Origin of the sequence: Massilia phyllosphaerae (assembly GCF_034659755.1) — a bacterium.
Lineage (GTDB): Bacteria > Pseudomonadota > Gammaproteobacteria > Burkholderiales > Burkholderiaceae_D > Telluria > Telluria phyllosphaerae.
The window spans coordinates 461374-515588 of record NZ_JAXSQX010000004.1 but is presented as its reverse complement, the minus strand read 5'-3'; the positions used below and the strand labels follow the sequence as shown (position 1 = coordinate 515588).

Sequence of the window (54215 nt, the reverse complement as noted above, 5' to 3'; positions counted from 1 at the left end):
CTGGCTGCGCGGCTACCTGCCGATCGACAGCGCCGGCGAGCTGCGGCAGCTGCTGATGAAGATGCTGCTGGTCGGCTGGTTCTCGACCACCGGCACCTTTGCCGCCATCCTGGCCATCCACTACGGGCGCCAGGCGCGGGCGCGCGAGCTGGCCTGGCAGCGCTCGCAGACCGACATGCTCGGCCTGCGCCTGGCGCTCGAAGAGCAGCGCTTGCTGGCGCTGCGCGCGCAGCTCGAGCCGCACTTCCTGTTCAATGCGCTGAACGCGATCAGCGCGCTGGTGCGCGACGGCGACAAGACGCTGGCGCTGGGCGGCATCGGGCGCCTGAGCGACCTGCTGCGCTATGCGCTCACGGCCAGCGTGCGCAACACCGCTACCGTCGCCGACGAGCTGGCCTTCGTGCGCGATTACCTCGACTTGCAGCGCCTGCGCTACGGCGAGCGCCTGCGCGTCCATATCGACGGCGTCAGCGAGCTGCTGGAGCAGGTGGCCTGTCCGTCGCTGCTGCTGCAGCCCTTGATCGAAAACGCGCTGCGCCACGACCTCGACTGCCGCGAGGGGCCGGGCGACATCCGCCTGGCCTTCAAGCGCGACGGCGATACCTTGTGCATCCGCGTCGCCAATCCGGCCGGCCCCGGCACGCCGGCCAATCCGGGCGCCGGCCTGGGCCTGGCGAATACGCGCGACCGGCTGCGCCTGATGCATCCGTCGGCCTCGCTGCAGGCCGGGCTGCAGGGCGACCGTTTCGTGGCCGAGGTGCGATTGCCGCTGGCGCTGGCGGACTAGCGCAGCGTGGCGCTGCGCGGAACCGGCCCGGGGTTCACGCAGTCTAACGTTACATGAAACTTATCTTTCTCATGCTTGCCGGCCTGCTCACGGCCTGCCAAACCTCGCAGCCGGACATGGCCAGCCAGAAGCGGCCCATGCCCATTCGCGGCGCGGGCGCCAGCGCCGGATCGAGCAGCGCGGGCGCGGCCACTGCGTCCGGTGCGGGAGAACGGGCGGGTACCGGCAGCTGGTACGGGATGTGCGAGCTGAACCGGAAGCTGATGGGGGCGCGCACGCCGCAGGAGCGGCAGGCGATCGCCGAACAGGCCTTGCCGAACATTTCGCAGGAAGCGCGCGAGGAGCAGCTGCAGATGATGCAGCAAAGCTGTCCCTGAGCTGTCACTGAGCAGTTACCTGTTCAGGCGCCGCCCGCGTAGCCGTTCTGGCGCCAGGCTTCGTACACCACCACCGCCACCGTGTTCGACAGGTTCAGGCTGCGATTGCCCGGCATCATCGGCAGACGGATGCGCTGCGCCGGCGGAAAGGATTCACGCAAGACCGGGTCCAGGCCGCGCGACTCGGCACCGAACACGAACACGTCGCCCGGACGGAAGGCCGCATCGCCGAAGGGCGAGGAGCCGTGGGTGGTCATGGCGAACATGCGGGTCGTGTCCGGCTTGGCGTCCGCCAGGAAGGCGTCCCAGTTCTTGTGCACCTTCATGGTCGCGTAATCGTGGTAGTCGAGGCCGGCGCGGCGCATCTTGGCGTCGTCCAGCGGAAAGCCGAGCGGCTCGATCAGGTGCAGTTGCGCGCCGGTGTTGGCGCACAGGCGGATGATATTGCCCGTGTTGGGCGGAATTTCCGGTTCGACTAGTACTACGTGAAACACATCTTCTCCTTATGGGACCTCGCGAACCTACTGCGCGTTGCATTTCCGGCGGGGGCGCCGAGCCTTGCGATGCTCGCTGTACGTCCGTACAGCTGCGCTTCTCGGCCGGAACTGCCGCCGCTCGCTACGGTTTTCGAGGCCCCATTATATTGAATGGGGTGGCGTGCGCGCGAACACGAAATTCGTCACCTGCGCCGCGCCGAAACGCTTGAACGTCGCCGCCAGTTCGGCCAGCGTATGGCCGCTGGTCATGACGTCGTCGACCAGGCCGACGTGGCGCCCGGCGACGCGGTCGGGGTCGGCCACCGCAAAGGCGCCGCGCACGTTGCCGGCGCGCTCGGCCGGCGTGACGCCGGACTGGGCCGTCGTTTCCGTGGTCCGCTCGGCCAGCTTGGGGTGCAATGCTACCCCGAGCGAGGCCGCCAGCGGGCGCGCGATTTCGAGGGCCTGGTTGAAGCCGCGTTCCACCAGCCGCCGGCGGCCCAGCGGAACAGGACACAGCACATCCGGTAGCGCCATGCCGGGACGTGCCAACACGGCGTCGCGCAGGCGCTCGGCGAACCAGGGCGCCAGCGGCAGGCGCGCGCCGAATTTCAGCTGAAGCACCAGCTGGTCGAGCGGGGCCGCGTACTCGACCGCGGCGACGGTGGCGTCGAAAGCGGGCGGGTCCGCCAGGCAGCTGCCGCAGATCGGTTCTGTCGCCCATGAACTGTCCACTTCCTGCCTTTCCACGCGCGGCATGGCCCCCCGCATGCGCGGGGGCCACGATGCAGGCGCGGGCGATGACGCCGGCAGCGGATTCGCACAGCGCGCGCAGCAGGCGCCGCGCGGCGGCGCGAACTGGGCGCAGCAGGGCGGGCACACCACGCCGTCGCAGCCGTCGCCGCACAGCGCGCAGGTGGACGGCAGCAAATGCCACACGACCGCCATCGGCAGGCGGCGCAGCAATAATGGGAAACTCATTGGCAACTCAGTGGCAAACTCAGTGACAACGCAATGGCAACTCAGTGTCAGGCCCGGGCGATCAGTCATCGGCTTGTTTGTCGACAAACAGGTACACTGCCGCCATTATCTCATTTGACTGCAGTCGACCATGGCTTCACCCCAAACTCCTTCCAAGATGAGCGCGCCGATCGATATGGCGCGCGTGCGCCAGCTGTTCGCCGATCCGGCACGTATCGCGGCCTCGGATTTCCTGCGCCGCGAGATCGCTTCGCGCATGTTCGACCGCCTGTCGCTGGTCAAGACCGCGCCGCAGCGCGTGCTGGACGCCGGTTGCGGCAGCGGCGTCGACATCGCCCAACTGCAAAAACAATATCCTGCGGCCCAGGTGCTGGGCCTGGATGCGGTGCCGGCCATGCTGGCGGCGGCGTCCGGCGCGACCCAGTCGCCGCGCTCATTCCTCAGCCGTTTGCTGCCGGCCAAAGCCGGTATTGATTTGGTCGCTGGCGACTTCGGCCAGCTGCCGCTGGGGCCGAACTCGGTCGACCTCGTCTGGTCCAACCTGGCCTTGCACTGGCATTCCCAGCCCGATCGCGTGTTCCAGGAATGGCGCCGCGTGCTGCGCGTGGATGGCCTGCTGATGTTTTCCAATTTTGGCCCGGACACCTTCATCGAGCTGCGCGCCGCCTTCGCCGCGATGGACGAGACGCCGCACACGCTGCCTTTCGTCGACATGCACGATTTCGGCGACCAGCTGGTGGAGGCCGGTTTCACGACGCCGGTGATGGACATGGAAAAGATCACGGTCACCTACGACAGCGCCGGGGCGCTGCTGGCCGACGTGCGCGCCTTCGGCGGCAATCCGCTGGCCACGCGCCGGCGCGGCCTGGTCGGACGGGCGGCCTGGCAGCGCATGCTGGATGCACTCGAGGCCGGACGCCGCAGCGACGGCAAGCTTGGCCTGACGTTCGAGGTCATCTATGGCCACGCTTTCCGTCCGGCGCCGAAAACAACGGCGGCCGGGGAATCGATCGTGCGTTTTCAGCCACAGAACCGGCCGCCAAGGCCTGAATAGCCGTGCAGGCGCATCCCATGCCGGGGAGGTAATTTTCCTTGAATAAAAATTAGCCATTTAGATATAATCAATGACACTTTTTTCGACTGGCAAGGTCAACGCGCTAAAAATTTAAGCATAAACGCGACGAGTCGAACTGGTTGCAAGCATGGCAAGTCAAGCGAGCACGGCCTGTGGAGTGGCCGCTTGCCTAAAGGATTTCGGAGCGGCGGCAGTTCGTTCATGGAATTGCTGACCGTTTTAAGAAAATTCAATAAATTTTTTTAGGTGGTTGGAGACGACATGACTTATGCAAAGCGATTCACAGTGTCGATGTCCGGTCTTGCGCTTGCGGCCAGCCTGCCGGCCTGGGCCCTGGCGCGGCCCGAACCCGAGGTCACCGGGCGGCCGGTGGAACTCCAGTTCGGCATGCAGCCGCCGGTCACGGGCATTGGCGAATACATCTACAGCCTGCACAACTGGATGCTCATCGTCTGCCTGATCATCTTCCTCGGCGTGTTCGGTGTCATGTTCTACTCGGTGTTCAAGCACCGCAAATCGCGCGGCCACAAGGCAGCCACCTTCCACGAATCCACCACCGTCGAAATCGCCTGGACCGTCATCCCGTTCCTGATCGTGATCGGCATGGCGCTGCCCGCCACCCACGCCGTGGTCGCCATGAAGGACACCTCGAACCCTGATCTCACTATCAAGGTCACCGGCATGCAGTGGAAATGGGGTTACGACTACCTGAAAGGCGAGGGCGAGGGCATTTCCTTCCTGTCCAACCTGGCCACTCCGCGCACCCAGGTTGGCGAACCGGGCGTGGCGCCGACTGCCCAGCGCACCGACAACTACCTGCTCGAAGTCGACAATCCGGTGCGCGTGCCGGTGAACAAGAAGGTGCGCCTGGTACTGACCGCCAACGACGTCATTCACTCGTGGACGATTCCCGCCTTCGCGGTCAAGCAGGATGCGATTCCCGGCTTCGTGCGCGACACCTGGTTCCGCGCCGAAAAGGTCGGCACCTACCGCGGCAATTGCGTCGAACTGTGCGGCAAGGAGCACGCTTTCATGCCGATCGTCGTCGAAGTGATGTCGGCGGCCGACTACTCGGCCTGGGTCAGCGGCGAGAAGAAACGGATGGCGGCGCTGGCCGACGACCCCAACAAGGTCTGGACCATCGACGAACTCAAGACCAAGGGCGAAAAGGTCTACGCGGCCAATTGCGTGGCCTGCCACCAGGCCGGCGGCCAGGGCGTGCCGAACGCGTTTGCCTCGCTGGTCGGTTCGCCGGTGGTGCTCGGCCACAAGGCGGAACAGATCGCCGTCCTGCTGAACGGCAAGCACAGCGGCAAGTACCCGAGCGCGATGCCGGCCTGGAAGCAGCTGTCCGATACCGACATCGCCTCGGTGATCACCTACACGCGTAATAACTGGACGAACAAGGCCGAGGAGAATATCGTACAACCGGCCGAGGTGCTGGCGGCACGCGGCAAGTAATCAAAAGAGTTTGGATTCAAGGAGACAGGGTCACCTTGCTGTACCGGAGGTGGCTCGTAAGGGAATCTCGAAAAAACCGTAGCGAGCGGCAGCAGTGTTGGCCGAGACGCGCAGCTGTACGGATGTACAGCGAGCATCGCAGCCTACGCGGCCCGGTCCACAATGCAACGCGCAGCAGGTTTTTTGAGATTCTCACGAAGTTCAGATCGTTTAGGACACTGACATGACTTCCAGCACCATCGACCACGCACACGAACACGGCCACGACCAGCACGACCACGCCCACGATCATCCGCACGGCTACCGCCGCTGGCTGTTCGCCACCAACCACAAGGACATCGGAACCCTGTACCTGTGGTTCGCCTTCGTCATGCTGCTCTCGGGCGGCGTGCTGGCCCTGATGATCCGCACCGAGCTGTTCCAGCCTGGGCTGCAGTTCTTCCGTCCCGAATTCTTCAACCAGCTCACCACCATGCACGGCGTGGTGATGGTGTTCGGCGCGATCATGCCGGCCTTCGTCGGCTTCGCCAACTGGATGATCCCGCTGCAGATCGGGGCCTCGGACATGGCGTTCGCGCGCATGAACAACTTCTCGTTCTGGCTGCTGCCGCCGGCGGCGCTGCTGCTGGCCGGCTCCTTCTTCGCACCGGGCGGCGCCACCGCGGCCGGCTGGACCCTGTATGCGCCGCTGTCCACGCAGATGGGCCCGGGCATGGACATGGCGATCTTTGCCCTGCACATCATGGGTGCCTCGTCGATCATGGGCTCGATCAACATCATCGTCACCATCCTCAACATGCGCGCGCCCGGCCTGACGCTGATGAAGATGCCGATGTTCTGCTGGACCTGGCTGATCACCGCCTACCTCCTGATCGCCGTGATGCCGGTGCTGGCCGGCGCCATCACCATGACCCTGACCGACCGCCACTTCGGCACCTCCTTCTTCAACGCCGCCGGCGGCGGCGACCCGGTCATGTACCAGCACATCTTCTGGTTCTTCGGCCACCCCGAGGTCTACATCATGATCCTGCCGGCCTTCGGCATCATCTCGCAGATCATCCCGGCCTTTGCCCGCAAGCCGCTGTTCGGCTACGCCTCGATGGTGTACGCGACCGCCTCGATCGCGATCCTCTCCTTCATCGTCTGGGCCCACCACATGTTCACCACCGGCATGCCGGTGACCAGCCAGCTGTTCTTCATGTACGCCACCATGCTGATCGCGGTGCCGACCGGCGTGAAGGTGTTCAACTGGGTGGCGACGATGTGGAAGGGCTCAATGACCTTCGAGACGCCGATGCTGTTCGCGGTCGGCTTCATCTTCGTGTTCACGATGGGCGGCTTCACCGGCCTGATCCTGGCCGTGACCCCGATCGACATCCAGGTGCAGGACACTTATTACGTGGTGGCCCACTTCCACTATGTGCTGGTGGCCGGCTCGCTGTTCGCGCTGTTTGCCGGCTTCTATTACTGGGCGCCGAAATGGACCGGTCACATGTACCCGGAACTGCGCGGCAAGATCCATTTCTGGAACTCGCTGATCTGGTTCAACATCACCTTCTTCCCGATGCACTTCCTGGGCCTGTCCGGCATGCCGCGCCGCTATGCCGACTACAACGGCGTGTTCACCGACTGGAACATGGTGGTGTCGATCGGCGCCTTCGGTTTCGGCCTGAGCCAGGTGTACTTCCTGTTTTTCGTGGTGCTGCCGACTATTCGCGGCGGCCAGCAGGCCGAGGCCAAGCCGTGGGAAGGCGCCGAAGGGCTGGAGTGGACCGTGCCGAGCCCGGCGCCGTTCCACACCTTCGAGAATCCGCCGCTGGTGAAGTGAGCAACCGAGTAAGGAGGCCGGCATGATCGACCGCAAAAGGAACCTGCGTACCGCCTTCTGGGTGGGTGGGCTGGCGCTGTTCTTCTTCGTGCTGCTGTTCGTCAAGCGGCTCTGGCTGGGCTGATACGCATGCATGCCCACGCCGGCCAGGATGAACGCGTTCTCAACCGCACCGTGCTGCTCAAGCTGGTGGTGATCGCCGTCGTCATGTTCGGCTTCGCCTATGCGCTGGTGCCGGTCTACCGCCAGGTGTGCGAGGCGCTCGGCATCAACGTGCTGACGCAGAAGGACGGCACCGTGGCGGCACCGGTGAACACCCAGGTCGACCTGGCGCGCACCGTCACCGTCGAGCTGGACGGCAATGCCCAGGGACCGTGGCGCTTCCGCCCGACCCAGCGCAGCGTCGACGTGCATCCGGGCGAGATGACGACGGTGGTGTACGAAGTCGTGAACACGCAGGCGCGCACGGTCAAGGCGCAAGCCATCCCGAGCTATGCGCCGCAATCGGCCATGCCGCATTTTAAGAAGGTCGAGTGTTTTTGCTTCCAGGAGCAGGTGCTGGGACCGAACGAGGCGCGCCAGATGCCGGTGGTATTCTTCATCGACCCGGCGCTGCCGCGCGAAGTGAAGAACATCACGCTGTCGTACACCTTCTTCGAGATCGGCGGGGCGGTGGCGGCGCAAAAGACGGCAAACAAGGAATAGAGGACGGAACCGGAACGATGGACGATGGAGAGCGGCGCCCGGCATCGTTCGGCGCCACGATGAAGGCGGTGTTCTGGTCCTTTTTCGGCGTACGCAAGCGCAAGGATTACGAACACGACGCGGCCAACCTGAACCCGGTCTACGTGATCGTGGGCGGCCTGGTCGGGGTGCTGGTGTTCATCGGCATCCTGATGCTGGTGGTGCGGCTGGCCGTCGCCAGGGCTTGAACAAAACAGGATTCGACAATATCAACAGGTTTGATGGAGGAGAGCAGGATGAGTTCGCCACAGAATGCCACACACAGCGCGGCGCCCGGCACGGTCAACAGCGCGGCACATGGCGCTGGGCACAGCGCGCCTTATTACTTCGTCCCCGGTCCCTCGCGCTGGCCGATGATCGCCGGCATCTCGATGCTGACCACGATGGCCGGCGCCTCGGGCTGGGTCAACGGCGCCGGCTGGGGGCCGGGCGTGTGCGGCGCCGGCATCCTGGCGATGCTGGTGGTGCTGTATTTCTGGTTCGGCGACGCCATCGGCGAATCGGAATCCGGCAAGTACAGCGCGCGCATCGATTTGTCCTACCGCTGGTCGATGAGCTGGTTCATCTTCTCGGAAGTGATGTTCTTCGGCGCCTTCTTCGGCGCGCTGTTCTATGCGCGCGCGGTGAGCATGCCCTGGCTGTCCGACCTCGACCACAAGGTGATCTGGCCCGACTTCGCCGGCCACTGGGGCAACGTCGGCCCGGCCGGCACCGTGGAAGGCTTCAACACCATGGGTCCGTTCCCGATACCGACCATCAACACCGCGCTGCTACTGACCTCGGGCGTGACGCTGACCATCGCCCACCACGCCCTGCGCCTCGGCCATCGCAGCAAGACCGCGTTCTGGCTGTTCTGCACCATCCTGCTGGGTGCCGTCTTCATGGGCTTCCAGGCCTACGAGTACCACCATGCCTACACCGAGCTGAACCTGAAACTCACTTCCGGCATCTACGGCTCGACCTTCTTCATGCTGACCGGCTTCCACGGCTTCCACGTGACCATGGGGGCGATCATGCTGTCGGTGGTGCTGTACCGGGTGCTGCGCGGGCATTTCACGGCCGAGAATCACTTCGGGTTCGAAGGGGCGGCTTGGTACTGGCACTTTGTGGATGTGGTGTGGCTGGGGCTTTATGTCGTCGTGTACTGGCTTTGAATAGAAGCACAGCATTGAAAGGGACCGCGAACAGATGAACGTCATTCCCGGCACTGCCGGAAATGACTCCCGCGCAGGCGGGGATCCAAGTTTTGCGTGGGCTATTGAAACGCGAGCAAACTTGGGTTCCCGCCTTCGCGGGAACGACGTTCTAGGGGCGCGGGCCTTATCGCAACCCAGTCGGCTGAATCCACCCCATCTTGTACGAAAACAGCACCAGTAAAAACAGCGTAATCGACAACCCCACCCGCATCGCCAGCGCTTGCACCGTGCGGTTGCTGCGTCCCTTGTCGCGCATGAGGAAGAACAGGGCAGAGGCCAGGCTGCCGATGATGAGCGCGAAAGCGACGGCGACGACGATCTTCATGGCGAGCCCTGATATGGAATTATCAAGATTTAATTGTAATGCGATTGCGCTTCCGTTTTAGGACGATTCCCTTCCTGGCGATGCTGGTGCTGGTGGCCCTCGGTATCGCACTTGGCAACTGGCAGACGCGCCGCGCCGCCGAAAAATCCGCCCTCCAGCAAAGGCTGGCGCAGCGCACGGCCGCGCCGCCGCTGGTGCTGGGCGAGGCGCTGCAGGATCCGGCGGCCATCGAATACCGGCGTGTCATTGTGACCGGCCGATTCGACCCCAACTGGCCGGTATTCCTCGACAATCGTCCGCAGGACGGCCGCAGCGGGTTCGTTTTGCTGATGCCGTTTACAATAGCGGGTTCGCGCCGGCAGGTGCTGGTGGCGCGCGGCTGGCTGGCGCGCGATCCGGCCGCCTACGCGCACATGCCCAAGTTCGACACGCCGGCCGGCACCGTCACCATCGAAGGCGTCGCGGTGCTGCATCCGGCGCGCGTGATGCAGCTGGGGACGCCGCCGGCGGTGGCGCCCGGCGCCATCGTGCAGAACCTGGAAGTCGACGGCTTTGCGCGTGCCAGCGGCCGGTCCTTGCAGCCTTTCCTGCTGGAGCAGACCGGGCCGAACCCGGCCGGCGACCCCCTGGTACGCAAGTGGCCGGGGCCGGGCATCGACGTCGACCGCCACAAGGGCTATGCCTTCCAGTGGTATGCGCTGGCCGCCATGGCCTTTGGATTTTTTGTGATAACGGGGTACCGACGTGGAAGCAAAAGTGGAACCGAACCTGGCACGCAATCCGCCCGCTGAACGGACGAAACGCGGGCGCCGGATGCTGTGGCTGGTGCTGCTGGTGTGCGCCGCGCCGCTGATCGCGTCCTACTTCGCCTATTACGTGGTCAAGCCGGAACGGCGCAACAACTACGGCACGCTGCTCGACCAGCGCGCCCATCCGCTACCAGGCATGGCCACCACCACGCTCGATGGCCGCCCGATGCCGCTGCAGGGGTTCAAGGGCAAGTGGGTGATGCTGATGACCGGGTCCGGCGCCTGCGTCCAGGCCTGCCAGCAGCAGCTGTTCACGATGCGCCAGCTGCGCCTGATGCAGGGCAAGGAGATGGACCGTGTCGAGCGCGTCTGGCTGATCCTCGACCGCGAGCCGCTCGACACCATCGTCATCCGCGAATTCGACGGCACCCACATGCTGCGTGCCGCGAGTGAAGCCGATTCTGCCGCGGTAAAGGCCTGGCTGCCGGTCGACGCCGGCGACAGTACCGACCGCCACATCTACATGATCGACCCGCTCGGCCACCTCATGATGCGCTTCCCGGCGAATCCCGAGCCGCGCAAGGTGTACAAGGATATCTATAAACTGCTGAAGGCATCCGCCGTCGGCTGAGTCACTCACTGTAACAAGCAACATGCAAGTATCCAATTTCGTATTGCTGGCGCTGACCGGCTTCCTGGCGGCCTCGGTACCGCTGGCCCTCGTCTGGACCGCGACCGGCGTCAACAAGTACCGCAAGCTGGCCTGGGTGATCGCCTTCATCACCTTCGACCTGATCGTGTTCGGCGGTTTCACGCGCCTTACCGATTCGGGCCTCGGCTGCCCGGACTGGCCGGGCTGCTACGGCGAAGCCAATCCCTTCCTGGCGCACACGCACATCGCCGCCGCCGAAGCGCTGATGCCGACAGGCCCGGTGACGAAGATGAAAGCCTGGATCGAGATGATCCACCGCTTCCTGGCGATGGGCATCGGCTTCCTGATCATCGTGCTGGTAGCGGCGTCCTGGCGCCAGTGGGCGCGCGCGCGCAAGGGCAGGGCGGCGCATCTGCCCACTCATGGTCCGATCCATGGTCCGGGACTGCCGACGCTGCTGCTGCTGTGGGTCTGCGTGCAAGGCGCATTCGGCGCCTGGACCGTGACCCTGAAGCTGCAGCCGGTGATCGTCACCCTGCACCTGCTGTTCGGCATGACCATGCTGGCGATGGCGGTCTGGCTCGGGGGCCGCGAAGACAAGCTGCTGGCGCCGCCGGCCGCCGCCGACCCGCGCGCACTGCAGGCGCTGCGCCGCCTGCGTCCGCTGGCCTGGCTGTCGGGTGCGGTGCTGCTGGTGCAGCTGGCGCTGGGCGGCTGGGTCAGCACCAATTACGCCACGCTGGCCTGCAACGATTTCCCGCTGTGTAATGGCCAGCTGGTGCCGGAGATGGACTTCAAACACGGCTTCACGCTCTGGCGCGAACTCGGCAAGACCGCCGCCGGCCACTACATCCCGTTCGCGGCCCTGACCGCGATCCACTGGGTGCACCGCAATTTCGCGGCCGTCGTGGTGCTGGTGCTGTGCTTCACGGCCTGGCGCGCCTGGCGCATCCCCGGCCTGCACAAGACCGCGCGCAACCTCGTGCTGGTCGTGATCGCCCAGGCGCTGACCGGCATCGCCACCGTATTCCTGAATTTCCCGCTGGTGATCGCCGTGTTGCACAACGCCGGGGCAGCGCTCCTCGTCCTGCTGGTGACCATGTTAAACTACAAGGTACAGCATCAACTCGACCTGGCGCCCCGCTTGTCCCGAAGACAGACCCCGGCGCCTGCGAGCCATTCATGATTACCCAGACCGCCACCCACAAACCACCCAACCGGATCGCACAGTACTGGGCGCTGACCAAGCCGCGCGTCACCCAGTTGGCCGTCTTCTGCGCCGTGATCGGCATGTTCCTGGCCACCGACGGCTTTCCGGGCTGGCACGTGCTGGTCTGGGGCACGATCGGCATCTGGCTGCTGGCCGGCGCCGCCTTCGCCGTCAATTGCCTGATCGAAGCCGAGATCGACGCCCGCATGGCGCGCACCGCGCGCCGCGCCACCGCCATGGGGGAACTCAGCACCACCCAGACCCTGATCTTCTCCGCCATCATCGGCGGCCTCGGCATGGGCGTGCTGTACACCATGGTCAACCCGCTGACGATGTGGCTGACCTTCGTCACCTTCGTCGGCTATGCGCTGATCTACACGATCCTGCTCAAGCCGAATACGCCGCAGAACATCGTCATCGGCGGCCTGTCCGGCGCCATGCCGCCGGCGCTGGGCTGGGCCGCGGTCGCGGGCGAGGTGCCGATGGAAGCCTGGCTGCTGGTCCTGATCATCTTCGTCTGGACCCCGCCGCACTTCTGGGCGCTGGCGATGTACCGGCGCGACGACTACGTGCGCTCCGGCCTGCCGATGATGCCGGTCACGCACGGCATGGCCTACACCGGCCTGCAGGTCTGGCTGTACTCGATCGCGCTGGCCGCCTGCACGCTGCTGCCGTTCGCGGTGGGCATGAGCGGCCTGTTCTACCTGGCGGCGGCGGTCGCGCTGAATGCCGTGTTCCTGCGCTACGGCTGGCTGATCCACAAGCATTACAGCGACCAGATCGCGCGCAAGGCCTTTGCCTGGTCCATCGTCTACCTGTCGCTGCTGTTCGCGGCGCTGCTGGTCGACCACTACCTCAAACAGTACCTGAGCTTCTGACATGAAAAAACTGCTGCCTGCCTTGCTGATCGCCGCTGCCCTCGGTGTCTCCCTGACTGCGTGCGACAAGATGCCGGGCAAGCCGCCGGGGAAGGCGGCCGCCTCGGCCGCGCAGCAGGGCTTCCAGAACACCGACATCACCGGCATCGACTACGCCAAGAACTTCACGCTGACCGACCACACCGGCAAGCCGCGCACCCTGGCCGACTTCAAGGGCAAGGTGGTGCTCATGTTCTTCGGCTACACCCAGTGTCCGGACGTGTGCCCGACCACGATGGCCGAGATGGCCGGCGTAATGCAGAAACTGGGGCCGCAGGCCGATCAGGTGCAGGTCCTGTTCGTCACCCTCGACCCCGAGCGCGACACCCAGGAACTGCTGGCGTCCTACGTGCCGGCCTTTGATAAACGCTTCATCGGCCTGCGCGGCACGCCCGACCAGACGGCCAAGGTGGCCAAGGACTTCAAGGTGTTCTACGCCAAGGTACCGGGCAAGGAGCCCGGCAGCTACACCATCGACCACACCGCCGGCAGCTACGTGTTCGACCGCGAAGGCCGGCCGCGCCTGTTCATCCGCCATGCCGGCGGCGCCGATCCTATCGTCCACGACATTCGTCAGTTATTATCCTGACAGGGCGCCATCCGGCGCATCGATCGGAACGATCCGCGCCGCATGGACCCAAGACCGAACCCTGGCCAGGGACGCAACTACGCCCGCGCCGCCGCCATCCTGCTGCTGACGCTCGGCTGCCTGTACGTGCTGCGCCCCTTCCTGGCCGCGATCCTGTTCGCGGCCGCCGTCGTCATCTCGTCCTGGCCCCTGTATCTCAGGCTGCTGCAGCACATGCGCGGGCGCCGCACGCCGGCCGCCCTCACCATGACGCTGAGCTTGACGCTGCTGGTGATCATCCCGCTGGCGCTGGTCGCCTGGAACCTGGCCGATAACATCGCCGGCGCCTTCGAGCAGGTCAGGGCCGCGCTCAACCACGGCGAACTGCTGCCGCCGCAATGGGTGCGCGACATCCCGCTGCTCGGCGAGCAGATCGACGCCTACCTGCGCCAGCTGGTCGCCAGCCGCGACAGCATGATGGAGCTGGCCCAGCGCCTGGTCGAACCGGCGCGCCGCGCGCTGCTGGCCGGCGGCCTGATGCTCGGCACCGGCGTCGTGCAGCTGAGCCTTGCCGCCTTCGTCAGCTTCTTCTTCTACCGCGACGGCGCCGCCCTGAACGCCGTCATCGCCGCCGCCACCCGCCGCATCATGGGCGAGGAAGCCGAAGCGGTCAGCGCCATCGTCAGCCAGACCGTGCGCGGCGTCATGTACGGCCTGCTCGGCACTGCGCTGGCCCAGGGCCTGGTGGCGGCGCTCGGCTTCGCCATCGCCGGGGTGCCGGCGATCCTCCTGCTGTCGGTACTGGTGTTCGTGTCCTCGCTGATCCCGCTCGGGCCGCCGGTGATCTGGGGCGGGGCGGCGCTCTGGCTGTTCTACGAGGGCAGTACCGGCTGGGGCGTGTTCATGCTGATATGGGGCTTCTTCGTGATCAGCGGCGTCGACAACGTAGTGCGGCCGATGCTGATCAGCCGCGGATCGAGCCTGCCGTTCCTGCTGACTTTACTGGGCGTGCTGGGCGGCGTGATCGCGTTCGGCTTCGTCGGCCTGTTCATCGGGCCGACGCTGCTGGCGGTGGGGTATTCGCTGATGAGCGGGTGGACCCATACACGGGATCCGATCGTGAAGCAGAAGGAGCAGCTTTGAGGCATTCGACAATATCGCAAGCCAATTTTTCATTGGGCGCGGTCTATTCGCTCAGGCCGCTTTCGGCCATAAGCGGTCGTTAATCATTTCAGCTTGAGGATGTCTATGTCGGGAAGTATTGAAGAGATTCGTCCAGTTTTCGAGCAACTGGAACGCTACATGTTCGACGTTGTGAACGGTGTACAGGATGGTAAGGAAATCAGAAGATCCTCTTTCGAACGGACAGAGCAACTAAGCAAGCAGCTAACTGCGCTACTCAAGGGCCAAGAGCTTCTACCGCGATACGTCTTGCTGCAGCTGAGTCAGGCCGCGAACGTTCTCCAGAATCAGGCATCTTACATGCCGACCACTGCGGACCAACAAGAGACGCTTCGAATGGCAAACGCAATTCAGATCACGTTAGATTTGATCCTGAGAGGCGAATGTCACGATGACCGCCGATCCGGAGTTCCTCGGATTATCTAAGGCATACCACCGCATTGGACACGTCCGCTTTGGGTCGCAAGCGGCCCTAGCCTACGTCCACAACTCGCCAGAAGCTGAATTTCGCAATGCTGCTAACCCCCTCATGAAACGAGAGTTATGCAAGTAGAAAAATGGGTCGTTGGCGATGAATACGACGAAATCGTCTCTGCACGGTTAAAGCGCGCATTGAGTGATCTGCAGTACGCCGCTCGAGATCAATGGAGCGTGTTAGCAGGCTCCCAGGACATACATCACTGGACGGTGTCGGGGCCTGAAGGGCAACTCAAGATCGAGAGCGAACCTATGTTCAACTTTCAGTTGAAGGAAACCCATTATTGATTGCCGAGCTCAAAGCCCGGTACGAACAAACGGTCTGACCCCGCAGTCGCGACAGTCCGCTCTGGGTCGACAGTTGCCATACCCTGAACGGCCGAGATCGGCAAGTAGCTTGCCGACCAGGTTCCCGCGCCGGACCGGCGACGGGAACACACCGCAGCGCAGTTACATCGAAGCCGCCGACTTGCCGGCCGCATCACGCTGGCCGGCATTCCCGATCCAGACCAGCACCAGGCCGCCGGCCGCCAGCGCGGCACCCACGAACGGGACCGCCGCGTAGCCGAGGCCCTGGCCGATGACGACACCGCCGAGCGCGGCGCCCAGCGCATTGCCGAGGTTGAACGCGCCCACGTTCACCGACGAGGCCAGGCCCGGCGCCTGGGCCGCCGCCTGCATCACGCGCATCTGCACCGGGGGCACGATGCCGAACGCGGCGGCGCCCCAGACCAGCAGGCCGATGGCCGCACCGGCGTGCGTTTTCATCAGCAGCGGCAGCAGGACCATGACGACTGCGAGCGACGCCAGGATCAGTTTGGTGGCGCCGTCCAGCGACCAATCGGCCAGGCGGCCGCCCAGGCTGTTGCCGACGGTGAAACCGACGCCGATCAGCATCAGCGCCAGGGCCACGAAGCCCGGGCTGGCATGGGTGACCTCGGCCAGCATTGGCGCAACATAGGTGTACAGCGCGAACATGGCGCCCGAGCCGAGCACGGTGGTGCCCATGGCCAGCAGCACGTCGCGGCGGGTCAGCACCCGCAGTTCGCGGCGCACGTCCGGACGCGTACCCGGCTCACCCTTGGGCAAGGCCAGCCACAGCGCGGCTATGGTCACCAGGCCCAGCAGGGCAGTGCCGGCGAAGGTCATGCGCCAGCCGACTTGCTGGCCGATCCAGGTGGCTGCCGGCACACCGCCGACGTTGGCCACCGTCAGGCCCATGAACATGGCGGCGATCGCGCTGGCCTGTTTTTCCTTCGGGACCACGCTGGCGGCCACCACGGCGCCGATGCCGAAAAAGGCGCCGTGGTTGAGGCTGGTGATCAGGCGCGACAACAGCAAGGTCGTATAGCCTGGCGCACAGGCCGACAGCAAGTTGCCAACCGTAAAGATGAGCATCAGCGAGATGAGTGCGGCACGTTTGCCGAAGCGGCTGAACAGCAGCGTCATCACCGGCGCGCCCACCATCACGCCGATCGCGTAGGCGGAGACCAGCATCCCGGCGGTCGGGATACTGACGTCGACGCCGTGGGCGATCACAGGCAGCAGGCCCATCGGCGTGAACTCGGTGGTGCCGATGGCAAAGGCACCTGTCGCCAGAGCCAGTAGTGCGGTAGAAGATTTCATTGGATCCTTGGAGCGCATGCGAGCGATTTTTCTAAAGCACCATTGTCCATGATTTATATTTGCAGATTAAGACCAGTTGCACGCAAAGACTTTTGCGTTTGAATCAAGAATGAAGACGACTCTCGAAGACATGCAGGTATTTGTGGCCGTGGTGGACACCGGGTCGCTCACCGCCGCGGCGCACGTGCTGGGGCTGACCGTATCGGCGGCCAGCCGTACTTTGACCCGGCTCGAGCAAAAGCTGCAGACGACCCTGCTGCGCCGGACCACCCGGCGGCTGGAATTGACCGAGGAAGGTGCGCTCTTCCTGGCGCACGGACGCGCCATCCTGGATGCGGTCGACGCGGCGGAAGAGCAGATGCTGGCGCGGCGCATGCGCCCGGCGGGACGGCTGCGGGTCGATGCCGCCACGCCTTTCATGCTGCACGTGCTGGTGCCGCTGATCGAGGGATTCCGTGCCCGCTACCCGGACGTGGAGCTGGAACTGGCATCCAACGAAGGGATCACCGACCTGATCGAAAAGCGCACCGACGTCGCCCTGCGCATCGGCATCCTGAAGGATTCGACACTGCACGCGCGCCTGCTCGGCACCAGCCGCATTCGCGTGCTGGCCAGTCCGGCCTATCTCGCGCGTCACGGCATGCCGGCCGCGCCTAGCGAGCTCGGACGGCATGTGCTGCTCGGTTTTACCGAGCCGGAGACGCTGAACGACTGGCCGCTGCACGACGTCGACGGCAGCGTCATGCGTATCCGGCCGACCATCGCATCGTCGAGCGGCGAGACGCTGCGGCAGATGGCGCTGGCCAACCTCGGCATCGTTTGCATGGCGGATTTCATGACGCGCGAGGACCGCGCCAGCGGCCGGCTGGTGCAGCTGTTTCCCGAGCGGACGCTGGACGTGCTCCAGCCAATCAATGCGGTCTACTACCGCAACACGGTGCTGGCAGCCCGCATCACCAGTTTCGTGGATTACGTAGCGGCGGCGCTGGGTGCGCATCCTTTCGACGCTTGAACCCGCGCTTGCAGCGCCGCTTGCACCGCTCAGATCTGATAGGTAGCCTGCGTTCGCCAAGCGAATCCGCGACGTCGAATTAATCTTCAGATAATATTTTCGGCGTAGTTTTTTCCAAAAATAGATAAAAACTGGAGACCTCAATGAAGAAAATCGCCGCCGCAGTGGCCGCTGCCGCATGCGTCTTGCTCTCGACCGCCGCGCATGCCACGCAATTCAGATTGGATTTCAACGTAGGCAGCTTCACCAATAACTTCGTCACCCTCGACCACGCACCGATCACCGGCTCGATCCTGTTCTCGGCCACTGCCATGGGCGCGGCCGTGGACTCGATCGACGCAGTCGACCTGGTCATCGACAACCACGTGTACACGGCCGACGAGATCGGCGCCGAACTGTGGGGCAGCAATTATGCTTTCGGCGGCAAAGCGGCGGCCATCGGCAGCGTCGAAGCGCTCACGAACGACTTTTATATCTATGTGAACGGCTTCGGCAACGACTTCCAGTTCGCGACCGACCAGACCTACCTGTATTTCGGGCGCGACATCACCGCCACCATCAGCGCGGCCGACGCCGGTGCCGATGTGCCTGAACCGGCCAGCGCCGCGCTGCTGCTGGCCGGCCTCGGTGGCCTGGGTCTGCTGCGCCGCCGCAGCAGCAGCAGCCGATGACGACAAAGGCCTAGGCCGGCTGCGCCGGGCGCCGGTTCCACAGGTGCCCGGCGCATGCCGCCAGGGCGCCCATCGCGCTCCAGGCCAGTATCGACGTCAGCGTCGCCGTGCCGTGGAAGCCGACCACGTCGGCCATCGGCACGTTGTGGATCTGGACGCCCATGTACAGCCCGAACAGGAACAGCACCAGGAAGGTGCGCGCGCTGCCGCTGGTGCGGCCCAGCATGGTCGCGAACGCGGCCAGTGCGAACAGGCCGGACAGCAGTGCCAGCGCACGCAGCGGCTCGAAGCCGGCCAGGCGCAGCGCCGCCACGCCGGTGAACATCAGGCCCAGCATGCAGGTCGCGCCCAGCTGGCGCCAGTAGCGGCGCGCCGCGCCGCCCGGCACTGCGGCGCCCAGGACGGTGCAGCCGGCGTCGCCGTCGCGCGTGGCCAGGTCACTCACCAGCACGCCCCAGCAGGCGACGCAGGCCAGCACCAGCGGCGCCAGCATGGCTGCGGGCAGCACCAGGGCCAGCACCTGCGCCACCAGCAACAGGGCGATCGCCGTCGGGGCCGTGCCCAGGGTCAGCGCGACGTCGGCCATGGCCTGGCCCGGGATGCCGGGCAGGCGCGCGGCCAGCCGGAACAGGGGCTGCGCCAGGCGCGCCAAAGGACGCAGCCAGCCATTCAGCAGCGCCAGCGGCGAACGGCGGGCGAGGCTGCGCGCCGGCTTGACGCGGTCCGGTGAGAAGCGGTGGAACAAGGGCAGCGCGAGCCACAGCGGCAGGCAGGCCAGCAGCGCACTGAGGGCGCGCACGCCCACGATGTCGGTCCGCCACAGCGCTGCCGGCAGTGTCAGCGGGGCCAGTTTCGGGTCGAAGTCGGCAATCCCGAGCGACATGTTCGTGATGTCGACCTGCGCCGACAGCGCCGCGATGACGGCACTCATGCCGCTGAAGTCGAAGGGGACGGTGGTCGCGGTTGCCCCATTCACCAGCGCCGGTAGCATGCCCATCTGGCCGGCCCACACGACAAAGTACAGGATGTCGCCGCGCTTGCCCATCAGGGGCGCCCAGCTGTCCCACAGCACCGCGCAGCTGACGGTGAACAGCGCCATCGGCCCCAGCACCAACAGGTAGGTCGACAGGTAGACCCCCGGTTCAATCAAACCTTCGCCGCGCACCAGGTGGCAGGCCAGCACGGTCGCCATCGAGGCGCCGATCAGCGCCAGCAGGTAGAGCACGCCGCCGCACCAGCGGCCCAGCACGAAGGCGCGGCCGCCCAGCGCGCTGGCGCCGATCACGCCGCCCATGCCGCTGCGCAGGTCTTCCGCCATGCGCCCGCGCAGCAGGTAGAAGCCGGCCAGCGCGAACAGCAGCGTGGCCTGGGCCGCGCTGCCCACTGCCAGCATCGCACTGGTGTAGCGCACGCGCGCGCCGCCGATCGCCATCAGGGTCTGGCCGCCGGCCGGATCGGAGACGATCAGCCAGCTCAGCGCAACCACCGCCAGCATCGTCACCAGCGTCGAGGTGCGGCGCAGGCGCACCCGCGCTTCCAGCAGCGCCAGCGTGCGCACCAGGCCAGCGTTCATGCCGCCTCCCGTACCGTGTCATTCACCGCATAGCGCTGCGCCATGAGCGCTTCTTCCAGGCTCGGTTCCGAGGGCAGGGCACCTGGACAGGGCAGGCTCGGATGGGCGATGCGCAGCGCGATCCGCTCGCCCTGGCGCAGCGCCTGCAGCACGTGGGTGGTGGCGCGCAGCACGTCGTATTCGGCGGCGTCGACGCTGGCCGACCACACCTGGCCGCGCGCGCGGCCGAGGATAGCATCCGGCGTGTCGCAGGCCACCAGGCGGCCGCGCTTCATGATGGCGAGGCGGCCGGCGATGGTCTCGACGTCGGACACGATGTGGGTCGAGATGATGACCAGTTTATTGAACCCCAGCTCGGCCAGCAGGTTGCGGAAGCGCAGCCGTTCTTCCGGATCGAGGCCGGCCGTCGGTTCGTCGACCACCAGCACGTCGGGGTCGTTCAGCAGCGCCTGGGCGATGCCGAGGCGGCGCAGCATGCCGCCCGAGAAGGTGCTGGCCATGCGCCCGGCCTGTTCGTGCAGGTTCACCAGTTCCAGCAGGCGGCGGATGCGCCCCGGATCGCGCACGCCCTTCAGCGCCGCGAAGTACTGCATGAATTCGAGCGCGCTGACGTTGCGGTAGACGCCGAAGTCCTGCGGCAGGTAGCCGAGACGGCGGCGGATCGCTTCTGGCCTGGCCGCGATGTCGACGCCGTCGAACAGGATGCGGCCGCCCGTCGGCCGGGTGAGGGTGGCGATCATCTGCATCAGCGTGCTCTTGCCGGCGCCGTTGTGGCCGATCAGGCCGACCACCCCGGGCGCCAGCTGCAGCGACAGGTCGGACACGGCGGTCAGCTGCTTGCCGAAGGATTTGGTGACGTTCTGCAGGTCCAGCATGGCGAGGCTCCGGGGAGTGGCGATGTGCCTACTCTAGCCAGGCCGGTCGCGCCGGGCGAGCCATATATGACGAGTGGTCGATTCGGCTGGATGAACGGTTAAACCGTCAGACCGCCAAGGCTGCGTCGGCCCGCGGGCGGCGTTCCAGCGCCTGGACCAGGGCCGGCATGTAGGTGCGGCTGGCGCGCAGCAGCGTGCCGTCGCGCAGGCGCAGCAGAGCGTCGCGGTTGGTCAGCGCGCGCAGCTCGACCACCCTGTCCAGGCGCACGATGCTGGAACGGTGCACGCGCTGGAACATCGATGGGTCGAGCCGCAGCGCCAGGGCCTGCAAACGCTCGCGCACGAGGTAGGTCTTGCCTTGCGCATGCAGGGTCGCGTAGTCGCCGTCGGCTTCGATGCGTTCGACGTCGGCGCTGTCGACCAGTACGATGCGGTTACCGACACGGACTGTGAAAGTGCGCGTCCATTCGGCGGCAGGGGCCGACGCGGGTTGGGCGGCGCCGGCGCAGCGGTAGGGAAAGGCGCGCTGCGCGCGCTCCAGCGCTTCCTCGAAACGCTCGTCGTCGACCGGCTTGAGCAGGTAGTCGATGGCCGCCAGCTCGAAGGCCTGCAGCGCGAAACCGTCGTAGGCCGTGAGCAGGATCGCCATCGGCCGTGCGGCGCGCGGCAGCCCGGCCAGCACGTCGAGGCCGGTCTTGCCGGGCATGTCGATATCGACGAACACGAGGTCGGGCCGCAGCGCCGCCAGGCCGCTGGCCGCGCTGTCGCCGTCGCCGTATTCGGCCACCAGCTCGAAGCCCGGGCGCTGCGCCAGCCGCGTCCTGAGCGCCAGCCGGGCCAGCGGTTCGTCGTCGAGGATGGCGACGCGGATCGGCCGGCTCATGCCGCCATCCGCTCATTGGCTGCAGCAGGTGCGGCCACGCCGGCCGCGGGCAGCACGGGGCGCAGCGGCAGCGTCAGGCGCACCTGGAAGCGGCCGTCGGCGCGCCAGCCGGCCTCGAGCTGCTGGTCGGCGCCGTACAGGTGGCGCAAGCGCTCGGCCACGTTGGCCAGGCCGATGCCGCCGCCTTTGCTCGCGGCCGTATCCTTCGGCGGCACGCCGTCGTTGACCACTTCGACCAGCAGGCCGGCGCCGGCGCGTTCGACGCGGATGTCGAGCCGGCCCGACGTACTCAAGGGCGCTATCCCGTGACGGATCGCATTCTCGGCCAGCGGCTGCAGCACCAGGTAGGGCACGGCGGCGTCGAGCAGGTCGGGACCGGCCTTCATGGCCAGCTGCAGGCGCTCGCCGAGGCGCGCCTTTTCGATGTCGAGATAGGCTTCGGCCAGCGCCAGCTCCTCGGCAAGCGCGTGTTCGTGGCGGCCATCGTGGGACAGCGTCGCGCGCAGGAAGTCGGAGACGCTGGACAGCATGCGGTTGGCATCGCGGTTGGCGCCGGCCGCTACCAGCGCCGACACCGCATTCAGGCTGTTGAACAGGAAGTGCGGATTGACCTGCAGGCGCAGGGCGCGCAGCTCGGCGTCGCGCGCGTGCGCGAGGGCCTGGGCCAGGCGCAGCTGGGTGCGCTGCAGTGACAGGTAATAGACGGCAAGCGCGTGGATCGCGCAGAACGCGATCAGCGCCAGCCAGCAGCCGTCCAGCCCCCGTACCAGCTCGTTCCAGTGGTAGTCCTTGGCCAGCCCGAGGCCGATCGCCAGGCGCTGCCCGAGCACGGCGTTCACGACCGACATCGCATAGCTGGCCACCAGCAGCAGCGGCGCGGTAATCCGCCACGATACTTCACGCCGCCACAGTGCGCGCTGCATCAGGGCCAGCGGCAGGATCCACAGCATGCACGCTGCAAAGAACAGCGCGCGGAACGCGGTCGCATTGCTGTTGCCGAGCGCCGGCAGGCCCAGGATCGCCATGCAGGCGCATACCGGCAGGGCGGCGAGGACGGGAACGAGCGGCGGCGCTTGGTCTTTCACGGGGCGGGTCCGGGGCGTTGGCAACTGGACAATTCTAACCGCTCAGCGCCCGACCGAATACAGCATCGAACTGATCTTCCAGCCATCTTCAGCGCGCACCATCTGCCAGGTCTCGCTGCCGCGGTTGGTGACCTTGCCGTCCCCGATGAAGTCGAAATCGAAGTACACCGAGCCCACGGCGCCATTGGTATCGATGCGCACGTTATAAAAGCGTTCCTCGATGGCTTTCGGGTCCTTCTGGACGAAGTCGGCGAATTCCTTCCAGCTCGAATGCATGACCTTCTTCGCCTCCGGCCGCCGCTTCTTCACGTCCGCCCAGGTCGCCTCATCGAACACAGACAGCCAGCTGTCGTGGTCTTGCAAGAACAGGCTGCCGAGGGTCTTGCCGTCGTGGGCGATGATCGCGGCCTGGAATTGCTGGACGACCTGGCGGATGCCGGCGACGTCGGCTGCCGGGCCGCTATCGGCGGCGTGGACCGGGGTGCTGAAGCATGCGGCGGTGGCGGCGGCGAGGAGGAGGGAGCGGAGGGGGCGCATGGCACGATGGAGGGAGTGATGGAGCAGCCACGATAGGCGAGGCCGGCGGCGCCGGTCCAGCGTCGTGCGCCGGACCGTGCATGGGTTGCGGCGAGCCGGTGCCCGGATCTCACGGTAACTCGGATACCGGCTTCAGAAAAACGCCGAATTCCTTTCTGAGCAAGGCCAGCTTCGGATCGATATAGGTCGTACAGAACGGACCACCGGCATTCTTTTCAGCGTAGCGTTGAAAGCGCTCGTCCGATGCCCGGAAGGCTCGAAAGGGCAGGACTCTGGTAACCAGAGGCGCATCGAATCCTGGCGCGACTTCTGTCAGGACGCGTCGTGCAGCCTCGGCCTGGGCTTCGTCCATAGCGTAAATCGCGCTGCGATACTTCTGCCGCATTGCGTGGTTCGATGTGCTCGAATGCGTCCGCAAATGGATCTCGATCAGGGACCCTAGCGAGATTCTTTCTGGTTGAAACGTGAGCACCACGGCCTCGGAGAAATCGTCGTCAGGGGCATCGGCGCGGATGAACCCCTGCTCCACGTGCGTAACGCCACGCAGGGAAGCGAACACGGCTTCCGTGCACCAATGGCAACCTCCACCAAAGCCAATTCTTTCCATGTCAGTAGGCATCTGTAATGTTAGCTTGCAAGTCGCATTGCTTATGATCACACAGCCTGTCGAAGCTTGCCACGCGAGCAGCTTCTCATGCCCCATCCAGCATGCTGTCACAGCGATCGATCTGGAATGTCAGCTATTGGTTTCAAAGATTGACGGCATCGATTACATATGTAATCATGATTATAAATTACACTTGTAATCGGAGATGGCCATGCCTGAGCACCTGACGATCAGCGAGTCCGAATCGCTGGTGATGGAAGTCCTGTGGACGCGTGCCCCGCAGACCGCTGACGAGATCGCGGCCGCGCTGGGTCCGGCCAACAATTGGCAGGACGCCACCATCAAGAGCTTCCTGAGCCGCCTGCTGAAGAAGGGCGCGATCCGTGCCGAGTACGAAGGGCGGCGCTATCTGTATTCGCCGGTCCTGGCGCGCGCCGACTGGGTCGATGCCCAGAGCCGCTCGGTGCTCGACCGCCTGTTCGGCGGACGCGTGGCGCCGCTGGTGGCCCACTTCAGCGAGCGTGAGGCGCTGAGCCGGGACGACATTGCCGAACTGCGCAAGCTGATCGAGAAGCTCGACAAATGAGCGCCACGGCCTTGCTGGCGCGCCTGGGTGTGGCCACGCTGGTGTTCACCGTGCTGGCCGGCGCCTTGATGCTGGCGCGGCGCCCGCTGCGCGCGCGGCTCGGTGCCGAGGCGGCTTATGCGTTGTGGCTGTTGGTGCCGCTCGGGCTTGCGCTGTGCTGTTGGCCGGTACATCGGCAAACGGTGCGAATGGAGATGGCAGCTGTCGCCGCGCATCCCGACTTGCCGGCTGCGCTGGGGCAGGTGCCTGCCGCCGCGCCGCAGCTAACCATGTCCCTGGTCTGCGTCTGGTTGGCCGGGGCCGGGGCCGGCGCATTGCTGCTGTGTTTGAAGCAGCGTGCTTTCATGCGGCCGCTCGGTGCCTTGCGGCGCGTGGGCGAGGACAGCTGGATCGCTGCGCGCACCGACGTTGGCCCGATGCTGGTCGGCCTGCTGCGGCCGCGCATCGTGCTGCCGGCCGATTACGCCACTCGCTACAGCGCGCATGAACAGGCGGCGGTGCTGGCCCACGAACGCGTGCACCGCCGGCGCGGCGATTTGTGGTGGAACGCCTTGTGCGCCTTCCTGCAGTGCGTGTTCTGGTTCCATCCGCTGGCATACGGCGCGCGGCTTGCCTTTCTGGCCGACCAGGAGCTGGCTTGCGACAGCGCGGTGCTGCGCAGCCGGGTGCATGCGCCGCACATCTATGCCGAGGCGCTGCTCAAGACCCAGGCCGGCGCCGCCGTGCCGCTTGGCTGCGCAATGGGGGCGGCGTCGCCGCTACGCGAACGCATTCTGAACCTGGGCCGGCGCGGTTCGCCACGGCGCGTGCGCGTGCTGGTGGCGCTGCTGCTGGCTGCTTTTGCCGCGGCCGGCGCGCAGCTGGCCTGGGCTGCATCGGCCGAGGTGGTGATGGTGCCCGCCGCCGCGCCCGCAATCGAGCAGGACAATTCACCCACCCTGAAAGGAAGCACGATGACCGACCGTTTCAAGACTACGTTGCCCCTCGGCCTGGCCGCCCTGGTTGCCGGTAGCGGCGTTCAGGCGCAACCCTCAACCCCATCGGCCGCCTACGGCGTCAGGATGGAGATCGGCATCCATGGCGAGCAGGCCGCACCGCGCGTGCTGGTGAAGGAGAAGGAGCCCTTCGCGGTCGCCGGCGAGCATGCCGGCAAGCCGTGGCGCGTCGAATTCACGATCGACCGGACAGCCGAGCGCATGGTCCGCCTGAGCGGCCGCATCCTCGAGGATGGCAAGACCATCGCCGCGCCGGTGCTGGTCGGTCCGCTCGACGAGCGCATGGGTGTGAAGGTCGGCGACGACGTGCAGCTGGCGCTGGTGGTACAGGAGAATACGAACTGAGTACGGAGCGCGGTCACGCCTGCGCCGCCGCCAGCGCAGCGTCGGCCGCCGCGGCCTTTTGCGATGCCGGCCGCGCGCGCAGGCGCTCGACGTAAGCCATGATCTCGTGCAGCTTCGGCACCAGGCCGAAGCCGGTCATCCAGTCCAGCGCGCTGGCCCACAGGATGTCGGCCGCCGAGAAGCGTTCGCCCAGCAGCCAGGGGCCGGCGCGCAGCGGGGCCGTGAAGGTGGCCAGCATGGTGTCGTAGTCGCCGTACGGGCACAGCGACGGCGGCGCCGGCGCGCGCTCGAGCGCGCGGTCGATGATGGCCGGCTCGAACGACGATCCATAAAAGGCCAGCCAGCGCAGGTAGGGTCCGCGCAGCGGGTCGTCCAGGCCGGGCGCGAGTCCGGCCTGCGGGTAGCGGTCGGCCAGGTAGATGAAGATCGCCGGCTGCTCGGTGACCAGGGCCCCGTCGTGCAGGATGGCCGGCACCTTGCCCATCGGGTTGACGGCCAGGTAGGCGGGGGCGCGCTGCTCGTTGCGTTTCAGGTCCAGCAGGTGCAGGTCGTAGTCGATGCCGAGTTCTTCGAGCAGGATGCGGACGGCGCCGGCGCGCGAATGCGGGGCGTGGTACAGGGTCGGTTTCATGGTGTCCTCGTTGGATGCGAGGCTTCAGGGTAGGGGCGGGCGGCGACGCCGTCTTGCAAAAATGCGAATGCTAGAATCTGTTGCATCCCCACACCGCAGGAGGCCATCGATGACGACGCCCGCCACCGTCCAGGACCGCGCCAGGGGCGTGGTCGCACCTGCGCTCGCCGGCCGGATGTTCCGCATGAAGCGCTACCTGCCGCCGTCGGACTTGGCGCCCTTCATCGAGCATGTCTGGATCGTCGAATGGGACTTGCGCGGCCAGCCGCCCTTTGTGCAGCGCACGCTGCCCTATCCGAGCGTGCACGTGGCCTTCGACCGGGTGCGCAGCGGGGTGTTCGGCGTCGTCACGGGTGCCTTCGATTACACGCTGCAGGGTGCCGGCAAGGTGTGCGGCCTGAAGTTCCGGCCGGGTGCCTTCCGCGCCTTTCTCGGACGCCCGCTGCACACGATCAGCGACCAGGTGCTGCCACTGTCGGCGGTGTTCGGCTGGGACGATGCGGCGGCCGTGAACGCCGTGCTGGGCGCGCCCGGCGACGCGGCCATGGTCGATGCCGCCGGCACGCTGCTGCGCACCCGGCTGCGCATCCAGCTGCCCACGGCCGACCCGCAGGTGGAGCGCATCGCCGCCATCCTGCGCACCGTGGAAACGACGCCGGGGCTGACCCGGGTCGAAGCGCTGGCCGCCGCAGCCGGGCTGGGCGTGCGCAGCCTGCAGCAGCTGTTCGGCGAGTACGTCGGCGTCAGCCCGAAGTGGGTGATCCGGCGCTTCCGCCTGCACGAGGCGGCCGACCGGCTGGCGCAAGGCGGCGGCCTCGACCTGAGCGCGCTGGCACTGGACCTGGGCTACGTCGACCAGGCGCACTTCACCTCGGATTTCCGCAGGCTGGTGGGACAGGCGCCGGGCCGGTATCGGGACGACGCGCAGGCGGTCAGCGCACCGCCGCCGGATCGAACAGCGGATTTAAGATCAAGCCCAGCACATTCCCGAACGGATCCTTCAGTTCCGCCACCTTGATGCCTTCGCCGACCTCCTGCACCGCCTCGTGCACGCTCGCCCCGAGCCCGACGATGCGCGCGACCTCGGCTTCGATGTCGTCCACGCCCCAGTACACCACCGACCCCGCGGTGCCGGGCGTGCCGTCCGGGACCAGGCCGAGTTCGAAGCCGCCGACGCTGTAGCCGACGTAGAACGGCTGGTCGAAATAGGGCGCCGCGCCGAGCACTTCGGTGAACCAGGCCTTGGCCCGGGCGAGGTCGGCGACGGGGTATTTCACGGTGCGCAATCCATGGATCATGACGGTCTCCGGTTGACGAGTAAAACCCCATGATGCCATCGCGCCGGGCCGGCGTATTGGAAAAATGGAAGCCGATTCAGGCCCGCGGGCGGGCGAAGCGTTCCGGCGTCTCGTCCGCGAACAGGCGGAATTCGTGGATCAGGTGCGACTGGTCGTAGTAGCCGCAATCGAGGGCAAGCCGGGTCCAGTCGACGGTGCCGGTTTCCGTGCGCAGCGCGGCGCCAGCGCGGCGGAAGCGGCTGACCATGGCGAAGGTCTTGGGCGCCAGGCCAACGCGTTCGCGGAACTGCAGCGCCAGGTGCTGGCGCGAGACGCCCAGCATGCGCGCCAGGTCGTCGATGCGGACGGCGCCGCCGGCCCGGTCGATCAGACCCACCGCGGCACGCGCCAGGCGATCGGCCGGACCGGGTTCCGCGGCGTGCAGGCGCGCCAGCAGCGCACGCTGGAGGATGGCCAGCCGCTGCGCCACCGTGCGCTCGCGCTCCCACAGGGCGGCGGCCAGCGCCTCGGCGTCGGCACGCGGCCACAGGTCGTCCAGCGCGGGATGGCCGTCCTGCAGCGCCTGCAGCGGCAGGCCGAAGAAGGCGCGCGCCGCGCCGGGCAGGAAGCGCACCGCCAGCGTCAGTGTCGGCTGCGCCATCTCGACCCGGTGCGCGCGCGACATCATGCCGGCCACGAAGCCGAGCGGGGCGCGGTCTTGCCAGAGGATGTCGATGCAGTTGTCGGGGAGGATGCGGTGGCGGACCGGGGCGGCGGCGGGAAGGGCACGGCTGGTCCAGAGGCAGGCGACGTGGGCAGCCAGGGCGGGGTGCGGGGGGAATTCCTGGTACAGGTGCATGGTGCCGAACCTCGCGTTACCTGTTTATTTTGATCCGTCGCCCCTGCGAAGGCAGGGGCCTAAGTTGGATGTGTAGCTGTGTCAAACGCCGGTGGCCTGCGATGAACTTGGGCCCCTGCCTGCGCAGGGGCGACGTTAATGATTGAGCGACGGTGCCTGGGCCAGCGGCTCCGAATCAATCCAGGTCATCCTCATCCGCCCCGCGCGCCAGCTGAGGAATCACCTTCACCAGCAGGATCCGCGGCCCGTTGGTCTTCTTGACCACCACGTCGAACTTCGGAAATTCGATGCGCTGGCCCTGCTTCGGAATGTCGCCCAGCTTCGCCATCAGGAGGCCGCCCACCGATTCCACCTCGTCCAGGCCCATCGCCTCGTTGTCGATGTCGATGCCGAGCACGCGTTCGAGCGAGACGATCGGCAGGCTGGCCTTGCCGATGTAGGTGCCGTCGCCCTGCTTGAGCCAGTCGTTTTCGTTGAGGCGGAATTCGTCGCGGATCTCGCCGACGATGGCGCCCAGCAGGTTGTCGAGCGTGATGAAGCCGACCGGGCGCTTGCCCTTTTCGCCGATCAGGGCGAAGTGCGGGGCGCCGGTGCGGAAGCGGCGGAACAGTTCGATCGCCGGGGTACGCGCCGAGATCATCTCGACCGGGCGCAGGTATTCGGTGAGGTCGGTGGTGTCCTTGCCGGCCTGTTCGGCGAAGAACAGGTCCTTCAGGTGGATCACGCCCAGCACTTCCTCGCCTTCCTCGTCGAAGTAGGGGTAGCGCGAGAAGCGGTTGCGGCGCATGGTGTCGAGGTTGTCCTCGAGCGAACGGCTGGCGTACAGGGCGCTGACCTCGTTGATCGGCCGCATCAGGTCGGCCACCGAGTGCTGGCTGAACTCGAGCGACTGGGCCAGGATGTGGCGCTCGTCGTGGGTGAATTTTTCGCCCGGCATGCTGGTGCCGGTGCGCAGGATCATCTTGAGTTCTTCGTTCGAGTAATGCGTTTCGTGTCCGCCCGCGCCGGACAGGCCCGCGATGCGCAGCACCAGGTTGGCGCTGGCGTTCAGCAGCCAGATCGCCGGGTACATCGCCCAATAAAAGCCGTACAGCGGCAGCGCGCTCCACAGGCCGACCTTTTCGGGGATGCGGATCGCCAGCGACTTCGGCGCCAGCTCGCCAACAACAATATGCAGGAACGAGATCACGCCAAAGGCGATCACGAAGGAGACGCCGTGGATCAGCTGTTCGTTGGTCACGCCGGCCAGCGCGAACAGCGGTTCCAGGATGCGCGCGAAGGCCGGTTCGCCAACCCAGCCCAGGCCCAGCGAGGCGAGGGTGATGCCGAGCTGGCAGGCGGACAGGTAGGCGTCGAGCTGGCTGTGGACCTTGTACAGGATGCGGCCGCGCAGGCCACCGGTTTTTGCGATCGCGCGGACGCGCGTCTTGCGCAGGGTGACGATACCGAATTCGGCCGCCACGAAGAAGCCGTTCAACGCCACCAGCACCAGCGCCAGAACGACGAATAATACGTTTTGCATAGATTAATAATTAACTAAAAGGCAATCCCTGTGCAGGCATTGTACAGCTTACCGTTCACCCCGCTCCAGGTTCACCTGTCTGGGCCGCCGCGAGGATGGCCTCGACGGCCGGATGCTTGATCTTGCGGTCGTTCGAGATCACGTAGAACTGTTCGCGCACGCTCGGCACCTTGCCGATGCGGACCGCGCCGAACTGTTGCTCGACCTCGGTGGCCAGGGCCGCCGGTGCGAAGAACAGGCCCAGGCCGCGCCGGCCGAAGGTATTCAGGAGGGCATTGTCCTCGAATTCACCGACGACGTCCGGCCGCACATGGTGCTGGACGAACCATTCGTCGATCTTGCCGCGCAAGGCATTATTACGTGCCGGTAGCAAAAAGGGCGCGCCGTTCAAATTCCCGGGGAAGCCGTCGCCGTCGTGGTAGCGCTCGGCCAGCGCAGGCGTGCCGACCACCACCATCTCGCTTTCGAACAACTGGTGGCTGAACACCTTCAAGGCGCTGCTGGCGCGCACCTCGCGGTCGGTCAGCACCACGTCCAGCTTGTGCAGGGCGAGGTCGGCCAGCAGCGCCTCGAACTGGTCTTCGTAGCAGACCAGGCGCACGGCCCGGTCCATCTGGGTCGCCGCTTCCAGCATGCGGTAGGCCGACAGCTTGGGCAGCGAGTCCGAGATACCCACCGTGAGGCGGATGCGGCCGCTGTCGGCCTCGTTCAGCGCTTCCTGCATCTGCTCGCCCAACAGGAAGATCTGGTCGGCGTAGTTCACCGCCACCCGGCCGGCCTCGGTCAGCACCAGGCGCCGGCCCTGCTGCGTGAACATGGCCTTGCCCAGAGTCTGCTCGAGCAGGGTCAGCTGTGAACTGATGGTTTGCACGGCCAGGCCGAGGCGCTCGGCGGCGCGCGTGATGCCGCCTTCCTTGGCCACGACCCAGAAGTAATACAGGTGGCGAAAATTGATGTCGGTCTTCATGGAAATAGGCTCGAACTCTTCAACTAGCAGGTTTTTACGAAGTAATTCTCACAGTATCTTCGCTTTTTCCTTTTGATGCTGATCTTTACACTGCGCCTTGTCAACAAAAACAAAAGAAGGGGTGAATCAAACATGAAGCATTTCAGAATTTCATTCATCGTGACGGCGCTATGCCTGGCAGTGGCCGGCTGGTGGGGTTACGAACATGGCGGCATGGGTGGCCTGGTCACGGCAGTAGGTATCGCCGCGATCCTGGCCGTGATGGAAGTCTCGCTGTCCTTCGACAATGCGGTGGTCAACGCCTCGGTACTGAAGACCTGGGATGAGTTCTGGAAAAAGCTGTTCCTCGGCGTCGGCATCATCGTCGCCGTGTTCGGTATGCGCCTGTTGTTCCCGCTGGTGATCGTCGCGGTGGCGGCCGACCTGGGCCTGGTGGACGTCTGGAACCTGGCGCTGGAAAACCCGAAAGCATACTCGCAGCACCTGACCAACCACCACGCTGAAGTGGCGGCCTTCGGCGGCATGTTCCTGCTGCTGGTGTTCCTGAACTTCCTGTTCGACGACGAGAAGGAACACCACTGGCTGGGCCATTTCGAAGCCAAGCTCGGCGCGCTGGGCAAGGTGTCCTCGATCTCGGTGATGATCGCGATCGGCGCCCTGATGGCCAGCCTGTCGCTGGTGACCGAAGCACAGAAGATGGTGGTGCTGATCTCGGGCCTGTGGGGCATCCTGATCTACGTCGGCGTGGACGTGCTGAGCAACCTGCTGGAAGGCTCGGAAGAGGGCGGCGGCGAGGTCGGCGAGATGGTCAAGCGCGGCGGTATCGGCGGCTTCCTGTACCTGGAAGTGCTGGATGCATCGTTCAGCTTCGACGGCGTGATCGGCGCGTTCGCCATCACCAACGACGTCGTGATCATCATGCTGGGCCTGGCGATCGGTGCAATGTTCGTGCGTTCGCTGACGGTGTACCTGGTGGACAAGGGCACGCTCGACCAGTACGTGTTCCTCGAGCATGGCGCCCACTATGCGATCGGTATCCTGGCGCTGATCATGTTGGCAAGCATGAAGTTCCATGTGCCTGAAATGATCACCGGCCTGGCAGGCGTGGCCTTCATCGGCGCCTCTGTGTGGTCCTCGATCCGCTACCGCAAGAAGCAGGCAGCGCTGGGGTTGGATAAAAAGGCAGTCGCCCACGTCGAATGATGTGGAGTGCGTAGGGTAGGCACCATGTGCCCACGCGGAAACAAGCGGTTCGCGAACGTTGGCGTGGGCACGGGGTGCCCACCCTACGCCGATCGGAACCGATAACTTCGAAACATGGTGGGCATGGAGTGCCCACCCTACAAGGAGAAACCATCATGGCAATCAGTCTGCAAAAAGGCGGTAACGTCAACCTGTCGAAAGAAGCGCCGGGCCTGTCGAGCCTGAAGCTGGGCCTGGGCTGGGACGTTCGCGCCACCGACGGCGCCGCATTCGACCTCGACGGCGTCGCCTTCCTGCTGAACCAGTCGGGCAAGGTGCGCTCGGATGCCGACTTCATCTTCTACAACAACGCCAAGTCGTCGGACGGCTCGGTCACCCACTCGGGCGACAACCGCACCGGCGAAGGCGAAGGCGACGACGAGACCCTGACCATCGACCTGAGCAAGGTCCCGGCCGATGTCGACCGCGTGGTGCTGGCAGTCACCATCCACGAAGGCGACACGCGCCGCCAGAACTTCGGCATGGTCGGCAAGGCGTTCATCCGCTGCATCAATGCCGCCAACAACAGCGAGATCGCCCGCTACGACCTGTCGGAAGACGGTTCGACCGAGTCGGCCATGATCTTCGGCGAGGTGTATCGTAACGGCGCGGACTGGAAGTTCCGTGCAGTCGGCCAGGGCTTCAACGGCGGCCTCGGCCCCCTCGCCAAGAACTACGGCGTGAACGTGTAACGAACCCTAGACGCCGCCCGTGCAGCCGTTGTGCGGGCGGTCACCGACAAAGGACTACCAAATGCCAGTATTTACCGTAACCGGGGATGTCGATCCCTTCCTGCACGTATCGATGAAGCGCGGCGAGACCATCTACTGCGAATCGGATGCGATGGTCATGATGGAATCGACGCTCGACCTCAAGGGCAAGATGAAGGGAGGACTGGGCAGCGCGCTGATGCGCACCTTCGCCAACGGCGAATCCTTCTTCCAGCAGCACATCGAGGCGACCCGCGGCGACGGCGACTGCCTGCTGTCGCCGACCCTGCCGGGCGCGATGCAGGTGGTCGATTGCGGTCCGAGGCAATACATCATCAGCGACGGCGCCTTCGTGGCGGCCGCCTCCGGCGTCGACCTGAAGGTGCGCACCCAGAGCGTGGGCAATGCGCTGTTCGCCCAGAGCGGCGGCTTCTTCGTCACCGAGACCCAGGGTTCGGGCCAGGTGGTGGTGTCGGGCTTCGGTTCGATGAACGAACTGGAAGTCGAACCCGGCAAGGACGCGATCATCGACAACTCGCACGTGGTGGCCTGGGATTCGACCCTGCAGTACGAGGTATCGGTGACGACCGGCCAGAGCAGCGGCTTCCTCGGCAACCTGATCAACAGCCAGACTAGCGGCGAAGGCATCGTCCTGCGCTTCTCGGGTCGCGGCAAGATTTACGTCTGTTCGCGCAACCGCAACGCATTCAAGGCATGGATGCAGACGCCGGCGCGCTGAAGCAGGCACAACGAATATAGGAGTCAATCATCATGAGCGTCAATTTACAGAAGGGTCAGAAAATCTCGCTGGAGAAGGAAGCCGGCGGCGCGCTGTCGCGCGTGACGATGGGCCTGGGCTGGGACGTCGCCAAGAGCAAGGGCTTCTTCGGCTTCGGCGGCGGCAAGGGCGAAGCGGTCGACCTGGACGCGTCCGTCGTGCTGTTCGACGAGAGCAACCGCCCGGTCGACGTGGTCTGGTTCCGTCAGCTGAAAAGCCGTGACGGCAGCATCGTCCACACCGGTGACAACCGCACCGGTGCCGGCGATGGCGACGACGAGCAGATCGTGGTCGACCTGAACGCGGTACCACCGAGCGTGAAGTCGCTGGTGTTCACGGTCAACAGCTTCACCGGCCAGAATTTCTCGACCGTCGCCAACGCCTTCTGCCGCATCATTAACGCCGGCAACCAGCAGGAAATCGCGCGCTACGACCTGTCGGTGCAGGGCACGCACACGGCCCAGATCATGGCCAAGCTGTACCGCCACAACGGCGAATGGAAGATGCACGCGATCGGCGAGAACGGCAGCGGCCGCACCTTCGACGACCTGATGCCGCAGATCGTGCCGCATCTGTAACCGCTCTACAGAATGACAGCGCGCGCCCCCTGAAGCGCGCCTGACGACAGATCACGCGGACTCCCCGGTCCGCGCGATTGGGTGCTTGGGACCCAAACTTTAACGGCTCTGCTTGCAGAGCCGTCTTTTTTTGCTTTATCCGCGCCCTGCCATCAGCTCGGTCATCCAATCCATGAAGACCCGTAACCTGGCGCTGACGTAGCGGTTCAGCGGGAAGGCGACGTACATCGGCATGGGATCGATGCGCCAGCCGTCGAACAAGGGCAGCAGTTCGCCGCGTTCGACGTGCGGGCCGGCCATGTAGTCCGGCAGCCACAGCACGCCCAGGCCGGCCAGGCCGCCGGCCAGATAGCCGTTGCCGTCGTCGATGGAGAGAAGATGGTGCCCCTGCACATCGACTTGCTCGCCGTCGCGGTGCATCCGGATGGGATAGGTCTTTCCGGTCCTGGCCGACAGGAAGCCGACAATGTGGTGGCGGGCATCTTCCAGGTCGCGCGGGTGGGCAGGCGTCCCGGCACGTGCCAGGTAGCCGGGCGCCGCATAGACCCCGAGCGCCAGGTCACCCAGGTGCCGGGCCTGCAGGAACTGTTCCTTGAGTTCGCCGCCGCGCACCACACAATCGACGTTCTCGCCGATCAGGTCGACCATGCGGTCGCTGGCGCCCACGTCCAGCCGGATACCGGGATACCTGGCGAAAAAGGCGGGCAGGGCCGGCACCAGGACCATGCGTGCGAAAGGACTGGGCACATCCACCCTCAGTGTGCCCGTGGGTAGGCTGGATGCGCCGGGCAGGCCGGTTTCGGCGTCGTCCAGGTCGGACAGCAGGCGGACGACGCGCTCGTAGTAGACGGCGCCGTCGGCCGTCACGTTCAGCCTGCGCGTGGTGCGGTTCAGCAGCCGTACACGCAGCCTGGCTTCGAGTTGCTGTATCAGCTGCGTCACGCTGGTCCTGCTCATGTGCAGGGTCTCCGCCGCCTTGGTGAAGCTGCCTGCCTCGACGACCCGTACAAATGCCCGCATTGCATCGAAACGATCCATGTATGCCCCAAGCGTCTTGAATTGTTTGGATTATACAAACAGTCATGACGTGGTTTGCCTGTTTATCAGGCAACTGCAAGCAGATAAAGTCGTGTCGATAGCGATATCACTCCATTCGACCGACTCCAATGAAAGCGAACCATGATAAAGCGCGACATCGTATTTCCGCCTGGACGGCAGGCCTTGTATGAGAAAAACCGCTATTCGCCGGCCATCCGGTCCAACGGCTTCCTGTTCGTATCGGGGCAGGTTGGCAGCCGCGAGGACGGTTCCCCCGAGCCCGACCTGGAAGCGCAGGTCAGGCTGGCGTTCGACAACCTGAATGGCATCCTGCGCGCGGCGGGCGGCAGTTTCGCGGACGTCGTCGACGTCACCGTGTTCATCGTCGATCCGCCGTCCCGCTTCGAGACGATCTGGAAAGTGGCGTCCGACTACTGGGGCGAAGCGCCCCATCCGACGCTGACGGGCATCGGGGTGACCTGGCTGTATGGTTTCCAGTTCGAGATCAAGGTGATCGCCAGGATCCCGGAAGGCAGCGTCGGATGACCCGGCTCAGTGCGGCCGCTTCTGCACCAGCGCCGTCCCGATCCCGTGGCGGCGCACCTCGCTCACCGCCGTCACCGTGCCGTCCGGGTTGAACACGATCGCGTTCGCCGCCCCGATCTCCTCGGGCGGCGGGCTGGCTTCCCACTTGTGGCCGAACGCTTCCAGCGCTTTCGCCTGGGCGCTGCCGGTAAAGCCCGGCTCGACCGAGGTTTCCTTGGCGTTCCGCTGCGACAGGCGCGGCGCGTCGATCGCCTGGTCCATCGGCATGCCGAGGTCGATGTAGTTGACGATGGCCTGCAGCACGGTGGTGATGATGGTGGCGCCGCCTGGGCTACCGATGGTAAACGCCGGCTTGCCGTCCTTCAGCACGATGGTCGGCGCCATGCTGCTGCGCGGACGCTTGCCGGCTTCGGGGATGTTGGGCGCCGGGCCGGTGAAGTCGAAGTCGGTCATCTCGTTGTTCAGCAGGAAGCCGTAGCCCGGCACCACGATGCCGCTGCCGCCCCAGGATTCGATGGTGAAGGTGTAGGAGACAATGTTGCCTTCCTTGTCCGATACCGTGAAGTGGGTGGTGTGCAGGCCTTCCTGCTGGATCACGCCCTGGCGCGGGCGCAGCGGGAAGCTCTGGTCGTTCTCATATAAAAAGGCGTCGCCGGCCGCGACCACGGCGGCGGCCTTGTCGGCGCGGATCAGCGAACGGCGCTGGGCCGCGAATTGCTTGGACAGCATGCCGTCCACCGGTGCGTCGACGTATTCGGGGTCGGCCAGGTAGGCGTTACGGTCGGCAAAGGCCAGGCGCGAGGCTTCCAGGTACAGGTGTTCGACGTTCGCGCGGGGCATCGACTTCAGGTCGTAGCCCTCCAGGATGTTGAGCGCCTCGGCCACCGCGATGCCGCCGCTGCTGGGCAGGGGCATGCCGTAGATGTCGTAGCCGCGGTAGGTCGAGCGGATCGGCTGGCGGATGCGCGCCTCGTAGTTGGCGAGGTCGGCCAGCGTCATGTTCCCGGTGCGTACCGAGACGCCGGCGGCGAGCGGCGGGCGGTTGACGGCGTCGACGATGGCCTGCGCCAGCGGCCCCTGGTAAAAGGCTTTGTAGCCCTTGGCGCCGAGCTCGCGGTAGGTCTTGGCCAGGTCCGGATTCTTCAGCACGGTGCCGGCCGGGACCGCCTTGCCGTTTTTCAGGTAGAGCTGGCTGGTGCTGGTGAACTGCTGGAATTTCTTTTCATTGTCGGCCACCAGGTGATTGAAGGTGTCGCTCACCGTAAAGCCCTTGGTGGCCACGCTGATGGCCGGCGCCAGCACCTGTTTCAGGGACATGGTGCCGTAGCGTTCCAGCGCTTCGTGCCAGCCGCGCACCGTGCCCGGCACGCCGACCGAGGCGCCGCTGGCGACCGCGGTGTCGAAGTCGATCGGCTTGCCGTTTTCCATGAACACCGACGGGCTGAAGGCGGCCGGGGCGGTCTCGCGGTGGTCGACCGTGACCACGCGCTTGTCTTTTGCCAGGTAGATCACCATGAAGCCGCCGCCGCCGATGCCGCAGCTGAACGGATCGGTGACGCCGAGCGTCGCGGCGGCGGCCACCGCGGCGTCGATCGCATTGCCGCCCTTGTTGAGGATGGCGATTGCCGATTCCGACGCCTTTTCGCTGATGGTGGCGACAGCGCCGCCGGTGCCGGTCGAGACCGGGGTCTTGGCGAAGGCAAGGGGAGGCGGCAGTACGATCGACAGGATCAGGGCGCCGGCGAGCGCTTTGGTGGATGTGGTCATGGGCGGGAAGGTGAGTGGGGAGTCGTCGGGGCAGTGATTGTCAGCGTCACCGGCATCAGGTCGGCCGTCCTGGCCGCGCCGGCGCGCGCCGCCGGGACGCTGCCCAGGTCGAGGGCGACGTGCGCGCCGTGCAGGGCGGCCGGCGTGGCGACCGGCTGGTCGGGACCGAGGGTGAATTCTTCGCTGCCGTCGCGGTCTTGCAGGATGAAGCGGAAAGCCAGGCGGCCGGCCCAGATGCAGCGCACGTTGGCGGGACAGCGGCTGTCGCTGAAGCTGTCGTAGGTGAGCGTCACGCCGCGCGCCAGGTCGAGGCGCTGGCGCGGCTGCAGCACGTAGGTGGCATCGTGGACCGGCGCCGCCGCGCAGCCGGCCAGGGCCAGCACGGCGGCGGCGCCCAGCCTCTGCATCCAACCCTGCGGTAAAGACCGGTACGGCGTCATCGGACCATCCATGTGATTGCGTCCGTTCATGATAGCAAAGTCGTCAGCCGGCCCGCATCCGGCTGGACGGGTCATTTCTTGTCGGCCGGCGGCAGCTTTACTTCGGGCAGGAACAGCAGCGCCACCAGCCCCACCAGCACGATCACGGTGCCGGCGCCGAAGATGTTGGCGATGGCATGGCGGTAGACCGCCTGCATGGCCGGATCGAGCGTCACGCCAGTGCCGGCGCTGGCCGCCGCCGCGATGCCGTGCGCATGCAGCTGGTGTGCCAGGATCGCGCCCGAGCCGGTCACGCCCAGCAGGCCGCCGAGCGAGCGGAAGAAGGTCAGCATTGCGGTGCCGACGCCGCGCCGCGCCACCGGCAGCGCATACTGGACCACGATGGTCATGTTCGGCATCACCAGGCCCAAACCGGCGCCGAGCATGAAGATCGCCGGTTCGATTACCCAGTAGCCCTGGCCGCTGTCCATGCCCCAGGCCAGCACGCCGAACGCGAGCACCGCCACCACCAGGCCCCCGACCTGCACCTGCTTGTACTGGTTGGATTGCGCCAGCACCCTGCCGTTGAGGGTCGAGGCGATGATCATCCCGACCATCATCGGCACCGTCAGCATGCCGGAATGGGCCGGGCTGCTGTTCATGACCAGCTGGAAGAACAGCGGGAAGAACACGCTGGCGCCCATCAGGCCCATGAAGGTCAGTGCCATCACCAGGCTGGCAATGTTGAACACGCGGTTGGCGAACAGGTCCGGCGGCAGCACCGGCTCGGCCGCGCGGCGCAGGTGGAGCACCAGCCAGGTCCCCAGCACCACGGCCAGGGCGGCGCAGACCTTGATCTGGGGCGCGTCCCATGGCCATTCGGTGCCGCCCAGCGCCAGCACCAGCAGCAGCGAGACGATGGCGCCGGTCAGCAGGACCGAGCCCAGGTAATCGATGCGATGCGCCTGGGTACGCACCGGCTTTCTGAGCGAGCGCGCGATCGACCAGAACGCGAAGGCGCCGACCGGCAGGTTGATGAAGAAGATCCAGTGCCAGGACAGGAAATCGGTCATCACGCCGCCCAGCACCGGCCCCAGGATGCTGGTGATCGCGAACACGATCGCGATCGACCCCTGGCGCTTGGCGCGCTCCTGCGGCGGCACCAGGTCGCCGATGATGATCTGGGCCAGGGGCATGAAGCCGCCCGAGCCGATGCCCTGGATCGCGCGGAACACGATCAGCTGCGTCATGTCCTGGGCCAGGCCGCACAGCACCGAGCCCACCAGGAAGGTCGCCAGCGCGGTGAAGATCATCGGCCGCCGGCCGTACTGGTCGGCCAGCTTGCCGTACAGCGGCATGGTGGCGGTCGAGGCCAGCACGTAGGCGGTGACGACCCAGGACAAATGGGCCATGCCGCCGAGGTCGCCGACGATGCGGGGCAGGGCGGTGGCGACGATGCTCTGGTCGAGCGCGCCGAGGCCGAGCACGGCCATCAGGGCGAAGTAGACGGCGCGGATTTCGCGCTCGGTGACCGGGGCGGCGGGGGTGTCGAGTTGCGCGTTCTGTGTCATGGCTGGGCGATGAGAGTGAGCGGTTCGATGGCGGCGGCAAGCTGCCGCAGTTGTTCCGGGGACAGGCGGGCGACGCGCTGCGACAGCCAGTCCATGCGTTGGGCATGCATCTGGTCGAGGCGGGCCTGGCCCTCGGGGGTGAGCTGGAGGCCGCTGCGGCGCCGGTCCTGGGGATCGGGGGCGGCGCGTGCCAGCAGCCCGGCCAGTTCCAGCGCCTTGACCTGGGCGCTCATGGTCGGATTGCGCACCTGCTGCATGCGCGCCAGCTCGGCCACGCCGATGCCGGGACGCTCGCCGACGCTGTGCAGCAGCATCGTTTGCAGCAGCGACAGGCCGCTGTCCTGGCGCTCGGCGTCGCGGCGCATGGCGCGCATCAGGCCCTTCAAGGCGCTGCGCAGATCTTCGGAGAGTTGCGCGGGGTTTGGATCGGTGGACATATGTATGAGTTAGGTAGGCTACCTAACTATATTAGATCAGGATGGCCTGACCCGGCAAGAGAGCGTATGCTGTCGAACAAACAACGGAGCCCACGATGACCCGACTGACTGCTGACGATTTCGACCCCGAAGTCCTGAAACTCTTCGACGGCTATGTGCACGGCCAATTGTCGCGCCGCGATTTCCTGTCGCGCGCCGGACGCTACGCCGTCGGCGGCGCCACCGCCGCCACCTTGCTGGCGCAATTGTCGCCTTCGTTCGCGGCGCCGCTGGTGGCAGCGCTCGATGCGCGCCTGAAGACCAGCTACCAGGAATATCCGTCGCCGCAGGGCTATGGCAAGCTGCGCGGTTACCTCGCCATGCCGGCGGATGCCAAGGGCAAGTTGCCCGCAGTGCTGGTGGTACACGAGAACCGTGGCTTGAATCCGCACATCGAGGACGTCACGCGCCGCCTGGCGCTCGAGGGTTTCATCGCCTTTGCGCCGGATGCGCTGTTTCCGCTGGGCGGCTATCCGGGCGACGAGGACAAGGCGCGCGCGCTGTTCCCGAAGCTGGACCAGGCCAAGACCCGTGCCGATTTCGTGGCTGCGGCCCAACTTCTGAAGACGCTGCCCCAGGCCAGCGGCAAGGTCGGTGTGGTCGGCTTCTGCTATGGCGGCGGCATCGCGAATTATCTCGCCACCCAGTTGCCGGACCTGGCGGCCGCGGTGCCGTTCTACGGCGCCCAGCCGGCCGCGGCAGACGTCCCGCGCATCAAGGCACCGCTGCTGATCCACGACGCCGCCAAGGACGAACGCATCCTGGCCGGCTGGCCCGCCTACGAAGCCGCGCTGAAGGCCAACAGCATCGCCTACCAGCACTTCGTCTACGCCGGGACCGAGCACGGTTTCAACAACGACACCACGCCGCGCTACGACGAAGCGGCCGCCAAGCTGGCCTGGAGCCGCACCGTCGCCTTCTTCAAGGACAAGCTGGCCTGATCACAAACCAATTCGGGGTCAGAGCAGATTCTGGATGCCGTAGTGTCCGGGCAATTCGCCGCCGATGGCTACGAGACGAAGCGGTAGCGGCCAATGACGATTGTGCTCTGACCCCGGATTGTGCTCTGACCCCGAATTGAAGAAAAAATAAAAGGCACCCTGGGGTGCCTTTTCGTTTGCTGGGGAGCCGGGTTAGACGTAAGCGGCGAGGGCCGTTTTCATCTTTTTCAGCGCGGCGGTCTCGATCTGGCGGATACGCTCGGCCGACACGCCGAACTCTTCGGCTAGCGTGTGCAGGGTAGCACCGGAACCATCATCGTTGGCCAGCCAGCGCGCTTCCACGATGCGACGCGAACGCGGGTCCAGTTTACCCAGGGCCGTTTCCAGGCCTTCCGACTGCAGGCGCACCACCTCTTCGGCTTCGAGCACCTTGGTCGGCTCTTGCTGGTCCGACGACAGGTAGGCGATCGGCGAGAACTTGTCGTCTTCGTCGTCGGTCGGCGCTTCCAGCGCGATGTCGCGGCCCGACAGGCGGGTTTCCATTTCGACCACTTCTTCGCGCTTTACGTCGAGCATCTTGGCCAGGTCGGCAACTTGCTGCGGCGACATGGCGTCGAGACCCTGCTTGTTGCTGCGCAGGTTGAAGAACAGTTTGCGCTGTGCCTTGGTCGTCGCGACCTTCACCAGGCGCCAGTTCTTCAAGATGTATTCGTGCATCTCGGCCTTGATCCAGTGCATTGCGTACGACACGAGGCGCACGCCCTGGTTCGGATCGAAACGTTTGACTGCCTTCATCAGGCCGATGTTGCCTTCCTGGATCAGGTCGGCGTGCGGGAGGCCGTAGCCCAGGTAGCCGCGCGCGATCGACACCACCAGGCGCAGGTGAGACATCACCAGCTTCTGTGCGGCATCCAGATCATTGGCATCGCGCAGACTTTTGGCCAGCGAGACCTCTTCTTCGTGGGTCAGCATTGGCAGACGGTTCACCGCCGAGATGTAGGCGTCGATATTGCCGAGGTTGCCGTTAAAACCGAGTCCCAGAGCACGGCTGCCAGCAGGAACCAATGCGGATTGTGCGGACATAGTCATTTCCCTTTACAGTGAGCTGTACTGCATCATCAATCTGCCATACACCGTACCCCGAAGGCGTAACAGCATGGCTTGTTACGGGATGCGAGACGTTGTGCTATCGAGCCACCAAACGTCATGTACGGACACTATATTAGCACTCTCTTGAAGTGAGTGCTAGAAGCCTCCATGTTCCCGATGACGCCTTTAAGTTTCACTAAAGTGTTGCTTTTAGGAATCTAGTTGCGCTGTGTTTCAACTGTAGGGCAGAGATGAGCGGTGCAGTTGATTTAATTCAAACGTGACTCATATATCGTTTGATTTTCGTTAAATACAGGGTAGGGGACGCGTGCTTAGCGTTCTGTTGGATGGCGCACTTAGGGGTGTAGGCGGATGCCTCGCGTCCGCCGCAGGTTTGACTGGCCAACAGCGGACGAGTTAGCAGAACAGCAAGCTCGAGCGAGCTTGCAGGAAACGTTATTTCAGGCGCGCCAGGTGCCGCTGCACCGATAGCATCGCCCCGACCAGGCCCAGTGCGGCGCTGATCGCCAGCAAGCCGACAATGCCCAGCGCCGGCAGCGCCGTCAGCTGGAAGTCCGACGCGTACAGGCGCGCAAACTCGCCGACGGCCGTGTTGAGCGGGCGCAGCGCCAATGCCACCGCACCCAGGGCCACGGCGCCGGCGCACACGCCGAGCAGGGCGCCGGTGTAGTAGAACGGGCGGTGGATGAAGTTGTCGGTGGCGCCGAGCAGCTTCGAGACGGCGATCTCTTCGCGCTGGGTCAGTACCTGCAGGCGGACGGTGTTGAACACCACCGCGATCACCACCACGCCCAATGTCAGGGCCAGCAGCAGCAGCGCCAGGCGCAGCACGCCGAGCAGGGCGGCCAGGCGCTTGACCCAGGCCGAATCAACCTGCACCGAATCGACGCCCGGGAGCTGGCGCATGTGATCGGCCAGCAGGTCCACGCGCGCCGCCTCGGCGGTGCTGGTTGCCGCAAAACCGTCCAGCTTCATCACATAGCTGTCGGGCAGCGGATTGTCGCCCAGCGTGGCGATGACGTCGTCGAGGCCGCTCTTTTCCTTCAGGGCGTCCAGTGCCTGCTCGCGCGGCACGAAGTTGATCTTCGCATGGTTGCCGGCCAGCAGCTGCTGCAGCTGCGGCGCCAGCGCCTGGGCATCCTCGCGCGCCACGCCGGGCTTCATGAACAGGCTGATCTCGGGATCGACCGCCAGCTGTTCGGACAGCGGACGCACGTTGTCGAGCAGGGTCACGCCGGCGAAGGGCAGGGCCAGCGCCACCGCCACCACCAGCACGTTGAACAGGAAGCTGCCGGGCGACTTGCGCACGGTGGCGAGCGCCGCGACGAAGGCGAAGCGGTGCTGGCGGAACCAGATATTCATGCGCCACCTCCGATGCCGTCCATCACGTGCCCATGCTCGAGGCGAATCACGCGCGCGCCGCTGTCGAGGATCTGCTCGTCATGGCTCGAGATCACGCAGGTCACGCCGGCAGAGTGAAAGGCGTGCAGGGCGTCGATCACCTTGTCGGCCGCGGCGCGGTCGAGGTTGGCGGTTGGCTCGTCGGCCAGGATGATCTGCGGGCGGTTGACGATCGCGCGCGCGATCGCCACGCGCTGCTGTTCGCCGCCCGACAGTTCCATCGGCAGCGCGCGGACGCGATCGAGCAGGCCGACCTTGTCGAGCGCCGCGCGCGCGCGTTCCGCCGCCTGCGCCTTGGGCGCGCCGGTGACGATCAGCGGCAGCATCACGTTGGCCAGCAGGTTGCGGTCGTTGAGCAGGCGCTGGTGCTGGAAGATCAGGCCCAGGTTGCGCCGCAGGAAAGGCACGCCGGCCTTTTTCAGCTTGCCGATGTCCTGGCCGTTGACGGTCACGCGGCCCGAGGTCGGGCGCTCGATCGCGGCCACCATCTTCATCAGCGTCGATTTACCGGCGCCGGACGGGCCGGCCAGGTAGACCAGCTCGCCCCTGGCGATGTTCAGCGTGACGTCGGACAGGGCCAGGGCGTCGGCCGAATATTTCTTGGAGACGGACAGGAATTCAATCATTCTCGAGCTTACCCCAGCAGCGCCTCGGCGAATTCGTCGGCGCTGAAGGGCTGCAAGTCCTCCAGCTTCTCGCCGACGCCGATGAAGTACACCGGCACCGGACGGGTACGCGCGATCGCGGCCAGGATGCCGCCCTTGGCGGTGCCGTCCAGCTTGGTGATCACGAGGCCGGTCAGCTGCAGCGCATCGTCGAAGGCTTTCACTTGCGCCAGCGCGTTCTGGCCGGTATTGCCGTCGATCACCAGCAGCAGTTCGTGCGGGGCGTCCTCCATGCCCTTGCCGATGACGCGCTTGATCTTCTTCAGCTCTTCCATCAGGTGCAGCTGGGTCGGCAGGCGGCCGGCGGTGTCGACCATGACGACGTCGACGCCGCGCGCCTTGCCCGACTGTACCGCATCGAAGGCGACCGCGGCCGGATCGCCCGACTGCTGCGAAATCACGGTGACGTTGTTGCGCTGGCCCCAGACCATCAGCTGCTCGCGCGCGGCGGCGCGGAAGGTGTCGCCGGCGGCCAGCAGCACCGATTGGTCGAAACTCTGCATGTGCTTGGCCAGCTTGCCGATGGTGGTGGTCTTGCCGGCGCCGTTGACGCCCGCGATCATCATTACGAGCGGCTCGTGGCGGCCCAGTTCCAGCGGCTTTTCGAGCGGACGCATCAGGTCGACCAGGAGTTCCTTCAACGCGCCCTTGACGGCGGCGGCATCCAGCAACTTGTCTTCCTTGACCTTGCGGCGCAGGTTGTCGAGCAGGTACTGGGTGGCATCCATGCCGGCGTCCGACATCAGCAGTGCCGATTCCAGCTCCTCGTACAGGTCTTCGTCGATGCGCGCGCCGACGAACAGCAGCGACAGGTTGTTCGAGGTCTTGGCCAGGCCCGCCTTCAGGCGCGTCATCCAGGATTTTTTCTTTTCCGCCTCGTTGCCCGGCCGCTCGGCGGTCTCGGGGAACAGCTGGCCTTCGTAGGCGTTGGACAGCAGCGCGGCGTCCTGGGCGATCTTTGCGGCGATCGGGTCGACATTGGTGGCGTCGCGCGCCGGTGGCGATTCCGGCGCGGGCGGCACTTCCGGAACAGCTTCGGGCACCGGCACCGGGACTGCGTCGCGGTTGCCGAACAGGCGGCTCAGGAAGCCCGGCTGTTCCGCGGTCTCGGCCGGCTCGGCGGCGGGCGCGGCGGACTCGAGCGGCGCCGCGCTCTCTGCTTCAGGCTTTTTCTTTTTAAAGAAACTAAACATGTGTGTGTTGGGAGGGAACTGCATGCCATGCCCGCGCGGCGGACATGTGGAAAAGGGTCGCGCGTATTCTACCAGAGCGAGCAAGTGTTGCTTCGTACGTGCTGACTGGAAGGCAAGCTCAGTGCTCACAAAATGGTCAGCTGGGCTGTGCGGAACGAAGCAATCCGTAGCGCGGATGATGCTCAGCAGTTTGCAGGCTCGAGCAGGTCTGGCAAAACGACGGCGACTGCGCTAGCTTGTGAGCGTGCACAAGAAGGGTGCTTCATCCAGGGGGTGGCCATGATGATTTCCCGAATCCTCAAGCGCCTTCTGGCCGGGGACAATGCCCTGAAAGGCAGCGGGGCGCTGCTGGGCAGGATCGTCGGCTGGCTGTTCATTGCGCTGGTCGCGCTGTTCCTGACGCAGCCGTCCGGCGGGCCGTTCAGTGCGCCGGGGATGCAGGTGCCCTGGCCGGCGGAGTTGGGGTCGAATGGGGGGCTGTTGGGCAATCCGGGCGGTTGACATGGCCGCGCTGTTCCTGCAGCGCCCACAGCGCGAAACGTCGCCCCTGTGAAGGCAGGGGTCCAAGATTCAGCGCTATCGAAAGACCGGCAGCTTGGGCCCCTGCCTTCGCAGGGGCGACGTGGATGAAACTTTACTTTGCCTTCGCCGCTTCCGCATTCTTCCGCATCGTCTCCAGCGTCGCCCCCGGCGTGATCAGATTGCCGTCGTAGCGCAGCTCGATCACGAACGGCAGCTTGCACGTCGTCGTGAACTCGACCGCCCGCGCCAGTGCCGGCGCGAACTCCGCTGTAGCTTCCACGACCTCGCCCTGGCCGCCATACGCCTGCGCCAGCGCCGCGAAGTCCGGATTGTGCAGCTGCGTGCCCGACACCCGGCCCGGATACGTGCGCTCCTGGTGCATGCGGATAGTGCCGAACATGCCGTTATTAAAGACGATCAGGATCACGCCGGCGCCGTATTGCACGGCGGTCGCCAGTTCCTGCCCGGTCATCATGTATTCGCCGTCGCCGGCAAAGGCGACCACGGTGCGTTCCGGGGCGACGATCTTGGCGCCGACGGCGGAGGGCACCGCGTAACCCATCGCGCCGCTGGTCGGGGCCAGCTGGGTGCGCATCGCGCCGTAGCGCCAGAAGCGGTGCGCCCAGGTGGCGTAGTTGCCGGCGCCGTTGGTGATGATGGTGTCGCGCGGCAGGGCCGTTTGCAGGTCCTGCACCACCTGCCACAGGTCCAGCGGCGCCTGTCCATCCTTGAAGATCGGCGGCTGCTGCTGCCAGGCGCCCATTTCGGCCTTGGCCTCGGCGACCGTGTGGCGCCATGCCGATGCGTCGACCGGTTCCATCGCCGCCAGCATCGCGCAGGCTTGCGCGGCGCCGCTGGCGATCATCAGTTCGGCCTGGTAGACGCTGCCCAGTTCTTCCGGATCCGGGTGGATGTGCACCAGGCGCTGCCGCGGCACCGGCGATTCGAGCAGCGAATACCCGCTGGTGGTCATCTCGCCCAGGCGCGGGCCGATCGCGATCAATACGTCGGCTTCCTTCACACGCGCGGCGAGTGTCGGGTTGATGCCGATGCCGACGTCGCCCACGTAGTGCGGATGATCGTTGTCCAGCAGGTCCTGGAAGCGGAAGGCGCAGGCCACCGGCAGCGCGTTGGCTTCGGCAAAGCTGACCAGGTCGGCGCAGGCTTGCACGTTCCAGGTGCCGCCGCCAAGCAGCACCAGCGGTTTCTTGGCGCCAGCCAGCATGGTGCGCAACTGCGCGATCTGGGCGGCGGCGGGCGCGGCCTGCACCGGCTGGTAGGCGCGGGTGTCGGCGACTTGCGCCTGGGTCACCAGCATGTCTTCGGGCAGGGCCAGCACCACCGGTCCGGGGCGGCCGCTGGTAGCGATTTGAAAAGCGCGCGCGATGTATTCGGGGACGCGCTCGGCGCGGTCGATCTGCGCCACCCACTTCGCCATCTGGCCGTACATGCGGCGGTAATCCACTTCCTGGAAGGCTTCTCGGTCCATGAAGTCGCCGCCGACCTGGCCGATGAACAGGATCATCGGCGTCGAGTCCTGGAATGCGGTGTGCACGCCGATCGAGGCGTTGGTCGCCCCCGGCCCGCGCGTGACGAAGCAGATGCCGGGCTTGCCGGTCAGCTTGCCGTAGGCCTCGGCCATGAACGCCGCGCCACCCTCCTGGCGGTTGATGACGAAGCGGATGTCCGAATCGTGCAGCGCGTCGAGCACGTCGAGATAGCTTTCGCCGGGGACGCCGAAGGCGGTGTCCACGCCGTGGACCTGGAGCGCGTCGACCAGGATCTGGCCGCCGCTGCGGGAGGGGTGCGTCATGGTGAGGTCATCCTTATCGAAGAGGCATGCGGCATTCTATGCGAGCGCCGCGGCGGCGGCTTTTGAAATGGCGACACGAAATGTCAGAAATGGCAGCAAAGCACGCCACCGGGGTCAGAGCCCGATTTTTGGCAATGGCCTTATATACATTTCCAGAATTTGGGCTCTGACCCCGGTTTGATGTTGCTTAAGTTTGGGGCGGCGATCGGTTACAATACTGCCCGTGAAGCAGGCCAGACAGCCGCTGGTCCACGCCGCAAGGTCGTGGGCGGGAGGAAGGTCCGGACTCCATAGAGCAGGGTGACGGTTAACGGCCGTCCGCCGAAAGCCGGGCGCAAGCCAGGTATAAGGCGAGGAATAGGGCCACAGAGACGAGCGTATTCAGTTACGGTGAAACGCGGTAACCTCCACCTGGAGCAATTCCAAATAGGCACGCGTTGAGGTTGCTCGCGGAGCGTGCGGGTAGGAAGCTTGAGCGCCGGAGTAATTCGGCGCCTAGAGGAATGGCTGTCATAGGGGCGTCCCGCAAGGGAGACCACTACACAGAATCCGGCCTATCGGCCTGCTTTACACATAATTCATAGCGGTCGGAGACGATGATGAGCCTTTACATCCTTGCCCTCGACCAGGGCACCACCAGCTCGCGTGCCATCCTGTTCGACCGCCAGGGCCAGGTCATGGCGCTCGCCCAGCAGGAATATCCCCAGCATTTCCCCCAGCCCGGCTGGGTCGAGCACGATCCGCTCGACATCTGGCACACCCAGCTCGCCTGCGCGCGCGAAGTGCTGCAGCAGAGCGGCACCGGCGCCGGCGAGGTCGCCGCCATCGGCATCGCCAACCAGCGCGAGACGACGGTGGTGTGGGACCGTCGCAGCGGCGAACCGCTGTGTCACGCCATCGTCTGGCAGGACCGCCGCACCGCTAAACGCTGCGACGCACTGCGCGCCGCCGGCCACGCCGCCCTCATCCAGCGCAAGACCGGCCTCGAGCTCGACGCCTATTTTTCCGCGACCAAGCTCGAATGGCTGCTCACCAACGTGCCCGGCGCCCGCGTGCGCGCCGAGCGCGGCGAACTGGCCTTTGGCACCGTCGACAGCTGGCTCGTCTATAAACTGTGCGGGCGCCACGTCACCGACGCCGGCAACGCCGCCCGCACCATGCTCTTCAATATCAACAGCCTGCGCTGGGACGACGAATTGCTGGACCTGTTCGGCATCCCGGCCTCGATGCTGCCCGAAGTCGTGGCCAGCAGCGGCGAGGTCGGCGTCACCGACGCCGCCTGGTTCGGCCGTCCGATCCCGATCGCGGGCATCGCCGGCGACCAGCAGGCCGCCACCTTCGGCCAGGCCTGCCACCGCCGCGGCATGGTCAAGAATACCTACGGCACCGGCTGCTTCATGCTGATGCACGCCGGCGACGCGCCGCCGCGCTCGCACAACCGCCTGCTGGCCACGGTGGGCTGGACGGTCGGCACGCGCACCGACTATCTGTTGGAAGGCAGCGTGTTCATGGGCGGCGCCACGGTCCAGTGGCTGCGCGACGGCCTCGGCATCATCAAGCAGTCGGCCGACGTCGAAGCGCTGGCCCTGTCCGTGCCCGACAGCGGCGGGGTGATGCTGGTGCCGGCCTTTACGGGCCTCGGCGCGCCGCACTGGGACGCCTACGCGCGTGGCACCATCGTCGGCATGACGCGCGGGACCAGCGCCGCCCACATCGCGCGCGCCGCGGTCGAAGCCATCGCCTACCAGAGCGCCGAACTGCTGGCCGCAATGCAGAAGGATGCCGACTGCGCCGTGCACGAAGTGCGGGCCGATGGCGGCGCCGCCCGCAACGACCTCTTGATGCAGTTCCAGGCCGACCTGCTCGGCGTGCCGGTGGTGCGGCCGCAGGTGACCGAGACCACGGCGCTGGGCGCGGCCTACCTGGCCGGGCTGGCGGTCGGGTTCTGGGCTTCAAGCGAGGAAATCGCCGCGCAGTGGCGCGCCGAGCGCCTCTTCGAACCGCGCATGCCGGCTGCGCGGCGGGAGGAACTGATGGCACGCTGGGCGCGCGCGGTGGCGCATGCGCGCGCGTGGGCGCTGCCGGAACAGCACTGAGGAACACCTACGGTTCAGCCGTGCGGCTATCCAGGACGAGAATCGGGCACAATCGTCGAAGTTGACAATTTTGCACGTAGGACTGGAGCTGCCTTTGAAACTGCTGATGGGTTTTTTCGCATTCGCGCACGGTGTTCTCGCCGTATTGTTCGTCCTGATCTCGATCCTGCTGACCTGGCTCGGTATCCACACCGGCTGGCAAGGCGTTGGCGCCGATCCGTCGGAAGGCGCCGAGCAGGCCATCGAAGCGATCGGCCTGCTGGCCATCGCCGTGGTCTCGCTGCAGATCGCCCAGACCATCACCGAGGAAGAGGTGGTGCGGGACGCCCACATCAGCGCCCCGACGCGGGTGCGCCGCTACCTGTCGCGCTTCATGGTCGTGGTCGTGGTGGCGCTGTCGATCGAAGGCCTGGTCGGCATCTTCAAGGCCCTGCACGAAGAGCCGGAGCTGCTGCCGCATGCCGCGGCGGTGCTGGTCTCGGCCGGCCTGCTGCTGGCCGGCTGGGGCGTGTTCATCCGCTTCAACAAGGAAGCCGAGCTGCTGGAGCCGGAAGCGATGAAGGATGCCAAGAGCGAGGACGTCAAGCTGGAAGAGTGATGCCGCCCGCGGCCGAGCGGCCCAGCGCAAACCCGCGCAGCCGCTCCAGCTGGACGGCGTCCAGGCAGCGGAACGGGATCGGCACCGCGCCGCGCTCGAACAGCACCAGGTAGCCGCGGCTGTAGCTGCGTACGCCTTTGACCTCATCCCAGCCACGCCGGCATTCCCCGGCTTTCGAGCGACGCGCGATGACCGTCCGGTCGATCGTGAAATCGCACACCGGCATGCGTCGCTTTTTCAGCAGGAAAAAGGGCGTGGCCAGCAGCACGACCCAGAAACCGACGGTGCCGGGCAGGCTGCCGAAGGCCAGTGCCGCGGCCGCCAGCAGCAGCCCGCTCATCCAGCCGGATGCGTCGGCCAGCAGGGCGGCCAGCGCCAGCACGCAGGCCGCCGTCCCCAATGCCAGCGGCACCAGCACGCGGCGGCGGCGCACTTCCGGCACGGCATGGCGCAGCAGGAAGCCGGTGTGCTCGCGCACCATGCTCAGATATTCTCCCAAGGTGTAGGCCACGCTGAAGCGGATCGACAGATCGTCCGGCGGCGGCGCGACGCGGCTGGCGTCTGGCATGTCGACCGTCAGTTCGGTAGAGGCGAAGGATTTGCGCTGCTGCTGCACGATCTGCATCGCTACTTCCTTGCGATGCGGGGGCTGGGGATGGCCACTGCCGAACATGATGCACCTCCGCTGATGAGTTGGGCGGCAGGTGGGGACAGAGTTTCGGATTGCAAGCATGAATCACGATGGAGCGGACCGGCAAGGAAGACAGCGACACCGATCTGTTTTATGGAAACAAATGTGGATTTTGTGACAATTCGAGAGTTTGTAAAGATGCCATCAATGGCATGATCCCGCTTTCGATTTTCGATCAATCCGCACGCTTGCCGTGCACATGAACGGCCGCGGCATGCGGTCATGAGGAAGCATGAAAAATACAATCGGCCTGGTCACCCTGGGCATGATGCTGGCTGCCTGCGGTGGCGGCAGCGATGGCAACGGTAATACCGGTAACAACGGCAGCGTCGGCAGCGGCGGTACCACCCCGCCGGTCACGACCCCGCCGGTCGTGGTCACGCCCGAGGTCAAGGTGCTGTCGGGCACCGTCGTGCGCTATGCGGCGGAAGGCAGCGGCGTGGCATTCAACGTGCAGATCAAGCCGAACTTCACGCCGGCCGGCACCCTGTTCGTGACCGCCAGCGACAATGCCAGCGTGGTCAGCCCGGCGGTGGCCGTCACCGCGAACGCGGATGGCAGCTATGCTCTGGCACTGGCTACCATCAACAATGCGACGCGCGGCCACTACAGTGGCGACATCACGCTCAAGCTGTGCGCGGACCAGGCATGCGCCACGCCGCAGACGGTCGCGTCGGTGACCGTGCCCTACGACCTGAACGTCGTCGCCTACGGCACCGCCTGGCCGGGCGACAAGCTGACTACGCTCGCCCCGTGGGCCGACGTCCCGGACTGGAGCACCTTCCAGGGCAATCCCGCCCACACCGGCTACGTGCCGGTCGAGATCAAGCCGGAGCAGGTGCTGCCGCGCTGGAAGACCGGGGCGATCAGCCAGGCCCCCGTGTCGAGCTATGGCTATGGCTATACCGCAACGCTGACCGCCGCCAACGGCATCTTCTACGGCGCCGGCGACAACGTCCTCAAGGCGCGCAAGGAGCATGACGGCAGCCTGGTCTGGTCATACAGCGTCGCCGCGCTGGCCTACCCATCGGTTAACCCGCCGGCTGTCGCCAACGGCATCGTCTACATGGCGGCCGGGCAGCAGAACTCGAGCACCATGTTCGCCTTCGACGCCGCGACGGGCACCGTGAAGTTCAAGGCGCCGATGGGGTCGCAATGGGAAAACTACCTGGCGCCGGTGGCGCTGGACGACGCCGTGTACACCAATGCCGGTACCTACGGCGGCTTGTATGCGTTCAAGCCGACGGGTGACCAGCTGTTCTTCGCGGCCACGTCGCAGACCGCGATGTGGAGCCCGGCCCTGGATGCGACCACGGCCTATGTCTACAACGGCAATACGCTCAGCCTGCTGGACCGCAAGACCGGCACCGTGCAGAGCACGATCAGGGACGTCAATACCAGCTATTACGGCTACCAGTTGAACGGTGCCCCGGTGCTGGGCACGGGCGGTAACGTGTTCGCCGCCAATTACGGCAGCGCCGTCACGGGCAGCAGCGCCGGCAACGAACTGCTCAAGTTCAACACCGCCAAGGGCTTCATCGACTGGCGCATCAAGGGCAATTACCCGCTGACGCCGGCCTATGCCTCGGGCGTGGTGTACGCGCAGAACCTGTCGCCGTATCGCATCGAGGCGCGTGCGGAAGGCGACGGTGCCCTGCTGTGGTCGTGGGTGCCGGGTCCGGCGGCCGAGACGGGCTGGAGCGGCGAGCCGGTCGTGACCAAGAACCTGCTGTTCGTCAGCGCCGCCAAGGCCACCTACGCGATCGACCTGACAACGCACAAGGTCGTGTGGAGCTATCCGATGGCGGGCCGCCTGGCGCTGACCCGCAGCGGCATCCTGTATATCCAGAACCAGGAAGCGCTGGTGGCGTTCAACGTCAAGTAAGCGCCGCCGATGCGGGATCGGTGCGGGGCCGGGCGAGCAGGATCGCCCGGCCGCTTTCAAAACCCGATCCGCCCCTTGCCCGGCGTCGCCTTGATGGGCACATCGGCCGCCACCACGTGTTCGCGCCCTGCGGCCACCGCGTAGCCCAGCGCATCCAGCAGGGTCTTGCGCAGGTCGCGCGGCGACACCCCCGCCAGCTTGTCCAGCACCACATCCCCCAGCCGCGGGTCGAAGGCCGCCAGGTTCAATTCCCCCAGCAAGCCTGTATACATGCGCTGCGCGATCGCGGCCGCCTGTTCCAGCGTCGGCGCCGGCACTTCATAGATGGCCATGCGGTTCAGCAGCGGATGCGGAATCCCTTCGACCGAATTCGCGGTCAGCACCCAGAAGATCTGCGAGGCGTCGATGTCGACGTCGATGAATTCGTCGCGGAAGGCGCAGGCCGTCTCGGGTTCGAGCAGCTGGTACAGCGCCGCCAGCGGATCGGATTGGGTGGAGCCGCTTGCTTTTTCGACTTCGTCGAGCACGATCACCGGGTTGGCATACTCGCCGCGCACCAGGCGCTTGGCCACCTTGCCGCACTTGGCGCCACGCCAGCTGGCCGAGCTGCCGGTGATGACGAAGCCGGCCGACAGCGCGTTCATGCTGATCAGTTCGCAATCGGTCTGCATGGCGCGCGCCAGGCGCTTGGCGAAATGGGTCTTGCCGACGCCGGGGCCGCCCAGCAGCAGGATCTGCATCACGCCGGCGCCGCCGAAGGCCTTGTTGCCGGCGTAGGCCAGGCGCAGGTAGCGCGCCAGGTCGTCCAGCACTTCGTCGAAGTTCGGGCATTCCTCGAACAGCGGATCGAGGGCGTCGATGGAAGAGGGCGTGGTGACGAAGCGTTCGGCGCCGGTCTCGAGCATGCGTTCGTAGAAGACGTCGAGCTCGGGCGAGCGGCCGCGGTTGCGTTCGAGCGCACCCTGGACCTCGTGCAGGTCGTAGACGGGGCGGGTCCGGGCCAGGGCGATGCTCACAGTGTTCTCCTGCGGGTTGGTACGTGCTCACTTGCACGTGCCGGGGAAGAGGCGTTCTTCCGGCGGCACAGTTTCATCCTAACCCGCAGCGCATCGATCCGCA

At 65.8% G+C, this 54215-nt stretch carries 57 protein-coding genes and 1 other RNA gene (1 of these 58 running past the window's edge); 31 read left to right on the top strand and 27 right to left on the bottom strand.

Going from position 1 to position 54215, the window contains the following annotated elements:
* A protein-coding gene (locus U1H99_RS18105) for a sensor histidine kinase (RefSeq protein WP_323143102.1) crosses the window boundary here: on the top strand, nucleotides 1-787 show its 3' portion. It extends 314 nt beyond the left edge of the window; 787 of the gene's 1101 nt are visible here — the last part of the coding sequence; the start codon falls outside the window, past its left edge; its stop codon occupies nucleotides 785-787.
* Between the two features lie 53 nt (nucleotides 788-840).
* Nucleotides 841-1164, top strand: a complete 324-nt coding sequence (locus U1H99_RS18100) for a hypothetical protein (protein ID WP_323143101.1) — start codon at nucleotides 841-843, stop codon at nucleotides 1162-1164.
* Between the two features lie 23 nt (nucleotides 1165-1187).
* Here U1H99_RS18100 and trmL read toward each other — a convergent pair whose 3' ends face one another.
* Together trmL and U1H99_RS18090 are read right to left on the bottom strand one after the other, a co-directional pair.
* The gene (gene trmL / locus U1H99_RS18095) at nucleotides 1188-1658 is read right to left on the bottom strand and encodes a tRNA (uridine(34)/cytosine(34)/5-carboxymethylaminomethyluridine(34)-2'-O)-methyltransferase TrmL (RefSeq protein WP_323143100.1); all 471 of its coding nucleotides are present in this window, start codon (nucleotides 1656-1658) and stop codon (nucleotides 1188-1190) included.
* Between the two features lie 144 nt (nucleotides 1659-1802).
* Entirely contained in the window at nucleotides 1803-2621 is an 819-nt protein-coding gene (locus U1H99_RS18090; RefSeq protein WP_323143099.1) for a ComFC family protein, read from the bottom strand.
* Between the two features lie 130 nt (nucleotides 2622-2751).
* On the opposite strand from U1H99_RS18090, the gene U1H99_RS18085 reads away from it, so the two are divergent.
* From U1H99_RS18085 to U1H99_RS18060, 6 genes are all read left to right on the top strand, one after another.
* Nucleotides 2752-3675, top strand: a complete 924-nt coding sequence (locus U1H99_RS18085; protein WP_323143098.1) for a methyltransferase domain-containing protein — start codon at nucleotides 2752-2754, stop codon at nucleotides 3673-3675.
* A 282-nt stretch (nucleotides 3676-3957) separates the two neighbouring features.
* Complete coding sequence (gene coxB / locus U1H99_RS18080) at nucleotides 3958-5157, top strand: cytochrome c oxidase subunit II (protein ID WP_323143097.1); 1200 nt, start codon at nucleotides 3958-3960, stop codon at nucleotides 5155-5157.
* 223 nt (nucleotides 5158-5380) lie between these two features.
* Complete coding sequence (gene ctaD / locus U1H99_RS18075; protein WP_323143096.1) at nucleotides 5381-6985, top strand: cytochrome c oxidase subunit I; 1605 nt, start codon at nucleotides 5381-5383, stop codon at nucleotides 6983-6985.
* 129 nt (nucleotides 6986-7114) lie between these two features.
* Nucleotides 7115-7690 (top strand): cytochrome c oxidase assembly protein, encoded by a 576-nt coding sequence (locus U1H99_RS18070; protein ID WP_323143095.1) that lies wholly within the window; start codon nucleotides 7115-7117, stop codon nucleotides 7688-7690.
* 17 nt (nucleotides 7691-7707) lie between these two features.
* Entirely contained in the window at nucleotides 7708-7917 is a 210-nt protein-coding gene (locus U1H99_RS18065; protein WP_323143094.1) for a DUF2970 domain-containing protein, read from the top strand.
* Nucleotides 7918-7965: 48 nt separating this feature from the next.
* Nucleotides 7966-8883, top strand: a complete 918-nt coding sequence (locus U1H99_RS18060; RefSeq protein WP_323143093.1) for a cytochrome c oxidase subunit 3 — start codon at nucleotides 7966-7968, stop codon at nucleotides 8881-8883.
* Nucleotides 8884-9049: 166 nt separating this feature from the next.
* On the opposite strand, the gene U1H99_RS18055 is transcribed toward U1H99_RS18060, so the two are convergent.
* Nucleotides 9050-9250, bottom strand: a complete 201-nt coding sequence (locus U1H99_RS18055; protein WP_323143092.1) for a twin transmembrane helix small protein — start codon at nucleotides 9248-9250, stop codon at nucleotides 9050-9052.
* Between the two features lie 38 nt (nucleotides 9251-9288).
* On the opposite strand from U1H99_RS18055, the gene U1H99_RS18050 reads away from it, so the two are divergent.
* The 7 genes from U1H99_RS18050 (at nucleotide 9289) to U1H99_RS18020 (ending at nucleotide 15293) form a co-directional block, all read left to right on the top strand.
* Complete coding sequence (locus U1H99_RS18050) at nucleotides 9289-10041, top strand: SURF1 family protein (protein WP_323143091.1); 753 nt, start codon at nucleotides 9289-9291, stop codon at nucleotides 10039-10041.
* Nucleotides 10007-10630, top strand: coding sequence for an SCO family protein (locus U1H99_RS18045; RefSeq protein ID WP_375341628.1), 624 nt, complete (start codon nucleotides 10007-10009; stop codon nucleotides 10628-10630). Before U1H99_RS18050 ends, U1H99_RS18045 begins: the two co-directional genes overlap by 35 nt.
* A 22-nt stretch (nucleotides 10631-10652) precedes the next feature.
* Nucleotides 10653-11837: a COX15/CtaA family protein gene (locus U1H99_RS18040; RefSeq protein WP_323143090.1), complete on the top strand. Its 1185-nt coding sequence runs from the start codon at nucleotides 10653-10655 to the stop codon at nucleotides 11835-11837.
* Nucleotides 11834-12739, top strand: coding sequence for a heme o synthase (gene cyoE, locus U1H99_RS18035; protein ID WP_323143089.1), 906 nt, complete (start codon nucleotides 11834-11836; stop codon nucleotides 12737-12739). Before U1H99_RS18040 ends, cyoE begins: the two co-directional genes overlap by 4 nt.
* A 1-nt stretch (nucleotide 12740) precedes the next feature.
* Nucleotides 12741-13367 (top strand): SCO family protein, encoded by a 627-nt coding sequence (locus U1H99_RS18030; protein WP_323143088.1) that lies wholly within the window; start codon nucleotides 12741-12743, stop codon nucleotides 13365-13367.
* A gap of 42 nt (nucleotides 13368-13409) precedes the next feature.
* Complete coding sequence (locus U1H99_RS18025; RefSeq protein ID WP_323143087.1) at nucleotides 13410-14489, top strand: AI-2E family transporter; 1080 nt, start codon at nucleotides 13410-13412, stop codon at nucleotides 14487-14489.
* A 582-nt stretch (nucleotides 14490-15071) separates the two neighbouring features.
* Entirely contained in the window at nucleotides 15072-15293 is a 222-nt protein-coding gene (locus U1H99_RS18020) for a hypothetical protein (RefSeq protein ID WP_323143086.1), read from the top strand.
* Between the two features lie 162 nt (nucleotides 15294-15455).
* On the opposite strand, the gene U1H99_RS18015 is transcribed toward U1H99_RS18020, so the two are convergent.
* Nucleotides 15456-16631: an MFS transporter gene (locus U1H99_RS18015; RefSeq protein WP_323143085.1), complete on the bottom strand. Its 1176-nt coding sequence runs from the start codon at nucleotides 16629-16631 to the stop codon at nucleotides 15456-15458.
* A gap of 109 nt (nucleotides 16632-16740) precedes the next feature.
* Here U1H99_RS18015 and U1H99_RS18010 point away from each other — a divergent pair, with 109 nt between their 5' ends.
* Both U1H99_RS18010 and U1H99_RS18005 read left to right on the top strand, forming a co-directional pair.
* Nucleotides 16741-17643 (top strand): LysR substrate-binding domain-containing protein, encoded by a 903-nt coding sequence (locus U1H99_RS18010; RefSeq protein ID WP_323143084.1) that lies wholly within the window; start codon nucleotides 16741-16743, stop codon nucleotides 17641-17643.
* Between the two features lie 143 nt (nucleotides 17644-17786).
* Nucleotides 17787-18314, top strand: coding sequence for a VPLPA-CTERM sorting domain-containing protein (locus U1H99_RS18005; protein WP_323143083.1), 528 nt, complete (start codon nucleotides 17787-17789; stop codon nucleotides 18312-18314).
* Nucleotides 18315-18324: 10 nt separating this feature from the next.
* On the opposite strand, the gene U1H99_RS18000 is transcribed toward U1H99_RS18005, so the two are convergent.
* The 6 genes from U1H99_RS18000 to U1H99_RS17975 all read right to left on the bottom strand — a co-directional run bounded on the left by U1H99_RS18000 (nucleotide 18325) and on the right by U1H99_RS17975 (nucleotide 23874).
* A complete protein-coding gene (locus U1H99_RS18000) occupies nucleotides 18325-19887 on the bottom strand; it encodes a hypothetical protein (RefSeq protein ID WP_323143082.1) in 1563 nt (520 codons plus the stop codon).
* Nucleotides 19884-20762 (bottom strand): ABC transporter ATP-binding protein, encoded by an 879-nt coding sequence (locus tag U1H99_RS17995; RefSeq protein WP_323143081.1) that lies wholly within the window; start codon nucleotides 20760-20762, stop codon nucleotides 19884-19886. The genes U1H99_RS18000 and U1H99_RS17995 overlap by 4 nt, the downstream gene beginning before the upstream one ends.
* Nucleotides 20763-20868: 106 nt before the next feature.
* Nucleotides 20869-21645, bottom strand: a complete 777-nt coding sequence (locus U1H99_RS17990) for a LytR/AlgR family response regulator transcription factor (RefSeq protein ID WP_323143080.1) — start codon at nucleotides 21643-21645, stop codon at nucleotides 20869-20871.
* Nucleotides 21642-22730 carry a sensor histidine kinase gene (locus U1H99_RS17985; protein ID WP_323143079.1) on the bottom strand — a complete coding sequence of 363 codons (1089 nt, stop codon included), beginning with the start codon at nucleotides 22728-22730 and terminating at the stop codon, nucleotides 21642-21644. Before U1H99_RS17985 ends, U1H99_RS17990 begins: the two co-directional genes overlap by 4 nt.
* Nucleotides 22731-22772: 42 nt before the next feature.
* Complete coding sequence (locus U1H99_RS17980) at nucleotides 22773-23267, bottom strand: nuclear transport factor 2 family protein (RefSeq protein ID WP_323143078.1); 495 nt, start codon at nucleotides 23265-23267, stop codon at nucleotides 22773-22775.
* Nucleotides 23268-23376: 109 nt separating this feature from the next.
* On the bottom strand, nucleotides 23377-23874 hold the full coding sequence (locus tag U1H99_RS17975; protein WP_323143077.1) for a peptide-methionine (S)-S-oxide reductase: 498 nt from the start codon (nucleotides 23872-23874) through the stop codon (nucleotides 23377-23379).
* A gap of 211 nt (nucleotides 23875-24085) precedes the next feature.
* Here U1H99_RS17975 and U1H99_RS17970 point away from each other — a divergent pair, with 211 nt between their 5' ends.
* Both U1H99_RS17970 and U1H99_RS17965 read left to right on the top strand, forming a co-directional pair.
* Nucleotides 24086-24460 (top strand): BlaI/MecI/CopY family transcriptional regulator, encoded by a 375-nt coding sequence (locus U1H99_RS17970; RefSeq protein ID WP_323143076.1) that lies wholly within the window; start codon nucleotides 24086-24088, stop codon nucleotides 24458-24460.
* Nucleotides 24457-25800, top strand: a complete 1344-nt coding sequence (locus U1H99_RS17965; protein ID WP_323143075.1) for a M56 family metallopeptidase — start codon at nucleotides 24457-24459, stop codon at nucleotides 25798-25800. Before U1H99_RS17970 ends, U1H99_RS17965 begins: the two co-directional genes overlap by 4 nt.
* Nucleotides 25801-25813: 13 nt before the next feature.
* Here the strand turns inward: U1H99_RS17965 and U1H99_RS17960 are convergent, their stop codons facing one another.
* Nucleotides 25814-26431: a glutathione S-transferase family protein gene (locus tag U1H99_RS17960; RefSeq protein ID WP_323143074.1), complete on the bottom strand. Its 618-nt coding sequence runs from the start codon at nucleotides 26429-26431 to the stop codon at nucleotides 25814-25816.
* Between the two features lie 109 nt (nucleotides 26432-26540).
* On the opposite strand from U1H99_RS17960, the gene U1H99_RS17955 reads away from it, so the two are divergent.
* Nucleotides 26541-27449: an AraC family transcriptional regulator gene (locus tag U1H99_RS17955; protein ID WP_323143073.1), complete on the top strand. Its 909-nt coding sequence runs from the start codon at nucleotides 26541-26543 to the stop codon at nucleotides 27447-27449.
* Here the strand turns inward: U1H99_RS17955 and U1H99_RS17950 are convergent.
* From U1H99_RS17950 to nhaR, 4 genes are all read right to left on the bottom strand, one after another.
* Nucleotides 27364-27729 carry a VOC family protein gene (locus U1H99_RS17950; protein WP_323143072.1) on the bottom strand — a complete coding sequence of 122 codons (366 nt, stop codon included), beginning with the start codon at nucleotides 27727-27729 and terminating at the stop codon, nucleotides 27364-27366. The genes U1H99_RS17955 and U1H99_RS17950 overlap by 86 nt on opposite strands.
* A gap of 76 nt (nucleotides 27730-27805) precedes the next feature.
* Nucleotides 27806-28567 carry a DUF6597 domain-containing transcriptional factor gene (locus U1H99_RS17945; RefSeq protein WP_323143071.1) on the bottom strand — a complete coding sequence of 254 codons (762 nt, stop codon included), beginning with the start codon at nucleotides 28565-28567 and terminating at the stop codon, nucleotides 27806-27808.
* Between the two features lie 175 nt (nucleotides 28568-28742).
* Nucleotides 28743-30089 (bottom strand): hemolysin family protein, encoded by a 1347-nt coding sequence (locus tag U1H99_RS17940; protein ID WP_323143070.1) that lies wholly within the window; start codon nucleotides 30087-30089, stop codon nucleotides 28743-28745.
* A gap of 55 nt (nucleotides 30090-30144) precedes the next feature.
* Nucleotides 30145-31056, bottom strand: coding sequence for a transcriptional activator NhaR (nhaR, locus tag U1H99_RS17935; protein ID WP_323143069.1), 912 nt, complete (start codon nucleotides 31054-31056; stop codon nucleotides 30145-30147).
* A 132-nt stretch (nucleotides 31057-31188) separates the two neighbouring features.
* On the opposite strand from nhaR, the gene U1H99_RS17930 reads away from it, so the two are divergent.
* The 4 genes from U1H99_RS17930 to U1H99_RS17915 all read left to right on the top strand — a co-directional run bounded on the left by U1H99_RS17930 (nucleotide 31189) and on the right by U1H99_RS17915 (nucleotide 34364).
* On the top strand, nucleotides 31189-32259 hold the full coding sequence (locus U1H99_RS17930; protein ID WP_323143068.1) for a DUF475 domain-containing protein: 1071 nt from the start codon (nucleotides 31189-31191) through the stop codon (nucleotides 32257-32259).
* A 155-nt stretch (nucleotides 32260-32414) separates the two neighbouring features.
* Nucleotides 32415-32990 carry a TerD family protein gene (locus U1H99_RS17925; protein WP_323143067.1) on the top strand — a complete coding sequence of 192 codons (576 nt, stop codon included), beginning with the start codon at nucleotides 32415-32417 and terminating at the stop codon, nucleotides 32988-32990.
* Nucleotides 32991-33051: 61 nt separating this feature from the next.
* The gene (locus U1H99_RS17920; protein ID WP_323143066.1) at nucleotides 33052-33747 is read left to right on the top strand and encodes a TIGR00266 family protein; all 696 of its coding nucleotides are present in this window, start codon (nucleotides 33052-33054) and stop codon (nucleotides 33745-33747) included.
* A 32-nt stretch (nucleotides 33748-33779) separates the two neighbouring features.
* Nucleotides 33780-34364, top strand: coding sequence for a TerD family protein (locus tag U1H99_RS17915; RefSeq protein ID WP_323143065.1), 585 nt, complete (start codon nucleotides 33780-33782; stop codon nucleotides 34362-34364).
* A 135-nt stretch (nucleotides 34365-34499) separates the two neighbouring features.
* On the opposite strand, the gene U1H99_RS17910 is transcribed toward U1H99_RS17915, so the two are convergent.
* On the bottom strand, nucleotides 34500-35402 hold the full coding sequence (locus tag U1H99_RS17910; RefSeq protein WP_323143064.1) for a LysR family transcriptional regulator: 903 nt from the start codon (nucleotides 35400-35402) through the stop codon (nucleotides 34500-34502).
* A 141-nt stretch (nucleotides 35403-35543) separates the two neighbouring features.
* On the opposite strand from U1H99_RS17910, the gene U1H99_RS17905 reads away from it, so the two are divergent.
* Nucleotides 35544-35948, top strand: a complete 405-nt coding sequence (locus U1H99_RS17905; protein WP_323143063.1) for a RidA family protein — start codon at nucleotides 35544-35546, stop codon at nucleotides 35946-35948.
* A 6-nt stretch (nucleotides 35949-35954) separates the two neighbouring features.
* Here the strand turns inward: U1H99_RS17905 and ggt are convergent, their stop codons facing one another.
* The 4 genes from ggt to U1H99_RS17885 are packed head-to-tail and all read right to left on the bottom strand — an operon-like array spanning nucleotide 35955 to nucleotide 40142.
* Entirely contained in the window at nucleotides 35955-37715 is a 1761-nt protein-coding gene (gene ggt, locus U1H99_RS17900) for a gamma-glutamyltransferase (RefSeq protein WP_323143062.1), read from the bottom strand.
* Nucleotides 37712-38185: a hypothetical protein gene (locus U1H99_RS17895; protein WP_323143061.1), complete on the bottom strand. Its 474-nt coding sequence runs from the start codon at nucleotides 38183-38185 to the stop codon at nucleotides 37712-37714. Before U1H99_RS17895 ends, ggt begins: the two co-directional genes overlap by 4 nt.
* Nucleotides 38186-38226: 41 nt before the next feature.
* Nucleotides 38227-39705, bottom strand: coding sequence for an MDR family MFS transporter (locus U1H99_RS17890; RefSeq protein WP_323143060.1), 1479 nt, complete (start codon nucleotides 39703-39705; stop codon nucleotides 38227-38229).
* A complete protein-coding gene (locus U1H99_RS17885) occupies nucleotides 39702-40142 on the bottom strand; it encodes a MarR family winged helix-turn-helix transcriptional regulator (protein ID WP_323143059.1) in 441 nt (146 codons plus the stop codon). Before U1H99_RS17885 ends, U1H99_RS17890 begins: the two co-directional genes overlap by 4 nt.
* Before the next feature lie 95 nt (nucleotides 40143-40237).
* On the opposite strand from U1H99_RS17885, the gene U1H99_RS17880 reads away from it, so the two are divergent.
* Entirely contained in the window at nucleotides 40238-41122 is an 885-nt protein-coding gene (locus U1H99_RS17880) for a dienelactone hydrolase family protein (RefSeq protein WP_323143058.1), read from the top strand.
* A 192-nt stretch (nucleotides 41123-41314) separates the two neighbouring features.
* On the opposite strand, the gene rpoH is transcribed toward U1H99_RS17880, so the two are convergent.
* The 4 genes from rpoH to ftsY all read right to left on the bottom strand — a co-directional run bounded on the left by rpoH (nucleotide 41315) and on the right by ftsY (nucleotide 45491).
* Nucleotides 41315-42205 carry an RNA polymerase sigma factor RpoH gene (gene rpoH, locus U1H99_RS17875; RefSeq protein WP_141838509.1) on the bottom strand — a complete coding sequence of 297 codons (891 nt, stop codon included), beginning with the start codon at nucleotides 42203-42205 and terminating at the stop codon, nucleotides 41315-41317.
* Between the two features lie 462 nt (nucleotides 42206-42667).
* Nucleotides 42668-43594: a permease-like cell division protein FtsX gene (gene ftsX / locus U1H99_RS17870; protein ID WP_323143057.1), complete on the bottom strand. Its 927-nt coding sequence runs from the start codon at nucleotides 43592-43594 to the stop codon at nucleotides 42668-42670.
* Nucleotides 43591-44259 carry a cell division ATP-binding protein FtsE gene (locus tag U1H99_RS17865; RefSeq protein WP_323143056.1) on the bottom strand — a complete coding sequence of 223 codons (669 nt, stop codon included), beginning with the start codon at nucleotides 44257-44259 and terminating at the stop codon, nucleotides 43591-43593. The genes ftsX and U1H99_RS17865 overlap by 4 nt, the downstream gene beginning before the upstream one ends.
* Nucleotides 44260-44267: 8 nt before the next feature.
* Nucleotides 44268-45491, bottom strand: coding sequence for a signal recognition particle-docking protein FtsY (ftsY, locus tag U1H99_RS17860; RefSeq protein WP_323143055.1), 1224 nt, complete (start codon nucleotides 45489-45491; stop codon nucleotides 44268-44270).
* A 279-nt stretch (nucleotides 45492-45770) separates the two neighbouring features.
* On the opposite strand from ftsY, the gene U1H99_RS17855 reads away from it, so the two are divergent.
* Entirely contained in the window at nucleotides 45771-45992 is a 222-nt protein-coding gene (locus tag U1H99_RS17855) for a hypothetical protein (protein ID WP_323143054.1), read from the top strand.
* Between the two features lie 133 nt (nucleotides 45993-46125).
* Here the strand turns inward: U1H99_RS17855 and U1H99_RS17850 are convergent, their stop codons facing one another.
* On the bottom strand, nucleotides 46126-47826 hold the full coding sequence (locus U1H99_RS17850) for a thiamine pyrophosphate-binding protein (RefSeq protein ID WP_323143053.1): 1701 nt from the start codon (nucleotides 47824-47826) through the stop codon (nucleotides 46126-46128).
* A 225-nt stretch (nucleotides 47827-48051) separates the two neighbouring features.
* Here U1H99_RS17850 and rnpB point away from each other — a divergent pair.
* The 3 genes from rnpB to U1H99_RS17835 all read left to right on the top strand — a co-directional run bounded on the left by rnpB (nucleotide 48052) and on the right by U1H99_RS17835 (nucleotide 50520).
* Nucleotides 48052-48399: RNase P RNA component class A (rnpB, locus tag U1H99_RS17845), an RNA gene on the top strand.
* A 26-nt stretch (nucleotides 48400-48425) separates the two neighbouring features.
* Complete coding sequence (gene glpK, locus U1H99_RS17840; RefSeq protein ID WP_323143052.1) at nucleotides 48426-49922, top strand: glycerol kinase GlpK; 1497 nt, start codon at nucleotides 48426-48428, stop codon at nucleotides 49920-49922.
* A gap of 106 nt (nucleotides 49923-50028) precedes the next feature.
* Complete coding sequence (locus tag U1H99_RS17835; RefSeq protein ID WP_323143051.1) at nucleotides 50029-50520, top strand: hypothetical protein; 492 nt, start codon at nucleotides 50029-50031, stop codon at nucleotides 50518-50520.
* On the opposite strand, the gene U1H99_RS17830 is transcribed toward U1H99_RS17835, so the two are convergent.
* Nucleotides 50504-51193, bottom strand: a complete 690-nt coding sequence (locus U1H99_RS17830) for a hypothetical protein (protein ID WP_323143050.1) — start codon at nucleotides 51191-51193, stop codon at nucleotides 50504-50506. The genes U1H99_RS17835 and U1H99_RS17830 overlap by 17 nt on opposite strands.
* Nucleotides 51194-51443: 250 nt before the next feature.
* Between U1H99_RS17830 and U1H99_RS17825 the strand changes: the two genes are divergently transcribed.
* Nucleotides 51444-53096 (top strand): outer membrane protein assembly factor BamB family protein, encoded by a 1653-nt coding sequence (locus U1H99_RS17825; RefSeq protein ID WP_323143049.1) that lies wholly within the window; start codon nucleotides 51444-51446, stop codon nucleotides 53094-53096.
* Nucleotides 53097-53152: 56 nt separating this feature from the next.
* Here the strand turns inward: U1H99_RS17825 and U1H99_RS17820 are convergent, their stop codons facing one another.
* A complete protein-coding gene (locus tag U1H99_RS17820; RefSeq protein WP_323143048.1) occupies nucleotides 53153-54112 on the bottom strand; it encodes an AAA family ATPase in 960 nt (319 codons plus the stop codon).
* Nucleotides 54113-54215 lie beyond the last annotated feature (103 nt).

Excerpts from the sequence above, each read along its gene's own strand:
- U1H99_RS18050 (WP_323143091.1), top strand. The coding sequence starts at position 9,289 with ATGCGATTGCGCTTCCGTTTTAGGACGATTCCCTTCCTGGCGATGCTG.
- U1H99_RS17865 (WP_323143056.1), bottom strand. The coding sequence starts at position 44,259 with ATGATTGAATTCCTGTCCGTCTCCAAGAAATATTCGGCCGACGCCCTG.
- U1H99_RS17965 (WP_323143075.1), top strand. The coding sequence starts at position 24,457 with ATGAGCGCCACGGCCTTGCTGGCGCGCCTGGGTGTGGCCACGCTGGTG.
- ftsY (WP_323143055.1), bottom strand. The coding sequence starts at position 45,491 with ATGTTTAGTTTCTTTAAAAAGAAAAAGCCTGAAGCAGAGAGCGCGGCG.
- U1H99_RS17830 (WP_323143050.1), bottom strand. The coding sequence starts at position 51,193 with ATGTTCGGCAGTGGCCATCCCCAGCCCCCGCATCGCAAGGAAGTAGCG.
- U1H99_RS18065 (WP_323143094.1), top strand. The coding sequence starts at position 7,708 with ATGGACGATGGAGAGCGGCGCCCGGCATCGTTCGGCGCCACGATGAAG.
- U1H99_RS17890 (WP_323143060.1), bottom strand. The coding sequence starts at position 39,705 with ATGACACAGAACGCGCAACTCGACACCCCCGCCGCCCCGGTCACCGAG.
- U1H99_RS17910 (WP_323143064.1), bottom strand. The coding sequence starts at position 35,402 with ATGGATCGTTTCGATGCAATGCGGGCATTTGTACGGGTCGTCGAGGCA.
- U1H99_RS17955 (WP_323143073.1), top strand. The coding sequence starts at position 26,541 with ATGACGACGCCCGCCACCGTCCAGGACCGCGCCAGGGGCGTGGTCGCA.
- coxB (WP_323143097.1), top strand. The coding sequence starts at position 3,958 with ATGACTTATGCAAAGCGATTCACAGTGTCGATGTCCGGTCTTGCGCTT.
- U1H99_RS17940 (WP_323143070.1), bottom strand. The coding sequence starts at position 30,089 with ATGCAAAACGTATTATTCGTCGTTCTGGCGCTGGTGCTGGTGGCGTTG.
- rpoH (WP_141838509.1), bottom strand. The coding sequence starts at position 42,205 with ATGTCCGCACAATCCGCATTGGTTCCTGCTGGCAGCCGTGCTCTGGGA.
- U1H99_RS17980 (WP_323143078.1), bottom strand. The coding sequence starts at position 23,267 with ATGCGCCCCCTCCGCTCCCTCCTCCTCGCCGCCGCCACCGCCGCATGC.
- U1H99_RS18100 (WP_323143101.1), top strand. The coding sequence starts at position 841 with ATGAAACTTATCTTTCTCATGCTTGCCGGCCTGCTCACGGCCTGCCAA.
- ftsX (WP_323143057.1), bottom strand. The coding sequence starts at position 43,594 with ATGAATATCTGGTTCCGCCAGCACCGCTTCGCCTTCGTCGCGGCGCTC.
- U1H99_RS18085 (WP_323143098.1), top strand. The coding sequence starts at position 2,752 with ATGGCTTCACCCCAAACTCCTTCCAAGATGAGCGCGCCGATCGATATG.
- U1H99_RS17825 (WP_323143049.1), top strand. The coding sequence starts at position 51,444 with ATGAAAAATACAATCGGCCTGGTCACCCTGGGCATGATGCTGGCTGCC.
- U1H99_RS18010 (WP_323143084.1), top strand. The coding sequence starts at position 16,741 with ATGAAGACGACTCTCGAAGACATGCAGGTATTTGTGGCCGTGGTGGAC.
- U1H99_RS17930 (WP_323143068.1), top strand. The coding sequence starts at position 31,189 with ATGAAGCATTTCAGAATTTCATTCATCGTGACGGCGCTATGCCTGGCA.
- U1H99_RS18060 (WP_323143093.1), top strand. The coding sequence starts at position 7,966 with ATGAGTTCGCCACAGAATGCCACACACAGCGCGGCGCCCGGCACGGTC.
- U1H99_RS17905 (WP_323143063.1), top strand. The coding sequence starts at position 35,544 with ATGATAAAGCGCGACATCGTATTTCCGCCTGGACGGCAGGCCTTGTAT.
- U1H99_RS18025 (WP_323143087.1), top strand. The coding sequence starts at position 13,410 with ATGGACCCAAGACCGAACCCTGGCCAGGGACGCAACTACGCCCGCGCC.
- U1H99_RS18090 (WP_323143099.1), bottom strand. The coding sequence starts at position 2,621 with ATGAGTTTCCCATTATTGCTGCGCCGCCTGCCGATGGCGGTCGTGTGG.
- U1H99_RS17850 (WP_323143053.1), bottom strand. The coding sequence starts at position 47,826 with ATGACGCACCCCTCCCGCAGCGGCGGCCAGATCCTGGTCGACGCGCTC.
- glpK (WP_323143052.1), top strand. The coding sequence starts at position 48,426 with ATGAGCCTTTACATCCTTGCCCTCGACCAGGGCACCACCAGCTCGCGT.
- U1H99_RS18040 (WP_323143090.1), top strand. The coding sequence starts at position 10,653 with ATGCAAGTATCCAATTTCGTATTGCTGGCGCTGACCGGCTTCCTGGCG.
- U1H99_RS18000 (WP_323143082.1), bottom strand. The coding sequence starts at position 19,887 with ATGAACGCTGGCCTGGTGCGCACGCTGGCGCTGCTGGAAGCGCGGGTG.
- nhaR (WP_323143069.1), bottom strand. The coding sequence starts at position 31,056 with ATGAAGACCGACATCAATTTTCGCCACCTGTATTACTTCTGGGTCGTG.
- U1H99_RS17855 (WP_323143054.1), top strand. The coding sequence starts at position 45,771 with ATGATGATTTCCCGAATCCTCAAGCGCCTTCTGGCCGGGGACAATGCC.
- U1H99_RS17885 (WP_323143059.1), bottom strand. The coding sequence starts at position 40,142 with ATGTCCACCGATCCAAACCCCGCGCAACTCTCCGAAGATCTGCGCAGC.
- U1H99_RS18055 (WP_323143092.1), bottom strand. The coding sequence starts at position 9,250 with ATGAAGATCGTCGTCGCCGTCGCTTTCGCGCTCATCATCGGCAGCCTG.
- U1H99_RS17880 (WP_323143058.1), top strand. The coding sequence starts at position 40,238 with ATGACCCGACTGACTGCTGACGATTTCGACCCCGAAGTCCTGAAACTC.
- U1H99_RS18030 (WP_323143088.1), top strand. The coding sequence starts at position 12,741 with ATGAAAAAACTGCTGCCTGCCTTGCTGATCGCCGCTGCCCTCGGTGTC.
- U1H99_RS17835 (WP_323143051.1), top strand. The coding sequence starts at position 50,029 with ATGGGTTTTTTCGCATTCGCGCACGGTGTTCTCGCCGTATTGTTCGTC.
- U1H99_RS17925 (WP_323143067.1), top strand. The coding sequence starts at position 32,415 with ATGGCAATCAGTCTGCAAAAAGGCGGTAACGTCAACCTGTCGAAAGAA.
- U1H99_RS17945 (WP_323143071.1), bottom strand. The coding sequence starts at position 28,567 with ATGCACCTGTACCAGGAATTCCCCCCGCACCCCGCCCTGGCTGCCCAC.
- ctaD (WP_323143096.1), top strand. The coding sequence starts at position 5,381 with ATGACTTCCAGCACCATCGACCACGCACACGAACACGGCCACGACCAG.
- U1H99_RS17915 (WP_323143065.1), top strand. The coding sequence starts at position 33,780 with ATGAGCGTCAATTTACAGAAGGGTCAGAAAATCTCGCTGGAGAAGGAA.
- U1H99_RS17895 (WP_323143061.1), bottom strand. The coding sequence starts at position 38,185 with ATGAACGGACGCAATCACATGGATGGTCCGATGACGCCGTACCGGTCT.
- U1H99_RS17995 (WP_323143081.1), bottom strand. The coding sequence starts at position 20,762 with ATGCTGGACCTGCAGAACGTCACCAAATCCTTCGGCAAGCAGCTGACC.
- cyoE (WP_323143089.1), top strand. The coding sequence starts at position 11,834 with ATGATTACCCAGACCGCCACCCACAAACCACCCAACCGGATCGCACAG.
- U1H99_RS18070 (WP_323143095.1), top strand. The coding sequence starts at position 7,115 with ATGCATGCCCACGCCGGCCAGGATGAACGCGTTCTCAACCGCACCGTG.
- U1H99_RS17950 (WP_323143072.1), bottom strand. The coding sequence starts at position 27,729 with ATGATCCATGGATTGCGCACCGTGAAATACCCCGTCGCCGACCTCGCC.
- ggt (WP_323143062.1), bottom strand. The coding sequence starts at position 37,715 with ATGACCACATCCACCAAAGCGCTCGCCGGCGCCCTGATCCTGTCGATC.
- U1H99_RS18005 (WP_323143083.1), top strand. The coding sequence starts at position 17,787 with ATGAAGAAAATCGCCGCCGCAGTGGCCGCTGCCGCATGCGTCTTGCTC.
- U1H99_RS18015 (WP_323143085.1), bottom strand. The coding sequence starts at position 16,631 with ATGAAATCTTCTACCGCACTACTGGCTCTGGCGACAGGTGCCTTTGCC.
- U1H99_RS17975 (WP_323143077.1), bottom strand. The coding sequence starts at position 23,874 with ATGGAAAGAATTGGCTTTGGTGGAGGTTGCCATTGGTGCACGGAAGCC.
- U1H99_RS18020 (WP_323143086.1), top strand. The coding sequence starts at position 15,072 with ATGCAAGTAGAAAAATGGGTCGTTGGCGATGAATACGACGAAATCGTC.
- U1H99_RS17920 (WP_323143066.1), top strand. The coding sequence starts at position 33,052 with ATGCCAGTATTTACCGTAACCGGGGATGTCGATCCCTTCCTGCACGTA.
- U1H99_RS17960 (WP_323143074.1), bottom strand. The coding sequence starts at position 26,431 with ATGAAACCGACCCTGTACCACGCCCCGCATTCGCGCGCCGGCGCCGTC.
- U1H99_RS17990 (WP_323143080.1), bottom strand. The coding sequence starts at position 21,645 with ATGAGCCGGCCGATCCGCGTCGCCATCCTCGACGACGAACCGCTGGCC.
- U1H99_RS17970 (WP_323143076.1), top strand. The coding sequence starts at position 24,086 with ATGCCTGAGCACCTGACGATCAGCGAGTCCGAATCGCTGGTGATGGAA.